Annotated in this window: 56 protein-coding genes, 1 pseudogene and 2 riboswitches (2 of these 59 only partly in view); of the genes and pseudogenes, 30 read left to right on the top strand and 27 right to left on the bottom strand. The window is 57.9% G+C overall.

Annotated features, from left to right (window positions below; genetic code table 11):
* Both CR159_RS12370 and CR159_RS12365 read left to right on the top strand, forming a co-directional pair.
* On the top strand, positions 1-1,485 hold the 3' portion of the coding sequence (locus CR159_RS12370; protein WP_102074282.1) for a methyl-accepting chemotaxis protein. Its footprint begins 168 nt before the window's first position; 1,485 of the gene's 1,653 nt are visible here — the last part of the coding sequence; the start codon falls outside the window, past its left edge; its stop codon occupies positions 1,483-1,485.
* Positions 1,486-1,538: 53 nt separating this feature from the next.
* Positions 1,539-3,116 (top strand): Na/Pi symporter, encoded by a 1,578-nt coding sequence (locus tag CR159_RS12365; protein ID WP_102074251.1) that lies wholly within the window; start codon positions 1,539-1,541, stop codon positions 3,114-3,116.
* 11 nt (positions 3,117-3,127) lie between these two features.
* Here the strand turns inward: CR159_RS12365 and paeA are convergent, their stop codons facing one another.
* From paeA to CR159_RS12350, 3 genes are all read right to left on the bottom strand, one after another.
* Positions 3,128-4,423, bottom strand: a complete 1,296-nt coding sequence (gene paeA / locus CR159_RS12360; protein ID WP_102074250.1) for a polyamine export protein PaeA — start codon at positions 4,421-4,423, stop codon at positions 3,128-3,130.
* 75 nt (positions 4,424-4,498) lie between these two features.
* Positions 4,499-4,804: a type II toxin-antitoxin system RelE/ParE family toxin gene (locus CR159_RS12355; protein WP_102074249.1), complete on the bottom strand. Its 306-nt coding sequence runs from the start codon at positions 4,802-4,804 to the stop codon at positions 4,499-4,501.
* Positions 4,805-4,806: 2 nt separating this feature from the next.
* Positions 4,807-5,091, bottom strand: coding sequence for a CopG family transcriptional regulator (locus tag CR159_RS12350; protein ID WP_102074248.1), 285 nt, complete (start codon positions 5,089-5,091; stop codon positions 4,807-4,809).
* A 106-nt stretch (positions 5,092-5,197) separates the two neighbouring features.
* On the opposite strand from CR159_RS12350, the gene CR159_RS12345 reads away from it, so the two are divergent.
* Positions 5,198-5,548, top strand: coding sequence for a RidA family protein (locus tag CR159_RS12345; RefSeq protein WP_102074247.1), 351 nt, complete (start codon positions 5,198-5,200; stop codon positions 5,546-5,548).
* Positions 5,549-5,639: 91 nt separating this feature from the next.
* Here the strand turns inward: CR159_RS12345 and CR159_RS12340 are convergent, their stop codons facing one another.
* The gene (locus CR159_RS12340; RefSeq protein ID WP_102074246.1) at positions 5,640-6,602 is read right to left on the bottom strand and encodes a tripartite tricarboxylate transporter substrate-binding protein; all 963 of its coding nucleotides are present in this window, start codon (positions 6,600-6,602) and stop codon (positions 5,640-5,642) included.
* 223 nt (positions 6,603-6,825) lie between these two features.
* Between CR159_RS12340 and CR159_RS12335 the strand changes: the two genes are divergently transcribed.
* The 4 genes from CR159_RS12335 (at position 6,826) to CR159_RS12320 (ending at position 12,511) form a co-directional block, all read left to right on the top strand.
* Entirely contained in the window at positions 6,826-8,178 is a 1,353-nt protein-coding gene (locus tag CR159_RS12335) for an esterase-like activity of phytase family protein (RefSeq protein WP_102074245.1), read from the top strand.
* A gap of 77 nt (positions 8,179-8,255) precedes the next feature.
* Positions 8,256-10,202: a PhoX family protein gene (locus CR159_RS12330; protein WP_102074244.1), complete on the top strand. Its 1,947-nt coding sequence runs from the start codon at positions 8,256-8,258 to the stop codon at positions 10,200-10,202.
* Between the two features lie 123 nt (positions 10,203-10,325).
* Positions 10,326-11,264, top strand: coding sequence for an ABC transporter substrate-binding protein (locus CR159_RS12325; protein ID WP_233208289.1), 939 nt, complete (start codon positions 10,326-10,328; stop codon positions 11,262-11,264).
* Between the two features lie 146 nt (positions 11,265-11,410).
* The gene (locus tag CR159_RS12320) at positions 11,411-12,511 is read left to right on the top strand and encodes a porin (RefSeq protein ID WP_102074242.1); all 1,101 of its coding nucleotides are present in this window, start codon (positions 11,411-11,413) and stop codon (positions 12,509-12,511) included.
* On the opposite strand, the gene CR159_RS12315 is transcribed toward CR159_RS12320, so the two are convergent.
* Complete coding sequence (locus tag CR159_RS12315) at positions 12,508-13,230, bottom strand: pseudouridine synthase (protein ID WP_102074241.1); 723 nt, start codon at positions 13,228-13,230, stop codon at positions 12,508-12,510. The genes CR159_RS12320 and CR159_RS12315 overlap by 4 nt on opposite strands.
* Positions 13,231-13,387: 157 nt before the next feature.
* Here CR159_RS12315 and CR159_RS12310 point away from each other — a divergent pair, with 157 nt between their 5' ends.
* Entirely contained in the window at positions 13,388-13,582 is a 195-nt protein-coding gene (locus tag CR159_RS12310; protein ID WP_102074240.1) for a putative motility protein, read from the top strand.
* 114 nt (positions 13,583-13,696) lie between these two features.
* On the opposite strand, the gene CR159_RS12305 is transcribed toward CR159_RS12310, so the two are convergent.
* From CR159_RS12305 to CR159_RS12280, 6 genes are read right to left on the bottom strand one after another with little or no spacing between them, the layout of a single operon-like run.
* A complete protein-coding gene (locus CR159_RS12305) occupies positions 13,697-14,668 on the bottom strand; it encodes a Bug family tripartite tricarboxylate transporter substrate binding protein (protein ID WP_102074239.1) in 972 nt (323 codons plus the stop codon).
* 17 nt (positions 14,669-14,685) lie between these two features.
* Positions 14,686-15,624, bottom strand: a complete 939-nt coding sequence (locus CR159_RS12300; RefSeq protein ID WP_102074281.1) for an SMP-30/gluconolactonase/LRE family protein — start codon at positions 15,622-15,624, stop codon at positions 14,686-14,688.
* Entirely contained in the window at positions 15,617-16,417 is an 801-nt protein-coding gene (locus tag CR159_RS12295; RefSeq protein WP_102074238.1) for an SDR family NAD(P)-dependent oxidoreductase, read from the bottom strand. Before CR159_RS12295 ends, CR159_RS12300 begins: the two co-directional genes overlap by 8 nt.
* A gap of 42 nt (positions 16,418-16,459) precedes the next feature.
* Positions 16,460-17,020 (bottom strand): carboxymuconolactone decarboxylase family protein, encoded by a 561-nt coding sequence (locus tag CR159_RS12290; RefSeq protein WP_102074237.1) that lies wholly within the window; start codon positions 17,018-17,020, stop codon positions 16,460-16,462.
* Between the two features lie 13 nt (positions 17,021-17,033).
* Positions 17,034-17,645, bottom strand: coding sequence for a DUF4286 family protein (locus CR159_RS12285; RefSeq protein ID WP_102074236.1), 612 nt, complete (start codon positions 17,643-17,645; stop codon positions 17,034-17,036).
* A 20-nt stretch (positions 17,646-17,665) separates the two neighbouring features.
* The gene (locus tag CR159_RS12280; RefSeq protein ID WP_102074280.1) at positions 17,666-18,556 is read right to left on the bottom strand and encodes an amidohydrolase family protein; all 891 of its coding nucleotides are present in this window, start codon (positions 18,554-18,556) and stop codon (positions 17,666-17,668) included.
* 105 nt (positions 18,557-18,661) lie between these two features.
* Between CR159_RS12280 and CR159_RS12275 the strand changes: the two genes are divergently transcribed.
* Positions 18,662-19,561, top strand: coding sequence for a LysR family transcriptional regulator (locus CR159_RS12275; RefSeq protein WP_102074235.1), 900 nt, complete (start codon positions 18,662-18,664; stop codon positions 19,559-19,561).
* A 14-nt stretch (positions 19,562-19,575) separates the two neighbouring features.
* On the opposite strand, the gene CR159_RS12270 is transcribed toward CR159_RS12275, so the two are convergent.
* Positions 19,576-20,295 (bottom strand): pseudouridine synthase, encoded by a 720-nt coding sequence (locus tag CR159_RS12270; protein WP_102074234.1) that lies wholly within the window; start codon positions 20,293-20,295, stop codon positions 19,576-19,578.
* 19 nt (positions 20,296-20,314) lie between these two features.
* Positions 20,315-20,797 carry a nucleoside deaminase gene (locus CR159_RS12265; RefSeq protein WP_102074233.1) on the bottom strand — a complete coding sequence of 161 codons (483 nt, stop codon included), beginning with the start codon at positions 20,795-20,797 and terminating at the stop codon, positions 20,315-20,317.
* 191 nt (positions 20,798-20,988) lie between these two features.
* Here CR159_RS12265 and CR159_RS12260 point away from each other — a divergent pair, with 191 nt between their 5' ends.
* The 7 genes from CR159_RS12260 to CR159_RS12230 all read left to right on the top strand — a co-directional run bounded on the left by CR159_RS12260 (position 20,989) and on the right by CR159_RS12230 (position 29,054).
* Entirely contained in the window at positions 20,989-22,017 is a 1,029-nt protein-coding gene (locus CR159_RS12260; RefSeq protein ID WP_102074232.1) for a LacI family DNA-binding transcriptional regulator, read from the top strand.
* 56 nt (positions 22,018-22,073) lie between these two features.
* Positions 22,074-23,087 carry an ABC transporter substrate-binding protein gene (locus CR159_RS12255; RefSeq protein ID WP_102074279.1) on the top strand — a complete coding sequence of 338 codons (1,014 nt, stop codon included), beginning with the start codon at positions 22,074-22,076 and terminating at the stop codon, positions 23,085-23,087.
* A 26-nt stretch (positions 23,088-23,113) separates the two neighbouring features.
* The gene (locus CR159_RS12250; RefSeq protein ID WP_102074231.1) at positions 23,114-23,941 is read left to right on the top strand and encodes an ABC transporter permease; all 828 of its coding nucleotides are present in this window, start codon (positions 23,114-23,116) and stop codon (positions 23,939-23,941) included.
* A 9-nt stretch (positions 23,942-23,950) separates the two neighbouring features.
* Positions 23,951-24,754 carry an ABC transporter permease gene (locus CR159_RS12245; RefSeq protein ID WP_233208288.1) on the top strand — a complete coding sequence of 268 codons (804 nt, stop codon included), beginning with the start codon at positions 23,951-23,953 and terminating at the stop codon, positions 24,752-24,754.
* Positions 24,755-24,767: 13 nt separating this feature from the next.
* On the top strand, positions 24,768-25,823 hold the full coding sequence (locus CR159_RS12240; RefSeq protein WP_102074230.1) for an ABC transporter ATP-binding protein: 1,056 nt from the start codon (positions 24,768-24,770) through the stop codon (positions 25,821-25,823).
* Between the two features lie 2 nt (positions 25,824-25,825).
* The gene (locus CR159_RS12235; RefSeq protein ID WP_102074229.1) at positions 25,826-26,650 is read left to right on the top strand and encodes a phosphodiesterase; all 825 of its coding nucleotides are present in this window, start codon (positions 25,826-25,828) and stop codon (positions 26,648-26,650) included.
* Positions 26,651-26,768: 118 nt separating this feature from the next.
* Positions 26,769-29,054, top strand: a complete 2,286-nt coding sequence (locus CR159_RS12230) for an FdhF/YdeP family oxidoreductase (RefSeq protein WP_102074228.1) — start codon at positions 26,769-26,771, stop codon at positions 29,052-29,054.
* A 34-nt stretch (positions 29,055-29,088) separates the two neighbouring features.
* On the opposite strand, the gene sodC is transcribed toward CR159_RS12230, so the two are convergent.
* Positions 29,089-29,616, bottom strand: coding sequence for a superoxide dismutase family protein (sodC, locus tag CR159_RS12225; RefSeq protein WP_102074227.1), 528 nt, complete (start codon positions 29,614-29,616; stop codon positions 29,089-29,091).
* Between the two features lie 91 nt (positions 29,617-29,707).
* Between sodC and CR159_RS12220 the strand changes: the two genes are divergently transcribed.
* Complete coding sequence (locus CR159_RS12220; RefSeq protein WP_102074226.1) at positions 29,708-31,072, top strand: MFS transporter; 1,365 nt, start codon at positions 29,708-29,710, stop codon at positions 31,070-31,072.
* On the opposite strand, the gene CR159_RS12215 is transcribed toward CR159_RS12220, so the two are convergent.
* A complete protein-coding gene (locus CR159_RS12215; protein WP_102074225.1) occupies positions 31,044-32,054 on the bottom strand; it encodes an AraC family transcriptional regulator in 1,011 nt (336 codons plus the stop codon). The two genes, CR159_RS12220 and CR159_RS12215, sit on opposite strands and share 29 nt — an antisense overlap.
* A 186-nt stretch (positions 32,055-32,240) precedes the next feature.
* On the opposite strand from CR159_RS12215, the gene CR159_RS12210 reads away from it, so the two are divergent.
* Positions 32,241-33,581, top strand: a complete 1,341-nt coding sequence (locus tag CR159_RS12210) for a tetratricopeptide repeat protein (protein WP_102074224.1) — start codon at positions 32,241-32,243, stop codon at positions 33,579-33,581.
* Positions 33,582-33,687: 106 nt separating this feature from the next.
* On the opposite strand, the gene CR159_RS12205 is transcribed toward CR159_RS12210, so the two are convergent.
* Positions 33,688-33,816 carry an entericidin A/B family lipoprotein gene (locus CR159_RS12205; RefSeq protein ID WP_102070329.1) on the bottom strand — a complete coding sequence of 43 codons (129 nt, stop codon included), beginning with the start codon at positions 33,814-33,816 and terminating at the stop codon, positions 33,688-33,690.
* Between the two features lie 140 nt (positions 33,817-33,956).
* Between CR159_RS12205 and CR159_RS12200 the strand changes: the two genes are divergently transcribed.
* Both CR159_RS12200 and CR159_RS12195 read left to right on the top strand, forming a co-directional pair.
* Complete coding sequence (locus CR159_RS12200) at positions 33,957-35,441, top strand: amino acid permease (protein ID WP_102074223.1); 1,485 nt, start codon at positions 33,957-33,959, stop codon at positions 35,439-35,441.
* Positions 35,442-35,454: 13 nt separating this feature from the next.
* Entirely contained in the window at positions 35,455-36,057 is a 603-nt protein-coding gene (locus CR159_RS12195) for a transglycosylase SLT domain-containing protein (protein WP_102074222.1), read from the top strand.
* Here the strand turns inward: CR159_RS12195 and CR159_RS12190 are convergent.
* Positions 36,025-36,882: a class I SAM-dependent methyltransferase gene (locus CR159_RS12190; protein WP_102074221.1), complete on the bottom strand. Its 858-nt coding sequence runs from the start codon at positions 36,880-36,882 to the stop codon at positions 36,025-36,027. The two genes, CR159_RS12195 and CR159_RS12190, sit on opposite strands and share 33 nt — an antisense overlap.
* 102 nt (positions 36,883-36,984) lie before the next feature.
* Positions 36,985-37,386: a hypothetical protein gene (locus tag CR159_RS12185; protein WP_102074220.1), complete on the bottom strand. Its 402-nt coding sequence runs from the start codon at positions 37,384-37,386 to the stop codon at positions 36,985-36,987.
* Positions 37,387-37,548: 162 nt separating this feature from the next.
* Between CR159_RS12185 and CR159_RS12180 the strand changes: the two genes are divergently transcribed.
* Positions 37,549-38,766, top strand: a complete 1,218-nt coding sequence (locus tag CR159_RS12180) for an MFS transporter (protein WP_233208287.1) — start codon at positions 37,549-37,551, stop codon at positions 38,764-38,766.
* A gap of 19 nt (positions 38,767-38,785) precedes the next feature.
* Here CR159_RS12180 and CR159_RS12175 read toward each other — a convergent pair whose 3' ends face one another.
* The 3 genes from CR159_RS12175 to CR159_RS12165 form a co-directional block, all read right to left on the bottom strand.
* Entirely contained in the window at positions 38,786-39,145 is a 360-nt protein-coding gene (locus tag CR159_RS12175; RefSeq protein WP_102074219.1) for a translation initiation factor Sui1, read from the bottom strand.
* Positions 39,142-39,342 (bottom strand): hypothetical protein, encoded by a 201-nt coding sequence (locus CR159_RS12170; RefSeq protein WP_102074218.1) that lies wholly within the window; start codon positions 39,340-39,342, stop codon positions 39,142-39,144. The genes CR159_RS12175 and CR159_RS12170 overlap by 4 nt, the downstream gene beginning before the upstream one ends.
* Before the next feature lie 105 nt (positions 39,343-39,447).
* Positions 39,448-40,317, bottom strand: a complete 870-nt coding sequence (locus tag CR159_RS12165) for a DMT family transporter (RefSeq protein ID WP_102074217.1) — start codon at positions 40,315-40,317, stop codon at positions 39,448-39,450.
* Between the two features lie 104 nt (positions 40,318-40,421).
* On the opposite strand from CR159_RS12165, the gene CR159_RS12160 reads away from it, so the two are divergent.
* Together CR159_RS12160 and CR159_RS12155 are read left to right on the top strand one after the other, a co-directional pair.
* Positions 40,422-41,828, top strand: a complete 1,407-nt coding sequence (locus tag CR159_RS12160) for an aminotransferase-like domain-containing protein (protein ID WP_102074216.1) — start codon at positions 40,422-40,424, stop codon at positions 41,826-41,828.
* 68 nt (positions 41,829-41,896) lie between these two features.
* On the top strand, positions 41,897-43,570 hold the full coding sequence (locus tag CR159_RS12155) for an ABC-F family ATP-binding cassette domain-containing protein (protein ID WP_102074215.1): 1,674 nt from the start codon (positions 41,897-41,899) through the stop codon (positions 43,568-43,570).
* A 52-nt stretch (positions 43,571-43,622) separates the two neighbouring features.
* Here CR159_RS12155 and CR159_RS12150 read toward each other — a convergent pair whose 3' ends face one another.
* Both CR159_RS12150 and CR159_RS12145 read right to left on the bottom strand, forming a co-directional pair.
* On the bottom strand, positions 43,623-44,663 hold the full coding sequence (locus CR159_RS12150; RefSeq protein ID WP_102074214.1) for an extracellular catalytic domain type 1 short-chain-length polyhydroxyalkanoate depolymerase: 1,041 nt from the start codon (positions 44,661-44,663) through the stop codon (positions 43,623-43,625).
* Between the two features lie 109 nt (positions 44,664-44,772).
* Complete coding sequence (locus CR159_RS12145) at positions 44,773-45,189, bottom strand: ribbon-helix-helix domain-containing protein (protein ID WP_102074213.1); 417 nt, start codon at positions 45,187-45,189, stop codon at positions 44,773-44,775.
* A 106-nt stretch (positions 45,190-45,295) separates the two neighbouring features.
* Here CR159_RS12145 and CR159_RS12140 point away from each other — a divergent pair.
* From CR159_RS12140 to CR159_RS12130, 3 genes and pseudogenes are all read left to right on the top strand, one after another.
* Positions 45,296-46,106, top strand: a pseudogene (locus tag CR159_RS12140) (NYN domain-containing protein); the annotation flags it as partial.
* Between the two features lie 197 nt (positions 46,107-46,303).
* A complete protein-coding gene (locus CR159_RS12135; protein ID WP_158238539.1) occupies positions 46,304-47,302 on the top strand; it encodes a serine hydrolase in 999 nt (332 codons plus the stop codon).
* Entirely contained in the window at positions 47,303-47,707 is a 405-nt protein-coding gene (locus CR159_RS12130; RefSeq protein ID WP_102074210.1) for a hypothetical protein, read from the top strand. It abuts the gene before it with no gap.
* A 5-nt stretch (positions 47,708-47,712) separates the two neighbouring features.
* Here the strand turns inward: CR159_RS12130 and CR159_RS21585 are convergent, their stop codons facing one another.
* The 3 genes from CR159_RS21585 to CR159_RS12115 all read right to left on the bottom strand — a co-directional run bounded on the left by CR159_RS21585 (position 47,713) and on the right by CR159_RS12115 (position 50,515).
* Positions 47,713-47,895, bottom strand: a complete 183-nt coding sequence (locus CR159_RS21585; RefSeq protein ID WP_158238538.1) for a hypothetical protein — start codon at positions 47,893-47,895, stop codon at positions 47,713-47,715.
* A 530-nt stretch (positions 47,896-48,425) separates the two neighbouring features.
* Complete coding sequence (locus CR159_RS12120; protein ID WP_102074208.1) at positions 48,426-49,733, bottom strand: LLM class flavin-dependent oxidoreductase; 1,308 nt, start codon at positions 49,731-49,733, stop codon at positions 48,426-48,428.
* A complete protein-coding gene (locus CR159_RS12115) occupies positions 49,733-50,515 on the bottom strand; it encodes a 3-oxoacyl-ACP reductase (RefSeq protein ID WP_199173307.1) in 783 nt (260 codons plus the stop codon). The genes CR159_RS12120 and CR159_RS12115 overlap by 1 nt, the downstream gene beginning before the upstream one ends.
* 48 nt (positions 50,516-50,563) lie before the next feature.
* Positions 50,564-50,669: riboswitch (TPP riboswitch) on the bottom strand.
* Positions 50,670-50,765: 96 nt separating this feature from the next.
* Positions 50,766-50,872: riboswitch (TPP riboswitch) on the top strand.
* Between the two features lie 100 nt (positions 50,873-50,972).
* Between CR159_RS12115 and CR159_RS12110 the strand changes: the two genes are divergently transcribed.
* Entirely contained in the window at positions 50,973-52,415 is a 1,443-nt protein-coding gene (locus CR159_RS12110; RefSeq protein WP_102074207.1) for a sodium:solute symporter family protein, read from the top strand.
* Positions 52,416-52,421: 6 nt separating this feature from the next.
* Here the strand turns inward: CR159_RS12110 and CR159_RS12105 are convergent, their stop codons facing one another.
* Positions 52,422-52,613, bottom strand: coding sequence for a hypothetical protein (locus CR159_RS12105; protein ID WP_102074206.1), 192 nt, complete (start codon positions 52,611-52,613; stop codon positions 52,422-52,424).
* 202 nt (positions 52,614-52,815) lie between these two features.
* Between CR159_RS12105 and CR159_RS12100 the strand changes: the two genes are divergently transcribed.
* The 3 genes in view from CR159_RS12100 to CR159_RS12090 are tightly spaced (at most 59 nt apart) and all read left to right on the top strand, a layout consistent with a single transcriptional unit that may run on beyond the window.
* Positions 52,816-53,526, top strand: coding sequence for a haloacid dehalogenase type II (locus CR159_RS12100; protein ID WP_102074205.1), 711 nt, complete (start codon positions 52,816-52,818; stop codon positions 53,524-53,526).
* 59 nt (positions 53,527-53,585) lie between these two features.
* Positions 53,586-55,781 (top strand): TonB-dependent receptor, encoded by a 2,196-nt coding sequence (locus tag CR159_RS12095; protein WP_102074275.1) that lies wholly within the window; start codon positions 53,586-53,588, stop codon positions 55,779-55,781.
* Between the two features lie 12 nt (positions 55,782-55,793).
* Positions 55,794-56,981, top strand: partial view of a PepSY-associated TM helix domain-containing protein gene (locus tag CR159_RS12090; RefSeq protein WP_102074204.1) — the 5' portion only. Its footprint extends 63 nt past the window's final position; the window shows 1,188 of its 1,251 coding nt (coding positions 1-1,188); its start codon is at positions 55,794-55,796; its stop codon lies off the right edge, out of view.

Raw genomic sequence — 56,981 nt, 5'->3', positions numbered from 1 at the left:
AGCGACTGGTATCGCCACCTCACCAACGGTATTAACCGTAGCATGGCCATCGCAAAAAGCACAGACCCCGAATTGGGTCCATTCTTTGCCGAGCAGACAAAAGCCGCGACGCAGGCGTCGACCGAGCTTCAGAACAAGATCGTGCCTTTGCTCGTCGCTGACGAGGAAAAGGAATTGTTCAAGCTCATCATGGAACATCGTCAGGTATATCTGTCGACACGCGACGCCATGACCAAGAGAAAAGTGGCCGGCGACACAGAGGAAGCAACGCGCATCTTTACGCAACAATTCATTCCCGGCGCGACCACCTATCAGGCTTCCGTTGAAAAGCTGGTCGAGTTGCAACGTGTCTTCATGGATCAGAAAGGCGCTGAAATCGCCGAGGCCAATGCAAGCAGTCGCCGAACCCTGATCGCACTCGCCGTGATTGTCGCCCTGTTCAGTGTTTTCTACGCATGGAAGCTGACTACAGGCATCACCCGCCCCTTGCGGCGTGCTGTCGATGCCGCCCGCAATGTGGCTGGCGGCGATCTAAGCGGGAAAATCAACGTGCATTCCACCGATGAAACCGGCCAGCTTTTGCAATCGCTTAAAGACATGACGGCCAACCTGCTGACGCTGGTCGGTAACGTGCGCAATGGCACCCACAGTATCGCTACCGCGTCCAGCGAAATAGCCTCGGGCAACCTGGACCTGTCTTCCCGTACCGAAGAGCAAGCGAGTTCGCTGACAGAAACCGCTACGGCGATGGAAGAACTTACCAATACCGTCAAGCAAACCGCCGACAACGCGCAGCAGGCAAATCAATTGGCGCAAGCAACATCGACCATTGCGATCAAGGGTGGCAGCGCCGTATCCGAAGTGGTCTCCACCATGGGCTCGATCAATGAGTCGGCGCGTAAAATCGTCGACATCATCGGCGTTATTGACGGCATTGCCTTCCAGACCAATATTCTTGCACTGAATGCCGCTGTCGAAGCAGCCAGGGCCGGCGAACAAGGCAAGGGGTTCGCGGTAGTTGCCACCGAAGTACGCAGCCTGGCGCAGCGTAGCGCAACCGCCGCCAAGGAAATCAAGCTACTGATCAACGATGCAGTGGAAAAAATCGATACGGGCGGCCGGCTGGTCCAGGAAGCCGGATCCACGATCGACGAAGTGGTCGTAAGCGTCAAGCGCGTGACGGATATCGTCGGCGAAATATCGATGGCCAGCAATGAGCAAAGCATAGGTATCGAACAAGTGAACCAGACTATTCTGCAAATGGACGAGGTCACCCAGCAGAACGCGGCACTGGTCGAGCAAGCGGCCGCGGCAACGGGCAGCATGCAGGAGCAAGCCGACCAGCTTACGCGAGCCGTCAGCGTATTCAATCTGGGTAACCACACCGAACGCGCACCGGCCTCACGACAGATTGCCTCGACGACACAGGAAACAGTTGGAAAATCGGCGTTATCGCGTAAACTCAAGGCCCTTGGAACGGCCTGAACAGGCTGTTCCGCCCACCTACTCCTCTACCCCCCTGGCATGGCTGACTACATATGCTTGCTCTCGCGGAATTATTAGGCGGCCTTGGTCTGCTGTTTATTGGATTGCGGCTGGTCAGCCAACATCTGCAGCAGGCAACAGGCAAACGTGTGCGCCGCATTTTGCAGTCCGCAACACGTTCGGCCATGCTGGGATTTTTATCAGGTGCTGGCGCCGGTGCAGCGACCCAGTCGAGCAATGCCGTAACGCTTATTGCCGGAAACCTCGTACGTAGCGGTACGCTGAACGTGCGCAACGCGATGCCGGTGATTGCCGGAGCAAATGTCGGTACCGCCGCCCTGGTATTTTTGGCGTCGGTGAACTTTCATGTAGCAGTGCTTTATCTGATTACTTTAGTCGGATTATGCTACCAGCTGCGCTTTGACCGCCACCCTACCCGGCGCGACTGGGCCGGCGCCGGCCTGGGATTGGGGCTCCTGTTCCTGGGAATGGATTTCATCAAGCGAACACCCTCCCATCTGGACCCTTCAGTGTTGACCACACTCGTCTCCGGCCTGGACCCGTGGATAGCGCTTGGGCTTGGCATCGCGATAGCGCTCGTCACTCAATCAGCGTCGACGGCGACCATACTGGTTATTGCTGCCATCAGTTCTGGCATGCTGAGCCTGGACGCGGGATTCTGGATGGTACTGGGCGCTAATGTTGGCAGCGGTGCCGCTGTTCTGGTGGCGGGCAGCGGCTTGAACGGCAGTGGACGGCAACTGTGTCTTGCTCAAGTCCTGATCAAGTTGGCGGGCACTGCCGCCATTGCACTGGTGTGGATACTGGTGAATTTTTTATTCGGGATTGCGCCAGGCCCTTGGCTTACCATGCATCTGGAAGGCAGCCTGGCGCTTGCCTTGTCTATCCTCTTCCTGACTCTCCAGTTGGTGGGCGGAGGGATCGTCGTTTTTTCTCGCCAAGCCTTGGCGCGGTGGCTTGATCGCCTAAGCCCGCCCTCGCTTGAGGAACGCGAGTCGCGCCCTCGCTATGTTCATGACCTTGCCCTGCAAGACCCGCCCACGGCCGTTGAGCTTGCCGTACTGGAGCGCAACCGCCTTATCGGCCTGTTACCGAAACTGCTGCCGGATATGGACAACACTGCGGACAACCCTGCGCATCGGCGCGCTCAATATGAAGGCAACACATCGATCGCTACGCAGGCCGAGAATTTCATCGTCGAACTGATAGACCGCCAACTACACCGTGACATCCTGCACAGTGCCCTGCACATGCAGAGTTCGCTCAGCATGCTTCGATCATTGCAAACGACACTGCATGATTTTTCAGAGTCACTGGACAGCCTTCCCGCGCCGCGCCCATCCCTGGCGTTTACCTTATCGGAATCGCTGCGCACCTTGGCGCTGCTGCAGGCCGACGCGGTAACGCAGCAGCCTCTTGACCCAGCGGACTTCGAAGTGCTGGCCAAACTGACTGGCGACCGTGGGGAAATGCTGAATAACCTGCGCAGGGACCTGACCGCTTCCCACCACAATTCGGAGCAGATTCGTAGTTTGATGGTGTCAGCAGGGCTGTTCGAACGCTCGGTGTGGCTGATGGGTCGACTTACCGCATTGCTTGCGCCCCAATAAGACTTCGTTCTTCACATCGGCGCGATACGCTTTACGAGCAGCTGGTCGATGCGGTTGTGATCGACATCAACCACCTCGAATTTCACTCCCGCATATTCCACGCTGTCGGTCGGCTTAGGCACTTTGCGCAGCATGAACATCATGAATCCCGCCGCGGTCTCGTAATTTTCTTCTTCGGGAAGCTGGTCGATCCCCATGGCGCGTTTAAGATCTTCAATGGCAGTGCCACCTTCAATCAGCCATGAGCCGTCGTCACGTTCCAGGATTTGATTGCTTTCATCAAGCGAGCTGCCCCAGTTTCCCATAACAGTGACCATGATGTCGCTGAGCGTGACCACCCCTATAACCAGCGCATACTCATTGATCACCACGGCGAACGTTTCTTTCGATGCCCGGAATTTATCCAGCAATTCTGACAACTTCAAGGTATCGGGAATGATCAATACCGTGCGAAGGCTGGCCTCGTTGATCTGGAATGAGGACTGCTTGCTCAGCCAAAGAGCAAGTATGTCCCGGGTATCGACGTAACCGATCACATGATCGATGACGCCATCGCATACCGGAAATTTCGAATAAGGATGCAGGGCTATCTTTTGGCGAATACTTTCTTCCGACTCGCTCAGGTTGATGAACACGACACTGTCGCGACTGGTCATGCAGGACGACACCAGACGGGATTCAAGTTCAAAAACGTTCTGGATAAAATGCTGTTCCTGCTGCTGTAGCACGCCGGCCTGCGCCCCGGCCTCGACAACCGCCGAGATATCGTCGAAGGTGATGTTGTCCTCGCGCGCCGTGTTCACGTTGAACAGGCGGAAAAGCAGGTTTGCCACCAAGTTCAATACAAAGGAAAACGGCCTGCAAATACGGATAAAGACGTTTACGGGGTTGATCACGGCCACGGCAAAACGCTCGGGGGCCATCATGGCCAGGCGTTTTGGCATCAAGTCCGAGAACAACACGAACAATAGCGTGACAAAAACAAACGAGAGGCCGAAGCTGATCTGCTCCGCCCATGCCCCTGTGTATACATAGCTAAGCACGTTCAGAAAATAAGGGCGAAACGTCGCTTCGCCAAGAATGCCGCCCAAAATGGCCACCGCGTTCAGCCCTATTTGCGATGCGGCAAAAAAACTGGCTGATTGCGCCTGTATCGCCATCACCTTCAACGCCCGCTCGTCCCCCGCTTCTGCCATGAGCTTGAGCTTTATTTTCCGCGCGGCCGCAAAAGCGATTTCCGTCAGAGAAAGAAAACCGGCGGCCAGCACCAGTATCACCAACACCAGAATACTTTGAGCTGAACTCACGAACCATCCTTACATAAGACTTCCAGGCAGTCGCCTCGTCGAGGGAACCGTTGCAGATGATACAGAATACATCGGTTATCCGCCTGCGAGTGACGTATAGCCAGCCTCCCGTTGACTACGTACCGCAAGAACAAAAACGGTATCGATTTCAACAATGTACCGATACAACGCCACATAGCCGTGCGAACGACGCCCTATCACCAATTCTCGCTTATCGTTATTTATTGGACGACCGATCAGGGGATTATGCTCCAGCACGTTGAGCGCCTCAATGATCTCTTGAATGCGCAGCGCTGAATTTTCGACCTGATACTCGGCCAGATGATCGAGGATGCGATCAAAATCCCTCCCCACCTCTGAAGCCAATTCAATACGTGACATTTTCAACGCGCCAGTTTTCGAGCAGTGGGACGCTTTACCACTTTGCCGGCAAGACGGTCTTGCAGGTAGCCACGCATTTCCTCCCACGGAATGGTCTTTCCTGATGCAACGATACCGGCGTAGCGATCCTCGGCAACGACATCGAAATCAGCACGCAAGTTGTCCTGCTCTGTCTTTTCCACAATGGCTTCAATAATGAAGGCATGAGCAGTTGTACCCGAACGTTTGGCTGCGGCTGCAACACGGGCTTTCAGGTCTTCGGGCAAACGTATCGTCGTCGTGGACATGGCTGTCTCCAGATATTAAAGCTATGCTGTCAATGTAGCACTAAAGTGCTACATTGATCTATGCGGTGATGGCGACCATGAACAAGGGCATGAAAATCACCTGCAAATAGCTTTCAGTTGGGACTGTTTCCCGCTTCGCCTTAGTCGTATCGTCACCCATGACACCACCGTGTATATTGCCGGCGTCACGTCCAGTGCCAAAGGCGACATCGTTGTCCAAACACGCGACGCACTCGCAAAAATCGATGGCTACCTAGCGAGCGCCGGTTCGGATAAGAATCATTTGTTGGCCGTACAAATCTGGCTAAAAGACATTGAATCTGACTTCGCAGGCATGAACAGCGTCTGGGCAGAGTGGGCACCCGCTGACGCCCTTCCGACACGCGCCACCTGCCAAGCCAAACTTGCCTCGCAGGACTTACTGGTCGAGATAATCGTCACGGCTGCAAAGAAGTAAGGGATCAGCTAATTAAGCACACCCATCATCGTACCGTCGACATTTTACGTCTATGGGTCAAATGGGTGCGCGGCATATTTCCCGGCTCAGGTTAATTGACGCTCATGCCCTCGGCTTTCAGGATGGGTGTCCATTTTTCAATTTCGGACTTAACCCATTTCTGCAATGATTCGGGGGTCTGTCGTTCTTCGGAGACAATTTCAGCGCCTAACGCGGCCATTTTTTCAGTGAAAGCAGGCGATTTGAGCGCGGTTTTCAATGCTCCGTTGAACTTTGCCAAGGCGTCTGCAGGAGTACCCTTAGGCGCGTAGATGCCGTGCCAAACCTTGACTTCAAATCCCTTCAATCCCTGCTCATCCAAAGTCGGAGCGTCCGGCAGCTTTTGTATGCGATTCAGCGTGGTCACGCCATAAAATTTGACACCCTTGGCTGCGATCTGAGGAATGGTCTGTGTCGTCTGGTCACACAATACATCGACCTGCTTGCCCAATAGCGCAGACATGGCGGGCGCCGTTCCCTGATAGGGAATAGTCGTAAACTTGACGCCTAAAGCTTGTTGCAACAACGAACCACAAAGCTGTGAAACGGCGCCCGGGCCGGCATTTGCCAAATTAATTTTGTCGCCGTTCTTCTTGGCATACTCGATGAACTCCTGCATGTTGTTGGGCGGGAAATCTTTGCTGCCCAATACGGTCATCGGAACATCAACCACTTCTCCGATGTATTCAAAGCTTTTCAGGGGATCGTATTTAAGATTCGAATACAGCGCCGTGGCGGTTGCCATGCCATTGTGATGAATAAAGAAGGTATATCCGTCCGGCTTGGCGTTGGATACGTAGTTGGCGGCAACGGTACCGCCAACGCCTAATTTGTTTTCTACAACGATAGGCTGCCCCAGTACCCTTCCCATCTCCACGCCCAGGGTTCGGGCGACCACATCAGTCGGTCCTCCTGCAGCGAAGGGTACGACCAACGATATCGGTCGAGAAGGATAATCTGCCGCTTGGACGGCGCCGGCAAAAGCAATTGAAAACGCCGATAGCGTAAGGACCAAGGATTTGTGGTGGGAGCGCTGGCTGTATTCCTTATTGTTGTTGGCGTTTCCTGTTCCAGCAATTCAGAATCGGCAAAGGCCATGTTATCCATTTTGGAAGCGATCGCACTCGCTCGCGGATCACGGAGGACTGGTTTCCGTCGTGGCAACTTTATTTCTCTTCATCGCTCTGTCATCTTTGACTTCTAGACTGTCCGCTTTCCTATAGTCTGAGGTTGTAAACATGAAGCTTTTTCGTTTGTCGGTGTTGGCTGCGGTATTAAGTTCGGTGTCGGTGGCAGCGATGGCTCAGCAAGAGGTTCCTGCTGTGCTCGAAGCGCACGCGGTTTTGCCAGCGCAAAGCACAATTGAAGCGCCCGATAACGCACCCGGAGACCTGAAGGTCTCCGGCAAGTACACCTCGAAGAAGCGGATCGAAGCTCTGAGTTCTGTAATGGGCAAGTCGGCTGACCGTGATACCGGCGTTTCATTACCGATCAAGGGACAGCCGTTGCAAGGCCATTCGGGCATCAAGGTAATGGCCGACGGCAGCGTGTGGATTCTTACGGACAATGGATTTGGCAATAAAGCGAATTCCATGGACTCCATGCTGTATCTGAATCACTATGACATCGACTGGAAGTCCGGCGAATTCAAGCCGATGGCCACGGTCTTTTTAAGCGACCCGGATAAAAAGGTGCCGTTCCGTATTGTTCATGAAGAGTCCGAGGCGCGCTACCTGACGGGCTCCGACCTTGACACGGAAAGCTTTCAGCCGATTGGCGAGCATTTCTGGATAGGCGACGAATTCGGACCCTATCTGATCAAGGTCGACAAGAGCGGCAAGGTCGTAGCCTTTTTCGAAACAGAAGTGGACGGCAAAAAAATTCACTCACCCGATCACTATGCGGTGGGCTCGCCCGGTGCCCCGGGCGAGACTTATAAAAACGTGAATCTGAAACGTTCAAAAGGCTACGAGGGAATGGCTGCCTCCAAAGACGGCAAGTTCCTGTATCCCATGCTCGAAGGCGCGGTATGGGACGACAACACGAAGGGCTGGGAACATGTGGACGGGAAAAACGTGCTTCGCGTTCTGGAGTTCAGTGTGGCGGACGAGAAGTGGACCGGTCGTTCCTGGTTTTACCCTTTAGAGGACAAAAGCCACGCCATTGGCGACATCAATATGATCGATGCAACGACAGCTCTGGTGATCGAACGCGACAATGGCGAAGGCACGCCCGACAAAGCATGCAAAGACGGTGCCGACACAAGATCATGTTTTTCCGACCTTCCGAAGTTTAAGCGTGTCTACAAGGTCGGGTTTTCACCTGAAACGGCAGGCAAGCCGATGCGCAAGATCGCCTACATCGATTTGTTGAAGATCCAGGATCCGAACAAGGTCGCGCGCAAGCCGTTAACAGAGGGCGTTTTGCAATTTCCGTTCTTCACCATCGAAAACGTCGATGTGGTCGATGGCGAACGGATTGTGGTTGGAAATGATAATAACTTCCCGTTCTCCACCAGCCGCGAGCCCAACCAGCAAGACGATAACGAGCTTGTACTGCTGAACGTTAAACAGCTGCTTCAGGCGAAGTAGCTTAATACAGCCGAAAGCACCCGGATACCGGGTGCTTCAGTACGCCGACATCCTTTGCCTTTACACAGAGCAGCCCCATGCAAAAACATCACACCATCGACTCCGAAGATCTTCCGACCAACGCCTCGGAAAACGAGCATTTCCAGGTCGTCGTTGACCGCGCATACAGCCGTCGTGGCTTTCTCAAGTCCGGTATCGGACTATCGGCCGCCCTATTCCTCGCGGGTCCCTTAGCTGTTTACGCCGACAGCAATGACAAGAGCAGTGATGAACAACCGTCTTCCCTGCTGGGCTTTAAAGCCATTCCGATCTCGACGGACGATACGATAAAAATTGCTGCGGGCTACACCGCCGCGGTATTTGCCCCGTGGGGTACGCCGTTGTTCGCCGACGCCCCGGCATGGAAGGCAGACGGCAGCGACGACGCCGCTGCACAGGCCCGCCAGGTTGGCGATAATCATGACGGCATTCATTTCTTTCCCATCGACGGCAGCAGCACCGAAGGCTTACTGGTGCTGAATCATGAATACACCACAGCCGAGAACGGCGACTATATATGGCTGTTCGGCGCCAATGGCACCAAGCCCTGGACTGCGGAGAAAACCGCCAAGGCCATGAACGCCCACGGGGCCTCGATCATCCATATTGCGCGCAACGACGCCGGCAAGTGGGAGATCAGGCTCGACTCCCGCTACAACCGCCGCATCACGGCGTCCACCGAGATGGAACTTACAGGCCCGGCAGCAGGCAGCGATCTGCTGAAGACCAAGGCAGACCCTAGCGGAACACGGGTGCTTGGCACGTTCAACAACTGCGGAAACGGCTGGACACCATGGAATACCTACCTGGCCTGTGAAGAAAACTTCAACAACTACTTCGGCACCACGTCGGGCAAGGATACCCGCAATGCGGCGCAGAAGCGCTATGGCCTGGCAGCCAAGAGCACCGACTATCGCTGGGAAGAGTTCGTTGACCGGTTCGACTACGTCAAGGAGCCGAACGAATCCAACCGCTACGGCTGGATCGTCGAGATAGATCCATTCGATCCTTCGTCCGCGCCCAAGAAACGCACGGCACTTGGCCGCATCAAGCACGAAAATGCGGCCTATGCACTGTCCGCCGACAAGCGCATTGTCGTGTATATGGGCGACGACCAGCGTGACGACTATATCTACAAATTCGTCTCCGACGGCATCTATCGGGAAGGCGGCGACAATTCCACCCTGCTCGACGCGGGAAAGCTGTATGTGGCCAGATTCCAGGACGGCAAGACTGACGGCGACTTCATGGGCATGGGCGAATGGGTCGTACTGGATAAGACGGCAAACGCCACGCTCGCCGGCGACACCAGCTTCGCCACTCAGGCCGACGTCCTGGTCAATACGCGCCTGGCCGCCGACGCGGTGGGCGCCACCAAGATGGATCGCCCCGAGTGGGTAAGCGTCCATCCCGCCAGCGGCGATGTCTACGTCACCTTGACGAACAATGACAAGCGGACAGCGCCTGACGCCGCCAATCCGCGTGCGGCCAATATCTACGGGCAAATCGTGCGATGGCGCGAAACCGGCGGCGATGCTGCCGCAACGACATTCAACTGGGATATCTTCGTGCTGGTTGGGAACCCGGTCAAATATACGGACCGCGACGACTCGAAGTCAGGGTCTTCGAACATCACCATCGACAACACGTTCAATAGTCCCGACGGCCTGGCTTTTGATAAAGCCGGCCGCTTATGGATACAGACCGACGGCAAGTACACCAACTCGGGCGAGTACGAGGGCCAGGGCAATAACCAGATGCTGTGCGCGGATCCCGCCAGCAAAGAAATACGCCGCTTTTTTGTGGGACCCAAAGAATGCGAGGTCACGGGCATCACTTTCACGCCTGATAGCAAGACCATGTTCGTCAATATCCAGCACCCCGGCGAAGCGGGCGAAAGCCACTGGCCCGATGGCGGCAACTCGATACCGCGATCGTCCACCATCATCATCACGAAGGATGACGGCGGAGAAATCGGAACATGAGTGTGCGGCGATGGCCCCGCCGCCGGGGTCATCGCCCCGATTTGCGATTTGAACGACTCTGGACGGGCATTATGAAAAGCCTATAATGCGAATCCTTGTCATTCTTATCCAGTGGAAAAATACGTGAAACTTTCAAGCCTTCTCGTTAGTATGTGCGCCGCCCTCTCCGTGACGTTGCCGGCCGCGGCATTCGAACTCACTCATAATGAAGGCACGGTCAAGCTGCCCTCGGCAGCGAGCAAGATTGTCACCTTCGACCTTTCCGTTCTTGATAGCTTGAACACGCTGGATGTCGCTGTGGCGGGTGTTCCGAAGTCGACCTACGAGGGAAGCCTGGCCAAGTTCAATGATGCGACAGTGGTGGGAACCCTGTTCGAACCAGACTATCCCGTACTCGAGAAGCTGAACCCTGACCTTATCTTCGCAGGTGGAAGATCGCAAAAAGCAATACCAAAGCTGCAGGAAATTGCGCCCACCGCGTCCTTCAATAGCGACCCTTCGGCGTTCCTGGACAGCTTCCGACGCAATAACCTGGCTTTGGCCCAGGCATTTCAGAAAAAGGACCAAGCTCAAAAAGCAGTCGACGCAATCGATAAGGATGTGGAAGCCTTGCAGAATGCCAACAAAGGAAAGACAGCGGCCTTTCTCTTTGTAGTCAGGGATAACGTCATTGCACATGCCCCTGGTGATCGTTTCGGCTACGCCTACGAATTGGCGGGACTGCAGTCGGTCCTTCCAGCGAAAGACCCGAAAGCGCCGGTAGCGCCGCGCCCCGAGCCCGGATCGCCCGAGGCAAAGGCCGCTGCGGCAGACCGCGCCCAAACGATTGCATCGGTTTCCAAGGCAGAGCCGGACTGGCTTATCGTACTGGATCGCGGAGCGATCAATGGTGCAGAAAAGACAGCTGCGAACACCCTGGCCAAGCATCCCCAGCTAAGCCAGACCAAGGCTTTCAAGGAAGGCCGCGTTTTCTATACGGATCCGAATGGCTGGTACGTCATCGGTGGCGGACTCACCAACTTGAAGAAAATCACCGAGTCCATGTTGGCAGCGATGAAGTAAGGCGTTGTTGAAAGCCCGTCGCAGGGCTTCAATTACCTCAACGCGCCTGCGCCGATGTATCCGGCATAATACCTCCTCAATAGGGGAGGAAAACCCGGAAACCGGTTTGACCTTTCCAGAAGGGGGACGTCAAACCGGAGACACACATGAAGAACAAGTTGCTGGCTGTTGCCCTGACGATGGGCCTTATCGGCGTCGCTCACGCAGAAACATCCGTGATTCTGTATGGCAGTCTGGATGGGGGGATTGGATATCAGCGGATCAAGGGCGATGAATTCAAAGCAAGCCGCAAAGGCATGATCAACGGCATACGCTCTGAAAACCAATGGGGCCTGAAAGGCACTGAAGATCTGGGCGGCGGCCTGCAGGCAGTGTTCCGCGTGGAAAGTGGCTTTAATCTGGACACGGGCGACACCTCCGAATACGACGACCGGTTGTTCGGTCGTCACGCCACATTGGGTCTGCAATCCGAAGCATGGGGGCGCCTGGACCTTGGCCGGCAAACCAATATTGCATCCAAGTATTTTGCCGAGGTCGCCAGTCCATTCGGAGAAGACTTCAACCAGGCTTCAGTGGCCACGGCGTTCAGTGCCGCCGATGTGCGCTATGACAACATGGTCATGTATCAGACGCCCGAATTGGGTGGCTTCCAGTTTGGTGTCGGGTATTCCTTCAACGCGGACGGCAGCCAGCAATACCGCCTGAATGGTGGCGGCGAGCCCAACGTGCGCGCCATCACAACGGGCCTGCTGTATGAAAATGGCCCTCTTGAAGCAGCGCTGACTTACGACCAGTTCAAGACGCCGACGGCAGTGAATGACCAGTATGACGATGATGAGCGCGGCATAACAGTCCGGTCATGGAACGTTGCAGCGAGCTACGATTTCGACGTCATCAAGCTACACGCGGGTTTTGGACAAACGCGTAACGGCTGGTTCTCGGAAATGGAAATTGGCGATGCGGGATTGGAAGAGCTGTCGGCGGTGGACGGCCTGAAGGTAAACTCGTATGTAGTCGGCGTCAGCGCCCCCATGGGAAACAGCGGAGAAATCCTCGCTGCCTGGACAATGGCTGATCCCCGTAGCGAAGATGACGCCAAGAAGCAAAACATCTACAGCCTGGGTTATACCTACGCCCTCTCCAAGCGCACCGACCTTTACGCTATCGGTTCCTATGCCAAAAATGTGGCCTTCCAGGAAGACTTGAAGGCCACATTGATCGGCGTGGGCATGAGCCACAAGTTCTAATCCCCGGTACCCGCTTCGTCGCTACTGTGGGCGAGTCCGGCCACTTCGGTCGCTGTCAGGTAACGTGATTCGCCCGGCTGCAAGTCAGCATCCAGTACCACCGGGCCAATCCGTTCGCAGTGCAAGGCAAGAACGGGATAGCCCAAAGCCTCGAACATACGCTTGATGTGAAAGTCCTTGCCGTCCTGGATCGTCAAGCGGATGCTGCGTTCATCAATGCGCACGAGCGAAGCAGACAAGCCTCGCTGCGCTTCGCCTTCCAACTCTATGCCTTGCTTGAACAGGTTCTCGACATTGTCCGGAAGTGGCTCGGCCAGCGTAACAAGATAGACCTTGTCACAACGGTTGCGCGGCGAGATGATGCGATGCATCCATTTCCCGTCGTCCGTGACCAAAATCAATCCGGTGGTGTCGACGTCCAGCCGGCCTACGGTCTGCAGTCGATCCCGCTTATCCACGTCGAGCAGGTCGATGACAGGAGGATGCTGGCTATTGCGATTGCTGCATTCATGACCGGCGGGCTTGTTCAGCATAAGGTAGCGCAGCCCGATGAGGCTCAGTGTTTCGCCCTCCCATTGCACCTCATCGCCCTCCTGCACCTCGTGAGTGCCGCGCTTGATGACTTCGCCGTTAACCGTCACATCGCCGTCGAGAAGCACGGAACGGGCTTGCGAGCGTGTGAGGTCGGAGCTTTCGCAAAGGTACTTGTCCAGGCGCATTCGGTTTCCTGATGAATTATTGACCCGCGTAATATACCGTTTTTGCAGAGTCGGCCCGCTGCGTACATTCTGATATACTTTTTCCTCCCAGCCCTATATAGCGGCGACCTTGGTTACCATCAGGGCTCCAAGGGCTCGAATTACATGGAATAAGCTCATGAGCATGTCTGTTGATGCAACTGTTGGCGCCGCCGTCGCCCTGCAAAATTTTAACGCCCACAACGACGCTCAGATGTCGCTCCTGCGCAAAACGCTAGACTTTAAAGCACAGTCCATGGCGGGTTTGATCGATTCCGTACCGAAGCTGGCCAGCCTTGGTTCGGTGGGCACGCTAATCAACACAACCGCCTGACCTATCGGGCATCCCCCGATCCCGTTACGCCTCACTCGCCCGACATCGCTCCGTACAAACAGGAACGCCCCCGCCTGCATGCTGGCCGGGGCGCTTCACTGTTGCGTGACTGCCTTACTCGTTAACCGTGATCCCTTCGGCTTTGATCAGATCACCCCACTTCTTGGTGTCGGTTTTGATGATTTCGGCGAACTCCGCCGGTGTCGTCGGGCTGACATCCACACCCGACGTTTCGACATACTTCAGGACCGACTCGGATTTCAACGCCGCATGTACCGCCGCATTGATTTCATCGATCCGGTCCGCTGGCGTGCCCTTGGGAGCAAAGAGGCCGTACCAGTTATTGGCATACACGTTCTTGATACCAAGCTCATCAAACGTCGGCACATCGGGCAGCACGCGTGATCGTTTCGGCGCTGCTATGGCAATGGGTCGCACACGGTCGTCCTTGATGAATGACACCAGGCCGGAAATATCGCCGAAAAAGCCCCCAACCTGGCCTCCGATGGTGTCCTGGATCGCGGGAGCCGCACCCTTGTAGGGAATATGCAGTATGTTGGCCTGGGTCTGTACCTTCAGCAAGGAAATCGCCATATGGGGCATGCTGCCGATACCCGACGACGACAAGGTGGCTCCATCGGGAGCCTTTGTTTCACTCAGAAAATCCTGGATATTCTTGACCTTGCCCTGGCTGGGAACAACCAGGACTTCGGGTGTCGAAACCAGCATCGAAATCGGTGCAAGGTCTTTGTCGGGGTTGTAAACTAGTTTGGGATACAACGGTGGATTGATTGCAATGGCGCCTGCCGAACTTAGAAACAGCGTGTTGCCGTCGGGCGCCGCACGCCCCACGTAACTGGCCGCGATCGCCCCATTTCCGCCAGGCTTGTTCTCGACAATGACGGAGGTTTCCAGAGTCGCTTCCATTTCTTTCGCGACGACCCGCGCCAGGGAGTCGGCCGGCCCGCCCGCGGGAAATGCGACGACTATCGTGGTGGGCGCGGCGGCATTTACGCCGGCCGCCGACAGCCCAAGGGCCAACGCCAGAATGGTCTTGCTCAGCTGCAATTTTTTAGTTCCGAACATACTTCCTCCTTGTACTCTTAGCCACCCGCAATCCCTTGCGTGTTGACGTAGAGCGAGTAAATCGACGTGCATGACGCCATAAACAAACGATTCCGGTGCTTTCCACCGAAACATAAATTGGCACAACGTTCCGGCAGTGCAATCTTTCCGAGCAGGTCTCCCTCCGGCGAAAACACCCTGACGCCGTCGAGTTCCTGGGTACCCATGCCCCAACCGCACCACAGGTTCCCATGCACGTCCACCCGGAATCCGTCAGGGGTACCATCGTCGGCACCGAACAGAACGCGCTGGCCTTGCAGGGCTTTGCCGTCCGGGGCTACGTCAAACACCAGGATATTTCGCGGACGCGCACGCGATTCGATGACATACAGCTTCTTCTCGTCGGGAGAGAAGGCCAGCCCGTTGGGGCCGTTAACCGAGTCGGTCACCATGGTCACTTGGGATGAATCAGGGTCTATCCGGTAGACACACGCCGGTAACTCCTGCAGTGCCTTTTCGCCCTGGTAATACCCGACAATCCCAAAAGGGGGGTCGGTGAACCAGATCGATCCGTCGGACTTGACCACGACGTCGTTGGGTGAGTTGAGCCGCTTGCCGTTAAAGCTGTCGGCCAATACCGTGATTCTTCCGTCGTGCTCCGTACGGGTTACACGCCGCCCCAGGTGCTCGCAGCTGATCAACCGCCCCTGGCGATCGCGTGTATTGCCATTGGCATAATTCGAGCCCTCGCGATAAGCATGCACCTGCCCGCTGACTTCATCCCAGCGCATGATGCGGTCGTTGGGAACGTCGCTCCACAACAGATAGCGACCGTCGCCAAACCAGACCGGCCCTTCCGCCCAACGGCACCCACCGGCAAGCTTCTCGATCGCGGCCAGAGGCAACACCAATTTTTCAAATCGAGGGTCCAGCGCCACGATGGCCGGATCGGGATAGCGAGACGATAGATTAGTCACATCGTGCACTCATGCCTCCATCCACCAGAATTTCAGTCCCTGTGATAAACCGCGCTTCATCGGAAGCCAGGAACAAGGCCGCGTTGGCCGTGTCAATGCCATCGCCCATGAACGGCAAAGGTATGCGCGACTGCCGCTGCGCCAACAAGCCTTCTATATCGCCCCCGGAGCGCTGCCCGGCCAGCCGGGTTTCGACCATGGGCGTATGCATCTGGCCTGGAATCACGGTATTGCAGCGAATATTCTTCTTGGCATATTCCACCGCCACTACCCGGGACAGCTGGATTACACCCGCCTTCGCACTGGCATAGGCGACCTGGGCGGAGCCGGTCCAGCGTATGCCGGACGTGGACGAAACATTGACGATAGACCCTGCCTGTTGCGTTTCCATGATCGGCAGCACATGCTTGCAACCCAGAAACACGCTTTTCAGGTTGAAATCGATTTGCTGGTCCCACGAGGCTTCGTCAAGCTGGACGGGTCCACCCTTCTTGGACCCGCCCACGTTGTTGACCAGCACATCGACACGGCCATATGTGTCGATGCATGCCTGGACCATGGACCGGACAGCCTCGTCGGAGGTGACGTCAGCGTGCCAGGTCGCTATTTCTCCATCAAACTCGCGAACCTTGGCCACGGTCTCCAACAAGGCATCCGGATTAAGGTCGACCCCAAATACCTTTGCCCCTTCTTGAGCAAAACGGTAGGCAATGGCTCGCCCATTACCCCATCCCGGCCCGACGCTTCCCGCGCCACTGACGATTACGACTTTATTGCTCAAACGACCGGACATTGAATTCTCCTGAAACGATGATCCTGTAGACCCTGCCTGGCCTCACTCGTGGGCATGTGCAAAGAATTTGCTTTCACCCTCGGGGGGCTGTATGTCAAAAACATTGAGTGTCATGGAGATCAAGGTGTAATAACCGGCCAGTCCCACCAGATCCACCACCGAGGGCTCGCCCAGTAAGTGCACCGCCCTCTGGTAAAGCTCGTCAGGCACTCGCCGGTTCTCGACCAGGCTTCCAATGAATTCGTACACCAGGGCTTCATCCTGCTCGACAAAAACTGGCGTCCCGCCCAGGCGAATGCACTCGGTTATGTCTGGAGTAATGCCCGCCTCCACCGCAATCGGCTGGTGCGCCCACCATTCGAAGTCCGAACGCCATAGGGCCGCCATGGTCAGGATGGCGAGCTCCGACAGGCGTGGCGGCAGGCTGGAGTCGTACCGGCAATATTGCCCTAGTGCCTGCGCATGCTCGGCCAAGCCCGGACGATGCAGCCAGACGGCTAGCGGTCCCCGGACCCGACCGCGCGGGCCGGCCATGATCGCGTCATAGACGCGCCGTTGATGCTCCGACATCTGATCTGGTTCTGGTGCAAGTAACTTTGCCATGTCTGCCTTCCGATTAGAACGAACCCGATGCTTTCTTGAACATGGTTCTCTTGGTATTGATGAAATTGGGGCGCACCCGGGAGCTCCACGCAGTACCGCGGACCGCCAACCAGGGCTCGGAACCAAAGGTTTCCCTGGTCTCGAGGTCGTAGGCGGCAAAATACTTGGGCGTGGCCTCGTCGCTGACGTAGCGAGTTGCGCGTATGGTTCCCGGCACTGCAGCCAAGCCCGGCAAATGCTCGCTGGAGTACCAGTCATTGAAATCGTCCTCGGCAGCAGGCAGAACGTCGGTTTCGACCACATAGTGCCAGGCGACGGGTTTGCCGACGGAATGACCCGCCACGTCCAGCGTCTTTTCCATCCAGCGCACCTCGACCATGGGATGTGCGGGCACAAGCGCTTCATGCAAGGCCAGGCATAGTCCTTGAAGCCCCTTCATTTCGGAGCCTTGCTCGCCTGCCAGGGGAATCTGCACATACACATAGGACTCAGCACTGTCGACGCCGTGATAGACGGCCATCGCGTCCTCCCGGACTTCAAAGAAATTGGCTGTCTCCCCGAGTTCGTCAATAATTTTCGCTGCGTCCAATTCCTCACCCGGGAACTTCATCAAGATGATTTTCATGCTCTCCACTCCTTGGTTCTTTAACGCCGGTCCAAGCCATTGCCGGCATCAAATCGATACAGGGCCTGGGGGTTGGCCACCAGTATCTGAGCTTGCATGCCGGGATCCGGACAGAGCTCGGTAAAAATATTCAGGACTTCACCGTCGTCCGGCATTTCGCCCCGCACGTTCGGGTGTGGCCAATCAGTACCCCACAGCACGCGGTCAGCCATCGTATCGATCAGGGCGGCAACGAATGGTTGCGCGTCGATGAACGGCCTTTTCCCGGAGCTCGATATGCGATCGATTCCAGAGATTTTTACCCATGCATTGGGATGGTTCTTCAGATCCAGCACTGCCTTAAATGTGTCACTATCAATGCCTTCTTGCGCGGCAACCCGGCCCATGTGATCCAGCACAAAAGGCAGGTGCAGTTTCTTAAGCAAGGGAAGCACGCCCGGCAACGAGCCCTTGTCGGTATGTATGCAGAGATGCCAGCCAAAGGGGGCAACCAGAGCGGCAACACGTTCTACATCCTGCCAGCCGGCATTACCCAGGTGAGCGACAAAATTGAACCGTGCCGCGCGCACGCCGCAACGATCGAGGTGGGCGATCTGTGCGGCGGTGACATCAGGCGCCAGCAAGGCCACACCACGGTACTGGCCATCGCCTTTCTCCAGGGCGTCCAGCACTGCCGCCATATCGAATCCGTGGCAACCCGCCTGCACAATGACCGCGCGCGAGATGCCGAGCTTGCGGTGCAGGGCCCGCAGCTTTTCGAAAGGCGCGTCGGGCGGCGTATAAGGCGCGCCGTCGGCAAACGGAAATACGGCCGCGGGGCCAAAAATGTGACAATGGCTATCGCATGCATCAGGGGGCAGCAAGCGTACCGGTGCTGTGATGTCATCCAGGGGTGGCGCGCAATCGGACATGAAAACCTCATTTTTTCCAGATGACTCCATCATGCGTACGGCAGAGGTTTGAAGCAATACCGGTATATTGACTTCAGCTATAGAAAAAACGTATATCATGCCGGAATGGACCTAAAGCAAATCCATTACTTCATCATTGTTTGCGAGCAAGGCAGCTTCTCGAGCGCCGTCGATATACTGGGCGTGTCGCAACCGTCCTTGAGCCGCCAGGTCCAATTGCTGGAAGCCGAGCTCAAACAGCACTTGCTGATCCGCACGGGACGCGGGGTTGCTCCTACGGAAGCGGGCCTGCGTTTCCTTGAGCATGCCAAAGCGATTCACAAGCTGGCCACGAATGCCAGGCACGATATGCAAAGCTTCCGGTTCGTGGAGCAGGGAAAGGTTCGGCTGGGCATGCCGCCACGCATCGCGCGCCGATTGACGCCACACCTGGTGCAGCAGTTCAGGACGCTGTTTCCCCACGGCTCCATTACGATTGCCGAAGGACTCAGTACCGAGATGAGGGAATGGCTGATCAAAGACCGGGTCGATCTGGCATTGCTCTATGAGCCCCCGCCATCCGCGCTGATGACCTGCGAATCGATTTTTCGTGAAGAGCTGGTACTGGCTTACACACCGGCATGTCGCCCCGTACCCCCGTCGACCGTCAAGGTAACCGAGCTGGACCACTACCCTCTTGTGTTGCCCAGCGCCCCGAACACCATACGCGCGCTGGTAGACAGCACCTGTACCGATTTGAACGTCCGGCTGAACATCGTGGCCGAAGTCGATGTCGTGCAAACCATCGTCGAAACAACGTCCTACGGAAACATGTTCACCATTATCCCGCGGTCAGCCATCAGCGATGTCCCGGGCCAGGCCGAACTGGCCTACTCCGCCATTACCGATCCGCCCATCAGGAACAACCTGACCTTGGCGTTGCCGGCGAACAGGTCGCATTCGACCCTGGTTGGCGCCACGGCCGATATCATTCGCCGTCTTGATATTGCCCATTATCTGGCCTGAGGCAGTCGACTTGCTCAGGCTGCCGCGTCGCCATCGCCGGTCTGCGCCAGGCTTGCCACTTCGTCGGCGGTAAGGTAGCGGGATTCCCCCGGCTGCAAGTCGGCGTCGAGGGCAACGGGGCCGATTCGTTCGCGATGCAAGGCAAGCACATGGTTGCCCAGGGAAGCGAACATGCGCCTGACTTGGTGGTATTTACCCTCCTGGATCGTCAGGCGGGCGCGGCGCTCATCGACGCGCACGAGCACGGCGGGCAGTGTAGGCTTGTCTTCACCCTCCAGCAGGATGCCGGTTGTGAATAGATCCTCGGCATTGTCAGGTAGCGGTTCGGCCAGCGTGGCGAGATAGACTTTGTCGCAACGGTGGCGCGGTGAAATGATGCGATGCGTCCACTGGCCATCATCCGTAATCAGGATGAGTCCCGTGGTATCCACATCCAGGCGGCCCACGGTATGCAAGCGCTCCCTTTTATCCACGTCAAGCAAGTGCATGACCGGAGGATGCTCGCTATTGCGTATGCTGCATTCGTAGCCGGCGGGCTTGTTCAGCATGATGTAGCGTAGCCCGATGGGGACTAGCGTTTCATCCATCCACCGCACGTCATCGCCGTCCCGCACCACATGCGTGCCCTTCTTCATTACGGCGCCATTGACGGTGACGCGACCGGTGGCGAGCGCGCCGCGGGCTTGCGAGCGTGTCAGATCGGTGCTTTCACACAGGTACTTGTCCAGGCGCATTCAATGTCCACGCAAAAGGTCAGTATGGTACGCGGTCAGGCTTGTTCTGGTACTTTTTCCAGACCTCAACAGCTTCGTCGCGCATAATCTGCACGCTTGGGATGGCGCGCTGCGCCGACGGCTTCTTGATTTCCTCGTAGATCAGGCTGTCATCGAAATCGCCATATTCGAAAGCATCTTCGTTGGTCGATGCGTAGAAGATGTTCTTGATTCCGGCCCAATAGGCAGCCGCCATGCACATCGGGCATGGCTCTGCACTGGTATAAAGCGTGGCATCGCGTAGCTTGAAGCTGTTGGTGGCCTTGCAGGCATTGCGGATGGCCTCCATTTCACCGTGCCAGGTCGGATCGTTTTCGGCCACCACCCGGTTTGCGCCCTCGCCGATGATGTTGCCATCTTGCACGATAACCGCGCCGAAGGCACCGCCCGCACTCTCGATCAGCGACGTCTGTTCCGCGAGTTGAATGGCGCGTGCCATGAATTTCCTGTCGTCTTCCGTCATAGCGTTCCTTCGTTTCTGGGCGACGCCAGCATACAAGCAATAGTGAAATCCGCCAATTATGCCGGATTGATCGTGCGTACATGCAAGAAGATGCCCCACTGCCACCGACATCGCCATCTTGTCATCGTCATGTCATGTTGCTTTACTACTATGAAAACGTTTTCAAGAAATCGTTTTCATACAGGATCAGGATGGACAAGGACTGCGCAGGCGTCGACCCGGTTTCCATACTCGACATCGCCCGGCGTGCAAAGGTTTCCCCCGCCACCGTCTCTCGAGTCTTCAACCGACCCGAGAAAGTCAGCGGGGCGACACGGGAACAGGTGCGCGCCATTTGCCGCGAGCTCGGATATCGCCCCAACGCTTCCGCCAGCACCTTGCGTACGCAGCGCAGCCGGGTGTTGGGGGTCATCTTGCCTACGCTGACCAACCCTGTGTTCGCCGAGTGCCTGCAAGGCATAGCCCAGGCCACGGCTGCACTGGGCTACTCTATCATGCCAGCCACGACCGATTATCGCGTCGAAATCGAACAAGAGGCCGTTACGACCCTGCAGTCCTTCGGCGTAGACGGCACGATACTCGTGGTATCAGACGCGGAAACATCGATCGCACTGCAAATGCTGGCCCAGCGCCAGAGGCCTTATGTGCTGGTCTACAACCGGCACCCTGACCATCCGACTGTTTCCGTAGCCGGAGACACCGCACTGCGCGACCTGGTCCATGAATTGGTGCAACTGGGACATCGGCGGATTGCGATGGTATGCGGCCAGCTCGACGCGTCCGACCGCGCCCAGCAACGGCTCGCGGGCTTCATGCAGGGCATGCACAAGGCAGGCCTGACCCCGCAGCCTCTGGTCCAAGTGCCTTTCGTCGAAACGGCCATCGAAGACGTGGCGAGAGTGTTGCGGGCACCTTCTCGTCCGACAGCCTTGGTCTGCTCCAACGACTTGATTGCGATTCGTGCCTTGAGGGCGGCCCACGAGTGCGGGCTCCGCGTGCCCGCCGACTTAAGTATCACCGGTTTTGACGGCATAAGGCTGGGCCACGACTTGACGCCCATTCTTAGCACTGTCGTACAGCCCAACCAAGACATGGGACGCCATAGTGTGGAGCTGCTGCTGCGGGCCCTGCGTGAAGGACGCCAACCAACGACGTCAGAAAGCATCACCCTTCCCTACCATTTTTTCAGGGGCGAATCATGCGCGCAGGCCCCTTTTTGATCGCTGCGCCACATCACAACTACGCCACATCCCGTCATCGTTTCATGGAGATCAAGATGTCCATTCTTTTTAATAGATTCGCCCGCGCCAGCCTGTTTGCCCTTGGGCTCGCCGCTGCCGGCACCGTGTCGGCCCAGACAGCCATCTGCTACAACTGCCCTACGGAGTGGGCTGACTGGGGTACCCAGCTCAAGGCCATCCAACAGCACACCGGCGTCACCATTCCTGCCGATAATAAAAACTCGGGACAGTCCCTTGCCCAGCTGGTAGCGGAAAAAGGCAACCCTGTCGCCGACATCACCTACATGGGTATTTCCTTCGCCATCCAGGCCCAGGAAAAAGGCGTCGTAGCACCCTACAAGCCAGCACATTGGGAAGACATTCCATCCGATTTAAAAGACCCTGACGGCCACTGGTTCACCACGCATTCCGGCACGATGGGGTTCATGGTAAACGTCGACGCGCTGGAAGGTAAGCCTGTGCCGCGCACCTGGGCGGACTTGCTCAAGCCTGAGTACAAGGGCCTGGTCGCCTATCTGGACCCCTCTTCCGCCTTTGTCGGTTACGTCGGTGCCGTGGCCGCCAACCAGGCAATGGGCGGCACACTGGACAATTTCACGCCCGGTATCGAGTATTTCAAAAAGCTCCAGGCGAACTCGCCCATCGTGCCAAAGCAGACTTCCTACGCGCGTCTGCTTTCCGGCGAAATCGGAATCTTGCTGGACTATGATTTCAATGCCTACCGTGCCAAGTACAAGGACAAGGCCAACGTGGAATTCGTGATACCTGGCGAAGGTACAGTGGCCGTGCCTTATGTAATGAGCCTGGTGGCCAATGCGCCGCATGCCGATAACGGTCGCAAAGCCCTGGATTTTGTCATGTCTGACGCAGGCCAGGCCATCTGGGCGCGAGCATTCCTGCGCCCCGTCCGGTCGGAAGCAATGCCCAAGGATGTGGAAGCCCTTTTCCTGCCTGCATCGGACTACGAACGCGTCAAAGCGGTAGATTACAGCAAGATGGCTGCGGTTCAGCGGGATTTCGCCGATCGCTATCTGAAAGACATCCGCTAAACCTTCAGTAAACAGGATACTGAGCCATGTCGCGCCTATCGCCACCTTTTGATCGACGCCGCGCTGTCCTTGCCGGATGCGCAGCGCCAGCCGCGGCGTTTTTCGTGGCGTTCTGGCTGCTGCCGGTCGCGCGACTGATCGCGCTGCCGGCAGGGCAAGGATGGGCCACTTACTTCCTGGTCCTCACCGATGCTCGTTATCTGCAGAGCATGGTCAATACGCTAGTGCTGTCGCTAGCCGTTACCGTGGTCACGCTGGCAGTGGGCGCAACGGTCGGTATCTACCTGGCACGCCGCCGTTTCCCCGGCCGTCAGGCCTTGCTGTCGATACTGACTGCGCCGCTGGCTTTTCCCGGAGTCATTATCGGATTCTTCATCATTCTTCTGGGTGGACGCCAGGGATGGATTGCACAGCTTTCCAGCGCCGCCGGTATGGGCCGCGTCACATTCGCCTACGGCCTTCTAGGCTTGTTTCTTGCCTACCTGTATTTTTCCTTGCCCCGGGCCATCGCGTCGTACACCGCCGCGGCCGGCGCCATGGATGCGCAGCTTGAAGAAGCGGCCCGAGTGCTGGGCGCATCCCGCTGGGCGATAACGCGCGATGTCTGGATACCGCAGCTGGCACCCACGACGATCGCCTGCGGCGCCATTGTTTTTGCCACTGCCATGGGTGCGTTTGGCACCGCGTTCACCTTGGCCAGCAAGTTTGAGGTGATTCCCATCACCATCTATAACGAATTCACCAACTACGCCAATTTCGCAGTGGCCGCATCGCTTTCCATTGCCCTGGGGCTTGTGACCTGGCTCGTGCTATTCATTGCACGAGTCGCTGGAACCGGCGCGCCAACTACGTAAGAGCAGACCATGACAAGGCTTGATCCGGGCGGCCGCGCGCCGCTCATGTTTACGATGACACTGGCCGTGACGCTATTCATGGCGGTTCCCATCGCCATGTCCGTCATGGCCGGTCTCGTCGAGAATTACAGTGGGGGACTCGCCAGCGGCCTGACATTACGCTGGCTTGGTGAAGTCTGGGCGGTCTACGGCAGCACGGTTTTCGCCTCGATCGTCGTGGCACTCGCCTGTGTTGCATGCACTCTGGTTCTCGGCGTGCCGTGTGCATATGCACTAGCCCGCAGCCGCTCTCGCTGGGCCAGGGCTTTTGAAGAGCTCCTGACACTGCCGGTGGCCGTTCCCGGGCTGGCCACGGCGCTGGCCCTGATCCTCACTTATGGGCATGTGAACCTGCTGCGCCAGAGCTTTGGTTTCATCCTTATTGGGCATATTGTGTTTACGCTGCCTTTCATGGTGCGCACGGTGTCCTCGGCCTTCCAGCGCCACGAATTACTCGCCCTTGAAGAGGCCGCCCGCACGCTGGGAGCCTCATTCACGCAACGGTTTCTCGGCGTACTCGTGCCGGCCGTGTTCCCTGCCATCGTTGCAGGCACCTTGATGGTGTTCACCCTGTCTATCGGTGAATTCAATCTGACCTGGATGCTGCATACGCCGCTGACCCGCACCTTACCGGTGGGACTGGCGGACAGTTACGCATCCATGCGCATCGAGGTCGGATCAGCCTATACGCTCATTTTTCTACTCGTTATCGTACCGATACTGTGGCTGCTTCAAGCGGTATCCACCGTCATCCAGAAGCGCTACGCCAACTGACAAGCATCTATCCATGACACCCGAACGTATCCCCATCCAGGTTATTGAGTGCGCAAAGACCTTCCCCGATGGCACCCGGGCCTTGCTGCCCGCCAATCTGGACATCGAAGCAGGTGAAGTCCTTGCACTGCTTGGCCCCTCCGGCTGCGGCAAGACCACCTTGTTGCGGCTCATCGCCGGCCTTGAGACAGCTGACGCCGGAAGTCGGATTCTGTTTGCAAGTCAGGACGTCACTGCTCAACCCGCCGAGAAACGCGGAGTGGGTATGGTTTTTCAGAGCTATGCACTCTTTCCGCAGATGACCGTCGAGGCAAATATCGGCTATGGCCTCAAGATCCGTGGCGTCCCCGTAGCGGAAAGGCGCAAAATTGTTGGTGAACTGATCGACCTCGTACGCCTGAGCGGCCTGGAGAAGAAACGGGCTCCGGAATTGTCGGGCGGACAGCGCCAGCGCGTCGCGCTGGCGCGCGCTGTTGCCGTTCGCCCTCAAGTCCTGTTACTGGATGAGCCGCTAGCCGCGCTGGACGCCAAGCTCAAAGAGTCACTACGCGACGAGCTGGCCGAACTGCTGCGCCGCTTGGGCATCACCGCTGTCCATGTTACGCACGACCAGCAGGAGGCGCTCGCGATCGCCGACCGGCTGGCCGTCATGCATGCCGGCGCGATCGTTCAAGTGGGTGACGGTGAATCACTTTATCGGAACCCGGCTCATCCGTTCGTCGCTCAATTCCTTGGACGCGTAAACCGCATCTCCCGAGACGCGGCACAGCGCGATCGAGGTGTGGTCCGCATGGGCGGGCACGATATAGAATGTCCAGATCACCTGAAATCTCAACATGACTTGCTCATCCGTCCCGAAGATATCCAGGTCGGACGACCGGCATCGGATACGGTGCATGCGCGCGTCCTGAGGCGTACCTTTCTAGGTGATCGCGTGCAACTGCAACTGGAAACCGAGGGGCAAGTGCCAATAATGGCGGAGCTGCCCGGAAGCACACCGTTTCGGGTGGGCGACGCCGTCGGAATATGCATTGATCCATCCCGTTTCCTTGCCGCCCAAGAGGCCTGACCATGAGCATTATTGTCCAACTGACTGATCCCCATATCCGGGTACCAAAGCAGCTTGCCTACGGAAGGATAGACACCGCGCCCTATCTGCGTGCCGGAGTCGCGTCAATAAAAGCGCTGCGCCAACGGCCCCATGCGGTGGTCATTACCGGTGACCTCACCGACTTTGGCAGAGCCATCGAATACGCGCATTTCAAGGAACTGCTTTCACCGCTCGACATCCCGGTGTATTTGCTGCCCGGCAATCACGATGACAGGCAAACTCTGCGCGACAGTTTTCCGGAGCACACGTATCTGGGACAAGGCCCATTCATTCAGTATGCCGTAGACATCGGGCCGGTACGCGTGGTCGCCATCGACACCTGCATTGCCGGAGAAAGTGGTGGGTCGCTGTGCACCGAACGACTTGATTGGCTTGACGCCATGCTGCAAAAAAGCCAGGACCGTCCGGTGATAATAGCCATGCACCACCCTCCTTTTCGTACGCTCATCGGGCACATGGACGACATCGGGCTGATCGCGGGCGGCGATGTACTGGAAGCGATCGTCTCCAAGTATAAGAACGTTGAACGCATCATCTGCGGCCATCTGCATCGCGCCATCGATGCCAGATTCGGCGGCACCATTGCTTCAACGTCGCCAGCGCCCGCGCACCAAGTGACACTGGACCTTGACGACGCCGCGGCATCCACATGGATGCTTGAACCGCCCAGCTTCCGGGTGCACGCCTGGGACGCCAGGAGCAGACGGCTGGTCACACACCTGGCGCCTATCGGTCAGTTCGAGGGCCCTTACCCATTTCATGACAACGGGGCACTGATCGATTAATCCAAGACTTACGTCCAGCGATACATCTCCTCACTTCCCTGATTTTGAGTCTTCCCTACAATTGTTTCAGATATTGGATACATGTTGGAAACCGTAGTCACGAACACACGGGGGACTCATGAACAAGAAGCTACGTTATCATCCTTACGAACAGCCCGCAGGCGGCTGGGGATCACTCAAGTCACTGGCGCGCTACTCGCTGCGTCAAGGCGCGGTCGGCACGGCCAAAGACTTAATGACCTATCACAACAAAGTCGGCGGCTATATGTGCGTAAGCTGCGCCTGGGCCAAGCCGGCTGAGCCACATGCTGGGGAGTTTTGCGAGAACGGCGCGAAAGCGACGTTTTGGGAACTCACCTCGAAGCGCACCACGCCTTCGTTCTTCGCCGGGCATACAGTGGCCGAGCTCCTTGCCTGGGACGACCACGACCTGGAAGACCAGGGGCGGCTGACCCACCCAATGCGCTACGACGCCCATACCGATCATTATGTAGAGGTCAGCTGGAGAGAGGCATTTGCCGACATTGGACAACAGTTGCGCGGGCTGGATCCCAAATCTGTTGTCTTTTATACGTCGGGCCGCGCATCGCTGGAAACGTCCTACATGTACCAGCTGTTCGCGCGCATGTATGGCTGCAACAACCTGCCTGACAGCTCGAACATGTGCCACGAGACCACCTCTGTGGCGCTTCCGGAATCGCTGGGCGTCTCGGTGGGAACCGTTATGCTCGATGATTTCGAACAAACGGACTGCATCCTTTCTTTTGGGCAGAACGTGGGCACGAATTCGCCCCGAATGCTGCATCAGCTTCAGGAGGCTCGGGAACGGGACGTACCGGTCATCGTGTTCAATCCTTTGAGGGAGAAAGGCTGGGAGGAATTCGTCAATCCCCAGCGTCCCGGCCAGATGATCACCAACACGCCCACACAAATCTCCACCGAATACTATCAAGTGCGTACCGGTGGCGATATTGCAGCGGTAATGGGCATGTGCAAAGCCTTGATCGAGTGGGACGCCGAAGCCGTTACTACCGGCCTTTCGCGAGTGCTCGACGTCGCGTTTATCGAGGAACACACGCATGGCTTTGAGGCGTTCGCCAAGGCGGTGCTCGCCTATACCTGGCCGCAGCTCGAAGAAGCCAGCGGTCTTTCGCGCGCAGCAATAGAAGTCGCCGCCCGCACTTACCAGAACGCACAGGCCGTTATCGCGATTTACGGCATGGGCCTCACCCAGCATCGCGGCGGCTCCGACAGCGTACAGATGCTGGTCAATTTACTGTTGCTGCGCGGAAATATCGGCAAGCCCGGGGCTGGGATCTGCCCGGTGCGCGGCCATTCGAATGTCCAGGGCCAGCGGACGGTAGGCATCTCTGAAAAAACCAAGCTGGTTCCGTTGGATAGGCTGGCGGAGCTCTATGGTTTCGAACCTCCTCGCGAAGACGGCCTTACCACGGTCGATGCATGCAAGGGCGTGATCAATGGCAGCGTAAGGGCTTTCGTAGGGATGGGCGGCAATTTCGTTCGTGCGATTCCAGAGCGCGACATCATGGAACCGGCATGGCGCAAGCTGAGCCTGTCCGTCAATGTGGCAACCAAGCTGAACCGCACGCACCTGATCACCGCGAAGACGACTTATTTGCTGCCCTGTCTGGGGCGGATCGAACACGACCATCAGGCCAGCGGGCTGCAAGTCGTAACGATGGAAGATTCCACGTCCTGTATACATGCCTCGCGCGGACAAGCCACCCCAGCCAGTGAGCATCTGTTGTCCGAAGCAAGAATCGTGGCGGAGCTGGCCAAGTCCACCCTTGAACCGAACCCCAAGGTCCCCTGGGACGATTGGGTCGGCAATTATGGGCTGGTGCGCGACGCCATAGAGGCCACGTATCCGGATGACTTCCGCGACTACAACTCACGTATGGATACGCCCGGCGGCTTTCACCGCTACTCGGCCGCGCGCCACCGCAAGTGGAACACCGACACCGGCAAAGGCAATTTCCTCGTCCCTTCATCGCTCAGCGCAAGCTTTGACGATGGGCGCGATGCAAACGTGCTGCGTCTTATGACATTGCGGTCCAACGACCAGTTCAACACGACCGTGTACGGCTATCGGGACCGGTTCCGAGGCATTTATGGTTCGCGCATGGTGTTGATGATGAACAGCCAGGATATGAACCGTCTCGGTATTGCCAATGAAGCAATGGTCTCGATCACTACGGTGGCTGACGATGGTGTGCACCGTAGCATGGACGGCTTCAAAGTGATCGAGTACAACGTGCCGCCTGGCTGTTGCGCGGGCTATTACCCGGAGTGCAATGCACTGATACCGCTTTGGCAACACGATCAGAAAAGCAAGACACCGGCCGCCAAATCGATACCGGTGCGCGTGGCGGCCATGACCTAGCGGCCGCCAGTAGACTGGCCCAATGGGCCGCAGCCTACTTGCCTATCACCCCGCAGGCAATTCTCGACCCGCCCCCGCCCAGCGGCTGGGGGTGGTCGGAATGATTGTCGCCACCCATATGCACCATCAGCGCACGGCCAGAAACATCGGATAGCTTCTTCATGCGCGGGGCCAGGACCGGGTTGGCGGCATTGCCGTCGGTGTTCACATAAAGCGCGGGTAAGTCTCCCAGGTGTCCTTGTCCCCAAGGAAAACCATGCTTGCCCGTTTTCTCGGGGTCGTAGTGCCCGCCGGCCGCACCCGCTGCAACTGGCTTGCCCTTTTGTTCAGCGGGATCGCAGCTTGGATTCTCATGAACATGAAACCCGTGGATGCCGGCACCGATACCTTTAATCTCAGGCGTAAAGACCAGCCCGTATGGCGTTTCCGAAATCACGACTGTGCCGACGGATTTGGCGTTTCCTTGCGCATTGACTTCATGCATTTGGACTGTGGTGTCGGCCATCGCGTGGCCGGACAGGCAAATGCTTGCCGATAGCGCAAAAAGAAGGTGGTATCGCATAGATATCTCCATAGTGAATGATAGCCCTGGCGTGTCGGGCGACCCGTATCGGAAAAACAAAAAGGTTGAAAGAACCCTGCCAGCACGCCGCATGCCGAACTACAATCACCAGACGACTCAGCGAAGCGAAGGCTGCCAGCCCTTCGCTTCGCAAACACGTATACACTGGCCGGCAAAAGCAACACTGGAGACAGCATTGGCAGCGCACCGCTACGGCAATTGGTATTTTGGATGGAACATAGTCGCGGCGGCATCCGTGCTGACCTTGTTGACGGTGGGTATGCGCTTGGGCATAGGGCCCTTTTTCCTGCCCATGGTGGACGACTTGGGCTTCAGCCGCAGCCTGCTATCCAGCATCATCGCCATCGGTATGCTGTTCTACGGCCTGGGCATGCCCTTGGCAGGTTATCTGGTGAGTAGAATGGGAACACGCCCGGTACTGCTGCTGGGCAATGCCGTTGTTATCGTCGCATCGATCTGGACTGTCAACGCGCGCGACCCGGTAAGCTTTATGTTGGCGTTCGGCATACTCCTATCCATTGGCCTGGCCCTGGCCAGTCCCATCACCTTGACGCCTGTGCTTACCAAGTGGTTTGTTCGTCGCCGCGGGAAAGCCTTGTTCTTTCTCTCCACCGGATCCATGGCTGGCATTGCCATCATGACACCTTTGCTGACAAGCGCCATCCAGGCAGTGGGCTGGCAGGCGACCATCCTGGGATTCGCCGCCGTCTATACCCTCTTCACTGTCCCCCTGGCCTTGTTCGTCATTCGCGACAATGCACCTCCGCATGCCGACCAGACTGCCGAGTACATCGCATCCAGGCCGGAGGGCGCGCAAGCGGTTCCGGAAAGCCTGACCTTGCGTCAAGCCATGTATACCGCACCGTTCTGGAAAATCACCCTGGGCCTGTTCGCCTGTGGCTTCAGCATGAACCTGCTTGGCACGCACGGTGTGCCCATGCTGATGGACCATGGCTTCGATCCCACCACCAGTTCATTAGGCATCGGGCTTATCGGACTCGTCGCCATCTTCAGCACGCTGATTCTTGGGAATATGTCCGATAAGATTCCGCGCAAGAAAATGCTGTCCGCGATTTATTTTGTGCGTGGGCTGGGTTTCTTTGCCTTGCTGGTGGTGGGTACGCACTGGGAGCTCTACATCGCCGCTTCCATAGGCGGCATCGTCTGGGCGGGCAGCATTGCCATGTCGTCGGCCATCCTGGCCGACATCTATGGCGTGCGCCTAGTGGGTGTGCTGTATGGCTGCTCCTACCTGGGCCATCAGGTTGGCGCCATGGTCAGCTCCTGGCTTGGCGGTTGGGGCTACGAGACCTTCGGCACGCACTGGGTCGCATTCGGCAGTGCGGGGGCACTCCTGCTTATCGCCGCGGTCATCGCGCTGCGCCTGCCCTCGCGTGAATTTACCCTCATGGCTCCCCAGATGACGCGGGCCTGAAAGGCAGCGAAGCGTTTTTTGGCCGGGGCGTCATTGCGCCTCGGCGCCATGTCGACGGTGGTATCCCATATTCTCGCCGGAAAGCACGGTTGAAAGCAGCCTCGGACTCGTATCCCACCTCATAGGCAATCCGGCATATCGAATCAGAGGATTCCAACAAGCGTAGCGATGCCCGGTCCAGCCGCTGATGAACCAGGTACCGAATCGGCGGTTCGCCCACTGCACGGACGAAACGCTCCGCAAACGAAGACCGGGACAATCCTATTTCGTGGGCAAGCTCCTCGGTGGTCCAGTGGCGACACAATTGCTGATGCAAGAGGCGTAGCGCCCGACCGATCAGTACATCGTGCATGCCTGCGACCATAGGTCTACGCTCGCCTGGCTGCAAGACCAGGTACTGGCGCACCGCCTCATAAAATAAGAGTTCTGCTAGCCGGACCAGCATGCCGCCGGAGTCAGGTCGCCCTTTGGCCGATTCCTGTACAGCAAACCTGAAGGAACTTTCTATCCAGCCGGCAGCTTCCCAATTTGTCGAACTCAGCGTCAACAGGTCGGGCAGCATTGCAATCATAGCCGTCTGCGGTGCGTCGGTGCCCAGGAAGCCACACAGGATGTGCGTGGCTTCTCCGCCTCCGCCGTAGATAATACGAGCCGGACCCGCAGCTGTCCCTGGCCGAATAAGGTGATCGGCACAGACCGGCACCACATTCAATGCACTGGCGAGCAGATGAGGATGATTGCGAGGCAGAATAACGATTCCGCCTGCACTGACGGCCACCGGCGGCTGACCAGTGATCGCCACCACGCAATGTCCGCAGGCAACATAGTGATACGCGATGATGTGCTGCGGAACGGGCATGAACGGACGACAGTCTTCCGGCGTAACCTGCGCCGTGACACTCCAGGGCGCTGAAAACTCGGCATCGAGAAAAATGCCGCCGGTAAGGCGTGTTCCCCGCAAGGTATCGAAAACCGTGCTCATCGCAAATCACCCGCGAAATCGGCGGCGGCATAGTCAAAAGAACCGGCGCCTTGCACATGGTTCTAATCCCCACCGTCTTTTAAGCTAGTTCCCGCTCATCGACATAAAGTGATGGCGAATCAAGTGATAACACTATGCTCGCATCAGCGATGGAAGTCCATGCGAGTCCACGAGGAAAAGAAACCAATGATTACAGACCAGCAAGGCAACCGGCTCTCCGGCGCAACAGTGCAGGCGGCAGAGCATTACAACGAGGCACAAACCTCCTTCGCGCTTTATCGGGGAGACCCTTTGGGCGTGGTGGACCGCGCCATTGAAGCGGCGCCCGATTTCGCGATGGCGCACATCCTGAAAGCGTATATGGTGGGACTGGCAACCGAGCCCGCCGCCAACGACTACGGAAAAGCAATAGTCGATAAGTTGTCCACCCTGCGACTGGACGATCGCGAGACCTCGCACGTCCACGCGCTTGATCTTATGCTGCACGGACAATGGACCGCCGCGGCGCAGGCTCTCGATATGCACAATGTCAGCTATCCCCTGGATATAGTGGCCATACATGGCGGCCATCTCATGGACTTCTACCGCGCCTGCGCAAGGAACCTGCGTGACCGCATGGCCCGCGTGCTACCCGCATGGTCGGCTGATATACCCGGCTACCCGATGCTGCTGGGCATGTATGCATTCGGGCTTGAAGAAGCCGGCGACTACGCCCGGGCGGAGGAAAATGGCCGCCGGGCAATTGAATTGGAGCCGATGGATTCCTGGGCTCATCATGCCGTTGCGCACGTCATGGAAATGCAGGGGCGTGCAGAGGACGGACTGGAATGGATGACGACACGCGAGCCGTATTGGGCCGATGATGATAATTTCTTCAAGGTACACAACTGGTGGCATAAGGCGGTCTATCTGGTGGAGCTTGGCCGTGGCGATGAAGCGCTCGCGCTCTACGATTCCGCGATCCGCGCCAACCAAAGCCAGATCGCCCTGGAGCTGGTCGACGCTTCCGCCATGCTTTGGCGTCTACATCTGGCGGGTGTCGATGTCGGAAATCGATGGTCTGAAGTGGCAAGCGCCTGGGAACCACACGTCGATGGAAAGCTGTATCCCTTTAACGACTGGCATGCGACGATGACGTATTTGGGCGCCGGTCGCGATGACGACATCGCACGCAACCTGCAGAGCCTACGGATCACAGCGAACGAAGAGTCCGAAATTGCGGCTTGGACACGCCGTACGGCGATCCCCTTGATCGAGGGATTCACCGCCTTTTGGTGCAAGGACTACCACACTGCCGTTGAGTGCCTGCACAGTGCCCGATTCATTGTCAACAGCTTCGGTGGAAGCCATGCGCAACGAGACATCATCGACTTGACCTTGATGGAAGCCGCAATTCAAGGGCGGTATCTGGAGCTCGCCACTGGGCTAGCGAATGAACGCCTGGCGTTGAAACCTCATAGCCGTGGCAACTTGCTGTTCCAGGCGCGTATCGACCATGCCGGCGAGGAGAGCAGCAAGGCTGCCTGAACAATACAGACATCCAACCCGAAAGAAAGCCCCAAGACTGGATCTTTACGATCCAATCCTTGGGGCTTTCTTTGCACCAAGCCGTGAAGCTTGCTACCGCCCTGACCTATCGGGCCTGCTGTTGGATTTTTTCGCCACCGCGCTCGATATCTTCGCCGGCTCCTTCCATCGTATTGCAGCCTGCCGTGAATGCCGCGAAAGCAAGGACTATAGGTAACCAGACTATTTTCTTCATATATATCTCCTGTTGAGTAACGATGCAGCAGGGGTCGACAGTGTCAGCTGACCCACGCTTCGAAGCTGTATGGCAAGTATCGTGCCCACGATTGGGGGCATGGATTACTATATTGGCCGCGACCCCTAAGCCCAACATCCATGTCCACAAAAGAAACCCAAGCCTTTCCTTCCGGCGACGCCCCTCATTTGCGCCGAGAACTCAAGGCACGCCACCTCTCCATGATCGCCATTGGCGGTTCCATTGGCACCGGCCTGTTCGTCGCGTCGGGTGCCACGATTTCACAGGCCGGCCCCGGCGGCGCATTGCTTTCCTACATGCTGGTGGGTTTGATGGTGTATTTCCTGATGACCAGCCTGGGTGAACTGGCCGCCTACATGCCTGTCTCGGGTTCGTTTTCAACTTACGGCGCCCATTACGTGGATGAAGGATTCGGGTTCGCACTGGGGTGGAACTACTGGTACAACTGGGCCGTGACGATCGCTGTCGATCTTGTGGCCGCGCAATTGGTCATGAGCTACTGGCTGCCTGAGGTTCCTGGCGTTCTCTGGAGCGCGCTCTTCCTGCTGATAATGTTCCTGATCAACTCCATTTCGGTCAAGGCATTCGGGGAGGCGGAGTACTGGTTTGCCGCCATCAAGGTGGCCACCGTGCTGATCTTCATCGTCACGGGCCTGCTCATGATTTCGGGCATCCTGCAAGGCGGCGAGGACGCGGGCTTCAAGAACTGGACCGTCGGCGACGCCCCCTTCCCGGGCGGATTTGCCGCCATGATAGGCGTGGCGATGATAGTGGGATTTTCCTTCCAGGGAACCGAACTGATCGGCGTGGCGGCGGGAGAGTCCGAGAACCCGGCACGCAATATTCCCCGTGCAATCCGCCAGATCTTCTGGCGGATCTTGCTGTTCTATGTGTTCGCCATCCTGATAATCGGCTTTCTTATTCCCTATACCGATCCGCAGTTGCTGCGCAACGATGTGACCGACATCAGCGTCAGCCCATTTACCCTGGTATTCGAGAAGGCCGGGCTCTTGTCGGCGGCCGCGCTGATGAACGCGGTGGTCCTGACTTCCGTATTATCGGCCGGAAATTCGGGCATGTACGCCTCGACACGGATGCTGTTCAATCTGGCCGTGGAAGGCAAAGCGCCCAGGATATTCTCGCGATTGACCCGGAATGGCGTTCCGCGCTATGCACTGATTGCCACGACCGTTGTCGCGGCACTGTGCTTCCTGAGTTCGGTGTATAGCCCGACGCGCGTCTACATCTGGCTGCTCAATACCTCAGGCATGACGGGCTTTATTGCCTGGCTGGGCATAGCGATCAGCCACTACCGTTTTCGACGCGGCTACGTGCGACAGGGACGGGACCTTGCCGACCTGCCGTATTTATCGCCGTTTTTCCCGTTCGGACCCATATTCGCCTTCGTGCTATGCCTGGTCATTACACTTGGCCAGAATTACCAGGCGTTCCTGCAGGACACTATCGACTGGCATGGCGCATTGGCCACCTACATAGGTATTCCGCTCTTCTTGCTGCTATGGTGTGGATACCGACTAGCCCGCAAAGGCGGCATTGTCCGCTATAAGGATATGACCTTCCCCGACACCTATCATCAAGCTTAAATAATAAATATCGATGCGAAGACACCTTTTTTGGCTGCCCTTACTGGCGCTTGGTGGCTGCGCCACTCTGCCACCGTCCGATCCGGAGAACCTGTGCGCAATATTCCGCGAAAAGCCGGAGTGGCATCAAGCCGCCTTGAAAGTGCGCGACAAATGGGGTGTACCGCCACAGGTGCCCATGGCCATGATGTACCAGGAGTCCAGCTTTCGCGAGGATGCCCTGCCACCTCGCGACTATTTGCTCGGATTCATCCCGTGGGGACGGGTCAGCTCCGCCTATGGCTATGCGCAGGCCAAGGACGAAACCTGGGATGACTATCAGCGCGACGCCGGCAGCTGGCTCTCCAGCCGCGACGATTTCGACGATGCGCTGGATTTCATGGGCTGGTACATCAGCAAGACGCAACGCTTGAATGGTGTCTCGAAATGGGACGCCTACGGACAATACCTGAATTACCACGAAGGCTGGACTGGCTACCGCAATCGCAGCCATGACCGCAAGCCGTGGCTCAAGCGCGTGTCGACGGTTGTCAAACAACGCGCCGAACGATTCGGTGCCCAATACAAAAGCTGCGAAAACGAGCTAAGCCGTGGCGGCCTGTTCGGCTGGTTCTGACGGCGCAAAAAACCGGTCGTGCATTTCTTCCAACCCCAATAAGTTGAGCAGGCTTTCGAGGCGTTCGGTCGCCTTGCGCCGCGGCAGGTTCTTGTAGGTGGCGATGATCAGTTCATTTTTCATCGAGTGCTCCCATCCCACCAACTCGGTGACCGTAACCTGATAGCCATGGGCCTCCAGCTGCAAGCTGCGCAATACATTCGTGGCCTGGCTACCGAATTCGCGCGTGTGCAAGGGATGGCGCCATATTTCCGCCAAGGCACCGGCTCCCAGCGACATGGCCTTCTTGCGGCGCAGCACACTGGCCACTTCGGCCTGGCAACACGGAACGACCACGATGTATTTGGCGCGCTTGTGCAAAGCGAACCGTATGGCATCGTCGGTGGCGGTATTGCAGGCATGCAAGGCCGTAACGATATCAACGCGAGGCGGGAGGAGGCCCGAAACGATGGAGTCGGCCACCGAAAGATTCAGGAACGACATGCCGGTGAAGCCAAGGCGTTGCGCAAGATCGGCAGCGCTCTTGACCAATTCTTCACGGGTTTCAATGCCGTACAGGCGGGATTGATCCTTCAGTTGCTTGAAGAACAAGTCGTACAGGATGAAACCCAGGTACGATTTTCCCGAGCCATGGTCCACCAGCGTGATGCCGTCGCGCCCTTGCTTCAAATCGGTGAGCAAAGGTTCGATGAACTGGAACAGATGATAAACCTGCTTGAGCTTGCGCCGACTGTCCTGGTTCATCTTGCCGTCGCGCGTAAGAATATGCAGCGCCTTGAGCAGCTCGATGGATTGTTCGGGACGAATTTCGTGTGTGGAAGACATGGCCTGTGACAAGATGAGATCTTTCTGAAGAATAGCCTCTCAGTTTACTCATTATCCAGTCATGTCGGTCCGAGTCTCGTCGTGGCGCATAGGCCTTGCCGCTTAGGCGCCGCTGTCTGTGGCGGACGGTGATGCGGCCATTAACCGGCTCGCGCACAACTCCGCAGCGCCATCGACGGGTTTTTCCATGTTGGCGAACGTTACCCAGCCACCTTCCTCGATGAAGGTGTCCTGTTTCCAGGAGTCCGTTTCTTTTAGCGCGGCCAGCTTGGCATCGGCATCGGCGGCGGCAAGAAACCGGTTGGAGCAAATGTCGGCCGCCAGTGTAGCAACCGCCAATTCGGTAGAGGCCTGGGTCCGCTCAGCGGCCGTGCTACTGGTCATCCAGCCGCCGGCTGTGAAGCCCACAATCATGGTCAGGCCTGCAGCGCCTACTGCGGACCATAACCACACTGTCTTGGTCGGTTTGTATTCGTTCCAGTTCTTCATCATTTCGTTGGACATTGCCTTCTCCTTGTGTAAACCGGCATACAACTTTTATGCCGTTTATTTATGATTGGTAACAGATATATGTCTAAACTGTACATATCCGCGCCAGAATAACCAGGGTATGTTACGCATTCAAGGTTCTCGATTTCCCTGTCAGGGATTACCACGTAAGATGGCATGCTCTTGGAAATCACGGAAGAATCACGGATGGTCGACACCACATCGCAGCAGTCGAAAACGGCACACGGCAGTTTTTTTCTCGTAGCGTGCGCCGGGTTTGCAAGCATGGTCGGCATGCGGATTTGCGATGCGCTGCTTCCTGATCTGGCCGAATCATTCCAGGTATCGACCGGTGTCGCCGCAGGGTCGATATCGCTTTTCGTCATCGCCTATGGCGTGCTTCAACTGGTGTACGGGCCGTTGGGTGACCGCTACGGCAAACAACGCGTCATCAGTTTTGCCGTAGCCGCCTCTGCGCTTCTGAACCTGGCCCTGGTTTTCGCTCCTTCCATGTCGGCAATTATTATTTTGCGCGGTATGGCCGGGGCGGCGACGGCCGGTATCATCCCGCTGAGCATGGCATACATCGGTGATTCGGTTCCCTACGCGGAACGGCAAGGCGTCCTGGCCAAGTTTATGTCAGCAACCATTCTGGGCATGATCTGCGGGCAATGGGCGGGAGGCATATTCGCGGACATGCTGAACTGGCAAGCCGCTTTCGGCGTGCTGGCCCTGCTTTTTGGTGCCGTCGCGTTCATGCTTTTGCGCTCTCTTCCGCCTAAAGAACCCGTCAATCCAAACAGGCAAAGCTTTCTCAGGCAAATGGGGAATGTACTTGGGATTCCGTGGGCGCGCCGCATATTGCTGATCGCGCTGATCGAGGGTGGTTTCGTATTCAGCGCCCTGGTTTTCATACCGATCTATCTACATGAGCGCTTCGCGCTGCCAATGACGGCTGCCGGGGCCATCGTTGCCCTGTACGGCGTCGGCGGCCTGGTCTACACCTTCTTTGCACGCCGGTTATTGGGGCGTTTTGGTGAACGAGGACTGGCGTTGAATGGCGGCTTGCTGATGGGTACCGGCTTTGCCATGCTGGCTTTCGGCCCCCACTGGGCATGGGCCATACCATCGTGCTTGATATCCGGGCTGGGCTTTTATATGATGCACAACACCTTGCAGGCCAACGCTACGCAAATGGCGCCGGCGACGCGCGGAACCGCTGTGTCCCTGTTTGCCTGCAGCCTGTTCCTGGGGCAATCGCTGGGCATCGGCGCCATTTCAGTATTGATTGACGAGTACGGCGTTGGCGCCGCATTCATTGCCAGCATGACGGCCCTGCCCTTACTGGGCTTTTGGTTTGCAAACAGTATTTCACGCCGGCCCGTGCCGGTGTAGTGACTGCTAGCGGCGCGGTCTAGCGGCCGCCCGAACGCTTTACCACCCAGCGTTCGGCAAGTTTTTGCTCCAGCAGGTCGCGATGGTCGCCTTGTATCTCGATGACACCCTCTTTCGCCGTGCCACCTGAACCGCAAGCCGTCTTAAGCTGCTTGGCCAGCACGGCCAAGTCAAGCGCGCCCAGGGGAACGCCTTTGATCACGGTCACCCCTTTGCCCCGCCGCCCTTTCGTCTCCAGTGAAATGCGCACGATTCCGTCGGAGGTCGGGACAGCGTCCTGCGTTCGACAGGAGCACTGCGCCACGGGCCTGGAACATTCCGGACACATCCGGCCTGACTCGGTGGAATAGACAAGGGTACTGGTTTGCCGTGGACTCAATTAAGCGCTTCCCTGGCCGCCTCTTCGGGCGTCAAGCCGTTATAGAACATATCCGTGAACCACTCTGCCTGTTCTTCGATATGTTCCTGTGCCTGCCGCAAGGTGGCGCCGGCGGCAACCAGATGCCCTTCCACTTCAATGCACCACTCGATCAGTGCAATCTCGTCGGGATCAGGCGCGCCCTTCTTTTTCGTCATACTCATTCCTTTTCTGTGGCGCCATGCCGCAACAGCGGGAGCGCCCTGCACATAATGCAGCGCGATGGCGAAACCGGCATAGTACAGAATACACCCTCAGTTTCGCTAGCGCGACGTGGCCACGTGGCGCGCGCCAACAACACATGTGGCGGCTACGGCCATGACGACAACCATCGACCACTTGAACGGTTCATCCAGCAGAGTCACGGCAAGCAGAAGCCCGAAGAACGGCTGTAGCAGCTGCAATTGCCCGACCGCAGCGATTCCGCCCATGGACAAGCCCCTGTACCAGAACATGAAACCAATCAACATGCTGAAGAGCGATACATAAGCCAGACCTATCCATGCCGGCATTTGCACCGCAGCGAGCGATACCGGCCAACTATTCATGACTGCCAGCAGCGTAAGGGGCAGGGGCAATACCAGCGCCCAGCATATGACCTGCCATCCCCCCATCCGCCGTGACAACATTGCACCTTCGGCATAGCCCAGGCCGCAGACCAGTATGGCTCCGATCATCAACAGCGAGCCGACAACGGAGCCTGTTCCTGCATCGTCGAATGCAAACACAGCCACGACAAGACTACCCAGGCCGGCGAACAACCAGAATATAGGTCGCGGGCGCTCTTTCCCGCGCAGCACGCCGAATATGCCGGTCGCCAAAGGAAGCAAGCCGATGAACACCATGGATTGGGCCGCCGTAATATGCTGCAGCGCCAGGGCGGTCAGCAAGGGAAAGCCTGCCACGACGCCCGCGGCCACGACCCCGAGCGAAAGCAAGTCGGACCTGGCCGGCCGCTTTTGCCGCAGCACCATGAGTAGCGCCAATGCCAGCAGTCCCGCAATAGAGGCCCGGGCGAGAGTCAGGAAAAAAGGATCGAACCCGGCGACCGCCACGCGGGTGGCCGGCAGCGAGCCGCTGAATATCAACATTCCGATAAAGCCGCTGATCCAACCGTGTGTCACTTTCGTCATTACATCTCTCCGAGGAAGAGACAGTGTCGTCGCAATTCTTCCACTTCGCCAGAGACAATTCAGTACAATATTCCTAAACTGTATTGGTCAAAAAGGCGGTACACATGGATACCATTTCGAATGCCCGCCCAGGCGGCACACGCATTGCGCACGTCATGGACACCATACGCCAGCGCATCGCCGCACGCCAGCTCCTGCCCGGTGCACGGCTGCCATCAATACGCGGCTTCGCCGCCGCAATCCATGTATCCAAGTCGACGGTGGTCGACGCCTATGACCGCCTCGCGGCGGAAGGCGTCATCCGTTCACGACCCGGGGCCGGGTTCTATGTAGCCGGCCATATTGCACCCCTGTCCCTGGCTGAAATCGGCCCTCGGCTCGAACGCAATGTGGATCCTCTCTGGGTATCGCGCCAGTCGCTTGAGGCGGGCGAGAATATCCTGAAGCCCGGCTGCGGCTGGCTGCCCTCCTCCTGGCTGCCGCAAGATGCCTTGCGTCGCGCCCTGCGGACGTCCGCAAGGGCCGACGACGCAACGCTTGCCGGGTATGCGTCACCGCTGGGCTCGATCGCATTGCGCCAGCTGCTGGCCCGGCGGATCGCGGAGCGCGGAGTCGAAGCCGCCCCTGACCAAATATTGCTTACCGACTCCGGCACGCATGCCATCGACCTGCTGTGCCGGTTTCTTATCGAGCCCGGCGATGCGGTCCTCGTCGATGACCCGTGCTATTTCAATTTCCAGGCTCTGCTGCGCGCGCACCGAGCCAAGATCGTCAGTGTTCCTTACACGCCCAGCGGTCCCGATGTCGACCTGTTTGCCAAGGCGCTGGCAGAACACCGTCCGCGTCTCTACATTACCAACTCGGGCGTGCACAATCCCACGGGCGCCACCTTGACCCCGGTCGTTGCACATCGATTACTCAAGCTCATCGAAGCTCATGACCTGCATGTCATCGAGGACGACATATTCGCCGACTTCGAACACGAACCCGCCGCCCGCCTTGCAAGCTTCGACGGCTTGAACCGCGTGGTGCAGATAGGCAGCTTTTCCAAGACCCTGTCAGCCTCGATCCGTTGCGGCTATATCGTCGCGCGGCCGGATTGGATAGAACAACTCGTGGACTTGCGCATCGCCACGGCATTCGCCGGTTCTCGCGTGTCCCAGGAAGTCGTTCTTACGACCCTGAAGGATGGCAGCTATCGCAGGCATATCGACACGCTGCGCCTACGGCTGGCGAGCGCCTTGCGGGAAACGGCAGACCGGCTTGCCGCAACAGGCGTCACTCCCTGGCTGATACCCCGGGCGGGCATGTTCCTGTGGTGCCGGCTGCCCGCGGGACTGGACGCCACTGAACTGGCCAGCCAGGCATTGCTGCAGGGCATCGTTCTTGCACCCGGCAATGTATTCAGCCCATCGCAGTCGGCCAGTGGGCTCATGCGATTCAATGTGTCGCAAATGAGCGACCCGCGCATCGTCCGGATGCTGGCTGCCGCTACCCGCAGCGTGAGGTAGGTATACGGGCAAACCCTGTCAAATGCTACAATGCGGACCCCTTTTGCGCAGTTTTCTCGCCCCCCTCAATGATTATCCTCAAGAACGTGACCTTGCGTCGCGGCAGTAAAGTATTGCTCGACAAGACATCCGTCACGCTCAATCCCGGTGAAAAAGTAGGTCTCGTCGGACGCAATGGCGCCGGCAAGTCTTCCTTGTTCGCGGTGCTCAACGGCACCCTCCACGAAGATGGCGGCGAGTTTTCCATTCCAGCGCAATGGCGTATGTCGCAAGTCGCCCAGGACATGCCCGAAACCGAGCAAAGCGCCACCGACTTCGTGGTCGAAGGCGACACCCTGTTGCTGGCGGCCCAGACCGAAGTGACCGACTCGGAAGCCAGCGACGACGGGATGCGCATGGCGCACGCCTACATGGCGCTGCACGATGCCGGCGCGCATGATGCACCGGCCCGCGCGCAAGCGCTGATCCTGGGCCTGGGCTTTAGCGTGGCCGAGCTGGACCGGCCGGTGAACAGCTTTTCAGGCGGGTGGCGCATGCGCTTGCAGCTGGCGCGCGCACTGATGTGCCCGTCGGATCTGCTCTTGCTCGATGAGCCGACCAATCACCTGGATCTGGACGCCCTGGTGTGGCTCGAAGCCTGGCTCAAGAATTATGCAGGCACCATGGTGGTCATCAGTCACGATCGCGAATTCCTGGACGCCGTGACCAACGTAACGCTGCACATTGATCATAGCAAGCTGGTTCGCTACGGCGGCAACTACAGCAAATTCGAAGATATGCGCGCCGAGCAGATGCTGCTGCAACAAGCAGCGCACGCCAAGCAACAAGAAAAAGTCGCGCATCTGCAGAAGTTCATCGACCGCTTCAAGGCAAAAGCCAGCAAGGCCAAGCAGGCACAAAGCCGCGTCAAGGCCCTGGAACGCATGGAAAAGATCGCCCCCATGCTGGCCGACGCAGACTTCCAGTTCGAGTTCAAAGAGCCGCTCAACCTGCCCAACCCCATGCTGTCAATGTCCGCCGCCAGCTTTGGTTATCCGGCACCCCACGACGCGGCGCCGGGCACGCCCCCTACGGTTATTGTGCAAAACATCAACCGTTCGGTATTGGCGGGCCAACGCATCGGCATCCTGGGTGCCAACGGCCAGGGCAAGTCAACCCTGGTGAAGACCATTGCCGGCGCGCTGCAAGCCACCGCAGGCGAAATCATCACCGGCAAGGGCTTGAATATTGGCTACTTCTCGCAACAGGAACTCGATGTCTTGCGCCCGGCGGACAACCCGCTGGAGCACATGATACGGCTGGTGCGCGATACACCCGCCAGTGTGCGTCCCAGCGCGATGGATTGCCGCGAGCAAGGCCTGCGCAATTTCCTGGGCACCTTCAATTTCAATGGCGACATGGTCAAGCAAAGCGTGGGCAGCATGAGCGGTGGCGAAAAGGCCCGGCTGGTGTTGTGCATGATCGTATGGCAACGCCCGAATTTGCTGTTGCTGGATGAGCCTACCAATCACTTGGACCTCGCTACCCGCGAAGCGCTGAGCGTTGCCTTGAATGAATTCGAGGGTTCAGTCATGCTGGTAAGCCATGACCGGGCACTGTTGCGTTCAGTTTGCGATGAATTCTGGCTGGTATCGCGCGGTGGCATGAAAGACTTCGACGGTGACCTGGATGACTACCAGGTCTACCTGCTGGAAGAAGCCAAGCGACAGCGGGAGATCGCGTCGTCGCGCAACGCCGCATGACGATCGCGCTGCCCGCCTGACCCGTAACTCGGGCCTGCAGCGCTTGTCCCGATCAGTTTTTTGGCCGACGTGGGTGCTCCAAGAAGAACCGGACCATCTCCTGGGTGGCATCTGGCCCGCGCTCGTCAGTGTATGAGCCCCGGCGGCTGCCGCCGGACCACGCATGCGGGGCACCATGCACCAGCCAATACTCCGCCATAGCCCGCCCGTCCGCGGCACGATGCACATGACGCGTGTAGGCACGCTGCTCACCGCCGCCTAGGCGCTCATCCTTCATGGTCGAGCCGGTTCCAACCGCGGCGTTGATGACCTGTTGGCCATTGCCATGATGCACCGTAGCGTCGGCATCGCCATGAAACACGATAGTCGGCACCCCGCTGGCCGCACCGTGCGACACCATGCCGCCCCCTTTCATTGCCGCCAAGGCAGACGGCAAGTCGGCTGCGGCACCTGAGGCCAGCCCGGAGTGCACCCCGACGGCGGCGTACAGATCCGGATACGCCTCGCCCATGATGGCGGCCATCGCCCCACCCGCGGACAATCCGGCTATGTAGACCCGTTCAGGGTCGATGGCGTACTTGGCCATGATCTGGCGCGTCATTCCCGCAAGCATGGCGGGTTCGCCGCGACCGCGGACCTGGTGATTATGTTTGAACCAGTTCCAGCATCGTTGGGGGTTGGCTCGCTGCGACTGAGCCGGGTACAGCACGAAAAAGTCGTGCGCCAGCCCGGCATCGTTCATCTGGGTGCCTGCGGCAAAGTCGTCTGGGTCTTGCGTACAGCCATGAAGCATGACGACCAGGGGCAAGGGACCGGTTCCCGCAGCGGGCGGGATGTAAAGCTTGTAGTCGCGACGCGTACTGCCGTCGGCATAATGCCCAGCCGTGAAGCCGGTGTCGGCCGCTGGCCGTGTCTGCTGCGGAACGGATTGGGGCGCATCGCGCTTACCCGATTCATGTTTAGCCGTGTCGGCAATTTCGTGCATTTCAACGTCGATGATCTCGCCCGCCTCGGCGGCATATTGCCCACCGTTTTGTGTGGGCTCGGACCCTGTTCCGGCCCTGGTTCCGGCTTCGACCCCGGCTCCGCGCATTGAATGGCGGCCATGGCTCCCTGCAAATCGCCGGAACGGGTCATTTGGGTGGCTTCCATCATCAAGCGATTCAAGTCCAGTGTGGGCATAGTGTTCTCAATTAGTAATTTCAATGGATCCGGCTGGCCAAGGCCGCCTTCACCGCCGGACTGGCGTGCAGCGCACCCAGGACGGTAAGGGATTCGATGGTGGCAAGCGCAAGCTCGGGGCTTACGTCCGCCGCAATGGTGGCCAGGCCAAGCACGCGGATTTGGAGAGTCTGCCCGGCCTCCTGCACAGCGCGCAGGTCGGCGGCACTGTAGTGCTGGATGCCGAGCACCAGCGTCTTGCGCGATACGACTTGGCGCACAACATCGGCGTGCGCAGCAAGCTGGTTGCGTATGGCCGTGCGAATCATGTCGGTGCGATTGGCATAAAAACCTTCCTGCACCAGCAATTCAATTTGCCCGAGGTCAACGCAACCCAGATTGATGGTTATTTTTTCGTCGACGGGCTTGGGTGGTTTGGATGAGCTTGGATTAGACATGTCACCATCCTACCACCATCCAGCTGGATGGTAAAGCGCAATTTTTTAGTGATGAACGAAAACCTGCACTACCATGGGCCGAGGAACATTCTGCAAAGGAAACAAAATGGCTTCCCAGCCCGAAAATGCCAGCATGGCCTTGTTCTGCGATTTCGAGAATGTCGCCCTTGGCGTGCGCGATGCCCGCTACCAGGAATTCGATATCAAGCTGGTGCTCGAACGCCTGCTCTTGAAAGGCAGCATCGTAGTGAAGAAAGCGTATTGCGACTGGGATCGCTACAAGAACTTCAAGGCGACGATGCACGAAGCCAATTTCGAATTGATCGAGATCCCGCACGTACGCCAGTCCGGTAAAAACTCGGCCGATATCCGCCTGGTTGTGGATGCGCTCGATCTTTGCTACACCAAGGGCCATGTCAATACCTTCGTCATCATCAGTGGCGATTCCGACTTCTCGCCCTTGGTTTCGAAGCTGCGCGAAAATGCCAAGCAGGTAATAGGCGTAGGCGTGAAGCAATCAACGTCCGACCTGCTCATCGCCAATTGCGATGAGTTCATCTTCTACGATGACCTGGTTCGCGCGACCCAGCGTAGTGCCGGCAAGCCCGACCTTAAAGACCCTCTGACCGACAACACCGCGCAGCCTGCCGGCGGTGAAAAACGCGGCTCCGTCGAAGTCCAGACATTGAAAGCTGAAGCGATCAAAATCGTGGTCGACACCTTCGACGCCCTGCTGTCCGAACGCGGCGAAGGCGGGAAAATATGGGCTTCCACACTCAAACAGGCCATCAAGCGCCGCAAGCCCGACTTCAATGAAACCTATTACGGTTTTCGAACGTTCGGCAACTTGCTGGAAGAGGCACAGGCCAACAACTTATTCGATATAGGTCGGGACGAAAAATCCGGCATTTACGTCCATAGCACTCAAGCCGGCGAAAAGAAGCCCAAAGCAGTAGCACGAGTACGTCGGACCCGTAAGACCGCGGATCAGCAAAATAGCGACACCCGCGATGCGCTTCCCGCAGCTACTATTGCTCGTGCCAAGGCGGTGCGCAAGCAAGTCAGCCGGACGCGCCGCAAGCCCACGCCAACATGACACCGACTGGAGCTAATCGTGAATCGCAGAACCTTGCTACGCCTTGCCGCCCTGGGAACTTTTTCTGCCGCGGCCCTTCCCCCTGCCCTGGCAACGTCATCGGACGACCCCGGACTGGAACAAGCATTGAAGGAATTTGGTTCACTGTCTCCGGGCAACAGCTCGGCCAGCATTGTGATCGACGATGGCCGGACTACGATAAGGCATGGAGTCAACGCCAATCTTCCCCTTTTTGTAGGTAGCGCAATCAAGACGTTCATTCTTGCGCAGTACCTGAAGGAAGTCGAGGCGGGACGCCTCTCCGAAGACGCCCAGCTTGAGGTCGGCCCCGACGTCTGGTCGCCAAGCAGTCCCGTGCTCATCAATCTGCAAGGCACGACCACCGCCCGCAGTGTGCTCGAGGCCATGATCACGCACAGCGACAACACGGCCACGGACATTGCCATCAACGCAATCGGACCAGACAAAGTACGTGCCTTGATCAAGACGGCCGGGCTCCATCAGACACGGATACCCGACTCAACACGCATTCTGTTCTCATACCTGGCCGGAGCCCCGGAAGGCAGCGACATAGGCTGGGCGGGTATCGAGAAAATGATGGTGGGCAAGCTGCCGGGTCGGCCCCGTGCCGCAATCAATGACCACCAGACCATGGTCAGTACGGCAGCCGAAATGACAGACTGGTACCGACACGTCCTGGCCGGCAACTACTTCGAAAAGCCCGAAACCCTGGCCGAATTCAAGCGCATATCCGCGATGGCAGGCGCCATTCCGCAAACCGTGCCGCCCGACGTCATGGGCTATGGAAAAGGCGGCAGCATCGATTGGGACGGCTTCCATTGTTTCAGCCTGGCCGGCCAGATGGTGTTGCCGGCACAGCGCGTCAACTTCTGCTTCACTATCAACTGGAACGGCGACGAAGCCAGCATTCCAACAACGTTCAGCACCTATATTCAACAGTGTCGGCAAATGCTGCGCATGGTCGCTGCCAAGCAACTTCCCACGAAGGTAAATTGAATGTTCTTCACCCTGCTGCTGGCCACGTTCCTGATTGCGGCAATCGTGTCGCTGATTGTCGTGCGGATTTTCGACAAGCCCCTGAGCCGCATCCTGGACCGAATCATCCAGGACGACATTGCGTCGGCATGGCGCCGCTACATTACGTTCGCCGCATTCGTCGTGGGGATTTCAGGGGGAGTACGCATCTACGAACTGGAGCGCTATATCGACCCGCCGCAGAAAGACCTTGCACCGCTTACCTTGACGAGCGAGCGCCTGGTGCTGGAGATTTATCGGACGATAATCGAATGCCTGCAAAGCATCGCGTGGATGTATCTGGTGGTCTTCGTGTTCGCGCTGGTTGCCTACGTCATCGTAAAAATAAGTGAGACCAAACACCAGCGCGCCAGTCGGGCGGACTGACCGATTCAACCGACCGAAACCATCCGTATCTCAACGACCTCGATGAGAACTGCCGCCACGGCCATGACGATGGCCGTGATCGCCCCGGCGACCGCCACCATGCCAGCCATCGCCGCCCCGGCGTCCCCCGCCATGCCAGTCACGATGACCGCGATGCGGGTGGCGGCCACTGTACGAGCGAAAGCCAAAGTTCAAAAATACCGGAGGGCCTGCATACCAAGGGTCGACGTAGACCGGCGCAGGCGGAGAGACATAAACAGGACCGGGCGCGGAGTAGTAAACCGCGCCGTCAGGATTATAGTGAGCCCGAGTCGTGCCGTAGATGGCACAACCGCTCAGCAGGGACACCAGCACCGATGCCAGGACGACCCGGCGCACTACGTAGTTCGCAATATTCATAGTGCAAATTTAGACTGCATAGACCCGTAAAGGTTCGATTGCAGTCCGCCACGTAGGCATCAAGGTGATCAGGCATATTGAAATGCCGGGCAGCATCTTTCAACAACTTGGAGATACGTTCGTGCAAGACCAGGCTCCTACGCAAAAAAGCGGAATAACTGGGTAAAAGAATGATAAAACAGTGACATTCTTCCCTGTTCGGCCGGTTACATCCATAAGCCCGATGCCCCTCAGCCGATCGGTTAACCGGGAAAACCCGCAGCTGCTATCCCGATTCCGGCCTCCTTTTTAACCCGTCCACATTGCCGTTTGATGACCGTCAGCCCATCGCCGGACGCGCTAAACCCAAATGCCCACGCAAGGTTGCGGTTTCATAGTCGCGGCGAAACAAACCTCGCCGCTGCAATACCGGCACAACATGATTCACGAAATCGTCAATCCCCCCAGGCAGGGATGGCGGCATCAGATTGAACCCGTCGGCGCCTTCGTTGCGCCACCACCGTTCCATTTCGTCCGCAATGGCTTCCGGTGTACCGACCATGGTGCAGTGCCCTCCACCGGCGGCCAGCCTTCCCAGCAGCTGCCGCAGGGTAGGTTTCTCAGTGTCGATGATACGCAAAACAGTCGCGTAACGGCCCTTAGGACCCTGGAAGTCTTCCAGGGGCATCAACGCAGGTACCGGCGCGTCCAGATCCCAATGCGTGCAGTCCCGACCGATATACATGCCCAACTGTCGCAAGGCATCGGGCGCCGGCAACAACTCGTCGAGTTCGCGCTGCTTGGCCAGGGCCTCTGCCTGGGTAGAGCCGACATAGGTGACCAGGCCAGGCATGATGGGAACCGGATCCTGGCGACCGGCTGCCCGCACCCGCGCCTTGATGTCGCGATAGTATTCCTGGGCCGCGGCCAGGTCGTAAGCCACGGCGTAGATGGCCTCGGCGCACCGCGCGGCAAGGTCCCTGCCCTGCTCCGATGCCCCAGCCTGGAACAGAACGGGATGACCCTGAGGCGGACGCGGCACGGTCAAAGGGCCGTCGACACGAAAGTGTTCGCCCTTGTGATGGACGGCGCGCACCTTGTCGCTGCGAGCATATGCTCCCTTCCTGTCCAGCGCAAGCGCGTCATCAGCCCAGGAATCCCATAGACGCAGGACAGCATCGACGAACTCTTCTGCGCGGGCATAACGCCAGGCGTGATCCGGCATTGCATCGAAACCATGGTTGCGCGCTTCGGCGTCGAACATGGACGTAACGACGTTCCACCCCATGCGACCGCGCGAGATGTGGTCCAGCGAAGCCACCAGCCGGGCTGCATGGAACGGCGTATAGAACGTGCTGGAAACCGTACTGATCAAACCGATGCGCTCAGTGGCGCGGCTCATGGCGGCCAAGGTGGTGAGCGGCTCCAGATACCAACGCGGACCGTCGGCCACATTGTCTGCCGATTGCCCGTCGGCAAAGAACACGGCATCCAGTTTGCCCCGTTCCGCCGTCTGCGCCAACTCTTCGAAATAAGCAATATCACCCAGGCGTTCAACGGACGACCCGGGATGGCGCCATGCCGCGCGATGGTGCCCGCATCCGAAGATGAACAGGTTTATATGCATGAGTTTGCTGTGATCGTTCATCAGTTTTTCACCAATCCGCCGTCGACAACCAGGTTCTGCCCCGTTACCGACCGCGACCATGGCGATGCAAAAAACAACACCGCATCGGCGAACTCCTCGGGGGTCGTCACGCGGCGCAGCGGCGTGCTGGCGGCGATCAGGTTGAAAACATCTTCCGGCGTGGCGGAAGAGGCATCCGTCGTTCGCAGCAGACCGCCGGAGACCATATTGACCGTAATGCCCTTGGGCCCGAGGTCATGGGACAGCGTACGGGTCAGCGACAACAGTGCTGCCTTGGCCGCCGTGTAGTCGTGATACGGCACGACGGGATTCTGGAACAGATTGGTGCCGATGTTGATGATACGGCCGAAGCCCATTGCCTCCATCCCCGGAAGCGTGGCTTGCGTGGTATTCAGAGCGCCCTGGACTATCCCCTGGAATTGCTGATGCAGGTGGTCCCACGTCAAGGTGTCGGCGTGCGGGCGCAGATCGCCATTAAAAGAGAATGCCGGCAAGGCATTGTTCACCACGGTGGTGATAGCCATGCCAAAATGTTCTTGTGCCTGTTCAACCATGGAACGAACAGCACGTGCATCGCTGACGTCGGCGCGCACCGCCATTGCCCGCCCTGCGGCCGTATCGGCTAGAGCCTGGGCGCGTTCGGCGCTGTTCAAAAAATTTACGACCACACGGGCGCCTTCGCGCAAAAGCGCGCTCACCACGTGTTCACCCAGGCCGCGCCCACCGCCCGTGACAAGAACCAATTGTTGGTTAATCGGGACCGCTGATGTGATGTTTTGCATGGCGTGCCTTGGAAAAAGACGAAGGTATGCTCATGCACGCGGCGCCCTGCGCCGAAAGGCTGACATCCCTTCGCCAGGATGAACTGGATCAGGTTCGACGGGTGTTATCTCAGCCTCGGCCATCAATGACGTGGAGGCACCCCGTGTCGTTATCGGAAACCATAGCACAATCGCCGGAATTCGGCTTTGCGGTGCACACTTCCCGCACGCAACATGATTGACAATGCCATGCGGCTGACCTAAGCTTTGCGCCTGTTCCTGGGGGAGCCTTAACGGGCTGAGATTCCGCATTTCTTGCGGTAACCCTTTGAACCTGATCCGGGTAATGCCGGCGAAGGGAAGGAAATTCATTATTTCGCATTGTCTTTCCCCCTTCAATCACATTTCGGACCAGCCTTGACACGCTGGCTGCATGGTTTGCACAAGCCCCGGCACACCGGGCTACTGGGAAATGGACATGTTTGCGAGTACATCAACGATTTTGTGGCTGCTGCTTTTTGCGGGCGTCTTTGCGCTCGCCGGAGTGGCCTACGCCCGACATGACCGAGGAAGCCTCGAAGACTATATTGTGGCGCGCAATAGTCAATCGTCTGTGGCGACCATCACGACCCTGTTGGCTTCCACCCTTGGCGCCTGGATATTATTCGCGCCGGCACAAGCCGCCACGTGGGGCGGGCTCTCGGCCGTCATCGGCTATGCATTGGGCGCGATGTCGCCACGATTGCTGATGATACCGCTGGGCCAGCGCATGCGGGAGTTGATTCCGCAAGGACACACCCTTACCGAATTCGTGATCGTGCGCTACGGCAAGCCCATGTATGGATTGATACTGCTGATCATGCTGTTCTACATGTTTATTGCGCTGACGGCTGAAATTACCGCCATTTCCAAACTGGTGGCACTGCTGGCTCCGGTACCGCTATGGGTCACGGCGGCGATCGTCATGGGCGCCACACTGCTCTACACCTCATACGGTGGCATTCGCGCTTCCATCTTTACCGACAAAGTTCAAATGCTGGTGATCGTGCCCTTGCTTGTACTGCTGATCGTACTGGGCTGGAGAGCTGCGGGCGGCGCCACACCGGTTATGGAAGGATTGCGCGCTCATGCGCCGCAACTGTTGAGCCTGACGGATCCGGTGGGCATCAAGGCCGGCCTGACATTTTTCGTCGCCATCCTCTTGACCGGCCTCTTTCATCAAGGCAACTGGCAGCGCGTCTACGCGGCGCGCGACAGCCGCAGCATGCGCAATGGCTTTCTATTGGGCGGCCTGCTTGCCGCACCCGTCATTTTCATCATGGGGATGTTCGGGCTCGCCTTCGTCGGGCTTGGTCACAGCAGCGATAGCTCAGTGGCATTGTTCACCGTATTGATGCCCGGCGTGCCGGACTGGTTTGCCATTGCACTGATACCGCTAGGCCTGGCGCTGGTGATGAGCACGGCCGATACCGTCATCAGCGCCGTTTCCAGCATTATTGCCGTGGACATGCGCCGCTTGCTGCCCAAGGCCGACAAGGCCACACTCATGGGAATGTCGCGCTGGCTGGTTTTCCTGCTTGCCATACCGGTACTACTCGCGGCAGCTCAAGGCTATAGCGTGCTGTACCTGTTCCTGCTTGCGGATTTGCTGTGTTCGGCAGCCGCCTTCCCCGTTTTCTTCGGCTTGTTCAACCGCCGCTATCACGGGACTACAGCATTCGTCAGTACCCTTTGCGGACTGATCGCCGGTCTACTGGTCTTTCCCGGTCCGGGTGCGAAACCGGTCTATTTGCTGGAGTCGTTTCTGCTTGCGGCTATCGTGCCCGTCATTGTTTCAGCGGTAATGCTGCACTTCACCCGCCTGCGCCCGCATTTCGATTTCGCGCACCTGAACGCCTCCATTCGCAGCTTGGACGATTAAGGCAGCTTAATCGTCCTGCAACCGATCGAGCGCCGCTTCACCCGCCCGCAGCGCTTCATCCTCGGTCGCGTAGGTCTGCGTTGAACGTTCGATTTGAGGCATCGTCGCAACAGTCGAATCGATAAACGTAATAACCCACTCGAATCCGCCATCGGCGGATTTTTCAGTATTCAGCGCTGCTTTAAAAGGTCGAACCATGGAATTACCTCCGTAACAGTGAAATAGGGCCGGCTAAGTGCGGGTGCTGCGGCACCGCAGGCATCGTATCGTTTAAACCGCATGCGGCCATCGTGGACAGCATGCGCCGTGCCTATCGCATAATGCTTCGCAGTAGCCTGACAGCCCCACACCGATACCACTGCTATCATCGAATCCTTAATCGAACCGTTCCGGGGAAAAGATGAAAGCCTTCTGTTTCGATGTATTTGGCACTGTCGTTGACTGGCGCGCAGGCATAGCGCGTGAAGCCGCGGATTTCTTTTCGGAATACGACCTCACCGGCATTGATCCCTACGAATTCGCCGACTCCTGGCGGAATTTATACCAGCCGGCGATGGAGGCGTGTCGTAGCGGCAAGCGGCCTTTCACCCGTCTTGATATTCTGCATCGCGAGAATCTCGGGATCGTGCTGGGCAACTATGGCGTCAATACCGCCGGACTGAGCCCGGATGCACTGGAACGACTCAATTCGGCATGGCATCGGCTGGACCCCTGGCCCGATGTCGTCGGTGGCCTTACGCGGCTGAAGCAACATTCCATCATTGCGCCCGCTTCGAATGGCAATATTGCCTTGATGGTCAATATGGCCAAGCGTGCCCATATCCCATGGGATGCCATTCTTGGCGCTGAAGTGACCCAGGCCTATAAGCCTTCGCCGCCCGCGTATACGCGCATGGTCGAGATACTCGGCTTGTCACCCAAGGAAGTTTGTATGGTTGCGGCGCACAATAACGATTTGCATGCCGCTCGCCTATGTGGCCTGAGTACCGCATTCGTCCCAAGAAAAACGGAACATGGTACCAACCAGATCACGGACCTTGAACCGAGCGAAAACTGGGACATTGTCGCTCGCGACTTCAATCACCTTGCGGATCTTGTTGTAAAGAATTGACCCCATATGCCGCGCAGGCAATAATGCGGATCGTTCTCAATAACAATCAAACAACTACCATGCACAAACGTTTCCCTTTGCACGCGGCTATCCTTGCCGCCTTCGCGAGCGCGTCCGCGCACGCGCAATCCGCGGCGCCGGAAGGGTCTGTGGAAACATTGGCGCCGGTAACGGTACAGTCCAGTGCCGACGCGTCGGCAGAGGGCCTGCTGCCCGTGTATGCGGGCGGGCAAGTCGCCCGGGGAGGCCGCATGGGCTTGCTGGGTAACCTGGACACCATGGACACGCCGTTCAATAGCACTGAGTACACCAGCCAGTTGATCAAGGACCAGCAGGCGGCCAGCGTGGCCGACATCCTGGAGAATGATCCCGGCGTGCGAATTGCGCGCGGCTTCGGCAATTACCAGCAGTTGTACATGGTGCGCGGCTTTCCGTTGTATTCAGACGACATTACCTATAACGGCTTGTATGGCCTCCTGCCGCGCCAGTATCTTGCCAGCGAATTCATCGAGCGCCTGGAAGTGTTCAAGGGCGCCAATGCTTTCCTCAATGGCGCGGCCCCCGGAGGCTCGGGCGTCGGCGGCGCGATTAACGTGGTTCCAAAACGCGCGCCCAACACGCCATTGTCGGAGGTCACACTGGGCTGGGAAAGTGGCAATCAGGGCTATGCGGCGGTCGATCTGGCGCGCCGCTTCGGGCCGGACGAGAACACCGGAATACGCTTGAACGCTGTACGTCGTGACGGCGGCACAGCCGTCGACGATGAAAAACGCAAGCTCAGTGCCTTTGGCATTGGTCTTGATTGGCGTGGCGAACGAGCCCGCTTGTCTGCCGACCTGGGTTGGCAGGAGCACAAATTGAGCCGCAGCCAACCGAGCGTCAATATCGCGGCGGGACTGCCCATACCATCTGCGCCGGATGCTCGGAACAGCTTCGCGCCTCCCGATACTTTTTCAAATGAGCGCGACTTGTTCGGCACGGTCCGCGGCGAATTCGACATTACCGACCAGGTCATGGCGTGGGCAGCCGTTGGAGGCCGCAGTAGTGACGAATCATCATCTTTGGCCACCCCCACCGTCAACAACCTGGCTGGCGATACGAGCGTCAGCAGCTCGGCGTTCTCACGTAAGGACATCATAAAGACGGGCGAAATCGGGATACGGGCAAAGTTCAATACAGGCAGCATCGGGCACACCATCAATGCTTCCGCCAACTATTTCCGTTTCGACAGCCGGCAGGCCTACGCTTTTTACGAGCCTATATCGTCCAACCTGTACAACCCGGTAAACAGGCCGCACTCCGATGCCATTTCTTTCTCCGGCGGCACACTGGGTGATCCGCTGCTCAGCCAAAGCACGCGTACGACCAGCTTCGCCATTGCCGATACGCTGTCATTTGCCGAGGACAGCGTCTTGCTTACCGTTGGCCTGCGCCACCAGAAAATCGATAACCGTGCATATAGCTTCGACACCGGAGAGCTCCAGCCTCCGGTCAACAGCACCAGCCGCATCACACCCGTTGCCGGCATTGTTGTGAAGGCGTCCGACGAAATATCCCTGTATGCCAACTACATTGAAGGGTTGACGCAAGTTGGCGCCGCTCCTGCGTCTTACGGCTTTCCGGCCAGCCCAGTGGTGAATGCAGGCGAAGTTTTCGACCCCTTCCAATCCAAGCAGAAAGAAATCGGCATCAAATTCGACGGCGGTAAAGTCGGTGGAAGCCTTGCGCTTTTCACGACCGATCAGCCCGCCCCATTTGTCGACCTGACTACGGGCATTTACGGAAGCAACGGCAAACAGCGTAATCGCGGTGCTGAACTGACGGTATTTGGCGAACCCACGCGTGGTTTACGCTTGCTGGGCGGCGTGACGCTGCTTAATGCCAAGCAGCTCAGTACACAAGGCGGCCTCACGGACGGCAATCGTGCCATAGGCGTGCCTCGTACTCTATTCAATGCCGGTGTGGAATGGGATGTACCCGCTGTGGCAGGCCTGACACTCACGGGCCGCGCTGTACATACGTCTTCCCAGTATGCTGACGCCGCCAACACGCAAACCCTGCCCGCCTGGACCCGCTTCGATATAGGCGCCCGGTATGTCACCGAAATCGAAGGTCGCATGGTAACCCTGCGGGCCAGCGTGGATAACGTAGCGGACAAGGATTACTGGGCTTCCGCTGGCGGCTATCCCGGAGCCAGCTATCTGGTACTGGGCGCGCCTCGCACGTTCATGCTGTCCGCCTCCGTCGAGTTTTAAACAGGTACCAGAGTGAGAGCTATTGCAACACTGCTGCACCGATGGGCCGGCCTTGCCATTGCGCTGTTCCTGATTGTTGCCGGATTGACCGGCGCCATCACTTCCTGGGACCATGAGCTCGACGAATGGCTTAACGCCGACATCATGGAAACGCCCGGCCGCGGGCCGCTGCAAGACCCGATCGCCCTCGCGGCCGTAGTCGAAGCCGCCGACCCGCGGGTCGAGGTCAGCTATATTTCGCTGGGCCTGGAAGAAGGGCATGCCGCTTCCTTCCTGGTGCGGCCGCTGACCGATCCCGCAACGAGGCGCCCTTACGTTCTCGACTACAACAACGTGTTCGTCGATCCGGTAACGGCGCAGATCACTGGCCACCGCGATTCCCTGGCGATTTCTCTATCGCGCCGCAGTCTCATGCCATTTCTGCGGCATCTGCACTACAGCCTGCACATTCCCGCATTCTGGGGCACAGATCGCTGGGGCTATTGGCTGATGGGCGGCGTCGCCCTGCTATGGCTGGTTGATAGCTTCATTGCCCTGTACCTGACCACGCCGCGCCGATTGCGTCAGGCAAAGGACGTTCCGTTACGGCATCGCAAACCGGGAAACTGGTGGCTGCGCTGGAAACCATCATGGCTGCTTCGCTGGAAGGCCGGCGGCTACAAGCTTAATTTTGACCTGCACCGCGCCGGCGGACTTTGGATCTGGGGCATCATCCTGGTCGTCGCCTTCACCTCGTTCTCGCTCAATCTATATCGCGAAATCTTCTATCCCGTCATGTCCCTGGTTTCGCAAACCACACCAGGGCCTTACGAGACGCAAACTCCCGCGCCCTACGGAACTTATATCGAACCCAAGCTCAGTTTCGAGGACGCCGTGCGCGTCGCGGAAACAGAAGCCCAACGCCGCGGCTTCGAAACATCCGCTGGCGGCATCTACTATGGTGGGGACTATCCCTTCTACAACGTCTCATTCTTCGATCCAGAGAATGAAATGGGCGCCATGGGAATGGGCCTGTCCAATCTTTATATCGACGCGAACGACGGCTCTGTGCTGGGCGAACATCGCCCCTGGAAAGGCACCGCGGCCGACGTCTTCGTGCAGTTACAGCTTCCCTTGCATTCAGGCCGCATCCTGGGTATGCCCGGGCGCATCATGATGTCGCTGATGGGTGTACTGGTCGCCATGTTGTCGGTGACCGGA

The organism is Pollutimonas subterranea (assembly GCF_002849655.1).
In the GTDB taxonomy this organism is placed as follows: Bacteria; Pseudomonadota; Gammaproteobacteria; order Burkholderiales; family Burkholderiaceae_B; genus Pollutimonas; species Pollutimonas subterranea.
This window is presented reverse-complemented; position numbering and strand designations above follow the sequence as displayed.

Coding starts and splice junctions, on each gene's coding strand:
- CR159_RS12355 (WP_102074249.1), bottom strand. CDS start 4,804: ATGTCACGTATTGAATTGGCTTCAGAGGTGGGGAGGGATTTTGATCGC.
- CR159_RS12260 (WP_102074232.1), top strand. CDS start 20,989: ATGGACAAGGACTGCGCAGGCGTCGACCCGGTTTCCATACTCGACATC.
- CR159_RS12210 (WP_102074224.1), top strand. CDS start 32,241: ATGATTACAGACCAGCAAGGCAACCGGCTCTCCGGCGCAACAGTGCAG.
- CR159_RS12305 (WP_102074239.1), bottom strand. CDS start 14,668: ATGTTCGGAACTAAAAAATTGCAGCTGAGCAAGACCATTCTGGCGTTG.
- CR159_RS12130 (WP_102074210.1), top strand. CDS start 47,303: ATGTTCTTCACCCTGCTGCTGGCCACGTTCCTGATTGCGGCAATCGTG.
- CR159_RS12255 (WP_102074279.1), top strand. CDS start 22,074: ATGTCCATTCTTTTTAATAGATTCGCCCGCGCCAGCCTGTTTGCCCTT.
- CR159_RS12235 (WP_102074229.1), top strand. CDS start 25,826: ATGAGCATTATTGTCCAACTGACTGATCCCCATATCCGGGTACCAAAG.
- CR159_RS12205 (WP_102070329.1), bottom strand. CDS start 33,816: ATGAAGAAAATAGTCTGGTTACCTATAGTCCTTGCTTTCGCGGCATTC.
- CR159_RS12180 (WP_233208287.1), top strand. CDS start 37,549: ATGCTCTTGGAAATCACGGAAGAATCACGGATGGTCGACACCACATCG.
- CR159_RS12365 (WP_102074251.1), top strand. CDS start 1,539: ATGCTTGCTCTCGCGGAATTATTAGGCGGCCTTGGTCTGCTGTTTATT.
- CR159_RS12315 (WP_102074241.1), bottom strand. CDS start 13,230: ATGCGCCTGGACAAGTACCTTTGCGAAAGCTCCGACCTCACACGCTCG.
- CR159_RS12200 (WP_102074223.1), top strand. CDS start 33,957: ATGTCCACAAAAGAAACCCAAGCCTTTCCTTCCGGCGACGCCCCTCAT.
- CR159_RS12220 (WP_102074226.1), top strand. CDS start 29,708: ATGCCGAACTACAATCACCAGACGACTCAGCGAAGCGAAGGCTGCCAG.
- CR159_RS12270 (WP_102074234.1), bottom strand. CDS start 20,295: ATGCGCCTGGACAAGTACCTGTGTGAAAGCACCGATCTGACACGCTCG.
- CR159_RS12120 (WP_102074208.1), bottom strand. CDS start 49,733: ATGAACGATCACAGCAAACTCATGCATATAAACCTGTTCATCTTCGGA.
- CR159_RS12150 (WP_102074214.1), bottom strand. CDS start 44,663: ATGCGCGGAGCCGGGGTCGAAGCCGGAACCAGGGCCGGAACAGGGTCC.
- CR159_RS12160 (WP_102074216.1), top strand. CDS start 40,422: ATGGATACCATTTCGAATGCCCGCCCAGGCGGCACACGCATTGCGCAC.
- CR159_RS12095 (WP_102074275.1), top strand. CDS start 53,586: ATGCACAAACGTTTCCCTTTGCACGCGGCTATCCTTGCCGCCTTCGCG.
- CR159_RS12115 (WP_199173307.1), bottom strand. CDS start 50,515: ATGCAAAACATCACATCAGCGGTCCCGATTAACCAACAATTGGTTCTT.
- CR159_RS12230 (WP_102074228.1), top strand. CDS start 26,769: ATGAACAAGAAGCTACGTTATCATCCTTACGAACAGCCCGCAGGCGGC.
- CR159_RS12145 (WP_102074213.1), bottom strand. CDS start 45,189: ATGTCTAATCCAAGCTCATCCAAACCACCCAAGCCCGTCGACGAAAAA.
- CR159_RS12330 (WP_102074244.1), top strand. CDS start 8,256: ATGCAAAAACATCACACCATCGACTCCGAAGATCTTCCGACCAACGCC.
- CR159_RS12100 (WP_102074205.1), top strand. CDS start 52,816: ATGAAAGCCTTCTGTTTCGATGTATTTGGCACTGTCGTTGACTGGCGC.
- CR159_RS12275 (WP_102074235.1), top strand. CDS start 18,662: ATGGACCTAAAGCAAATCCATTACTTCATCATTGTTTGCGAGCAAGGC.
- CR159_RS12335 (WP_102074245.1), top strand. CDS start 6,826: ATGAAGCTTTTTCGTTTGTCGGTGTTGGCTGCGGTATTAAGTTCGGTG.
- CR159_RS12240 (WP_102074230.1), top strand. CDS start 24,768: ATGACACCCGAACGTATCCCCATCCAGGTTATTGAGTGCGCAAAGACC.
- CR159_RS12295 (WP_102074238.1), bottom strand. CDS start 16,417: ATGTCCGGTCGTTTGAGCAATAAAGTCGTAATCGTCAGTGGCGCGGGA.
- CR159_RS12190 (WP_102074221.1), bottom strand. CDS start 36,882: ATGTCTTCCACACACGAAATTCGTCCCGAACAATCCATCGAGCTGCTC.
- CR159_RS12285 (WP_102074236.1), bottom strand. CDS start 17,645: ATGAAAATCATCTTGATGAAGTTCCCGGGTGAGGAATTGGACGCAGCG.
- CR159_RS12265 (WP_102074233.1), bottom strand. CDS start 20,797: ATGACGGAAGACGACAGGAAATTCATGGCACGCGCCATTCAACTCGCG.
- CR159_RS12195 (WP_102074222.1), top strand. CDS start 35,455: ATGCGAAGACACCTTTTTTGGCTGCCCTTACTGGCGCTTGGTGGCTGC.
- CR159_RS12165 (WP_102074217.1), bottom strand. CDS start 40,317: ATGACGAAAGTGACACACGGTTGGATCAGCGGCTTTATCGGAATGTTG.
- sodC (WP_102074227.1), bottom strand. CDS start 29,616: ATGCGATACCACCTTCTTTTTGCGCTATCGGCAAGCATTTGCCTGTCC.
- CR159_RS12215 (WP_102074225.1), bottom strand. CDS start 32,054: ATGAGCACGGTTTTCGATACCTTGCGGGGAACACGCCTTACCGGCGGC.
- CR159_RS12110 (WP_102074207.1), top strand. CDS start 50,973: ATGTTTGCGAGTACATCAACGATTTTGTGGCTGCTGCTTTTTGCGGGC.
- CR159_RS12105 (WP_102074206.1), bottom strand. CDS start 52,613: ATGGTTCGACCTTTTAAAGCAGCGCTGAATACTGAAAAATCCGCCGAT.
- CR159_RS12170 (WP_102074218.1), bottom strand. CDS start 39,342: ATGACGAAAAAGAAGGGCGCGCCTGATCCCGACGAGATTGCACTGATC.
- CR159_RS12320 (WP_102074242.1), top strand. CDS start 11,411: ATGAAGAACAAGTTGCTGGCTGTTGCCCTGACGATGGGCCTTATCGGC.
- CR159_RS12245 (WP_233208288.1), top strand. CDS start 23,951: ATGACAAGGCTTGATCCGGGCGGCCGCGCGCCGCTCATGTTTACGATG.
- CR159_RS12155 (WP_102074215.1), top strand. CDS start 41,897: ATGATTATCCTCAAGAACGTGACCTTGCGTCGCGGCAGTAAAGTATTG.
- CR159_RS12350 (WP_102074248.1), bottom strand. CDS start 5,091: ATGTCCACGACGACGATACGTTTGCCCGAAGACCTGAAAGCCCGTGTT.
- CR159_RS12185 (WP_102074220.1), bottom strand. CDS start 37,386: ATGTCCAACGAAATGATGAAGAACTGGAACGAATACAAACCGACCAAG.
- CR159_RS12250 (WP_102074231.1), top strand. CDS start 23,114: ATGTCGCGCCTATCGCCACCTTTTGATCGACGCCGCGCTGTCCTTGCC.
- CR159_RS12280 (WP_102074280.1), bottom strand. CDS start 18,556: ATGTCCGATTGCGCGCCACCCCTGGATGACATCACAGCACCGGTACGC.
- CR159_RS12310 (WP_102074240.1), top strand. CDS start 13,388: ATGAGCATGTCTGTTGATGCAACTGTTGGCGCCGCCGTCGCCCTGCAA.
- CR159_RS12290 (WP_102074237.1), bottom strand. CDS start 17,020: ATGGCAAAGTTACTTGCACCAGAACCAGATCAGATGTCGGAGCATCAA.